General features: G+C 69.4%; 52 protein-coding genes, 1 tRNA gene and 1 riboswitch (1 of these 54 running past the window's edge). Of the genes, 27 read left to right on the forward strand and 26 right to left on the reverse strand.

Annotated features, from left to right (window positions below):
• The 3 genes from MAE01_RS13585 to MAE01_RS13595 all read right to left on the reverse strand — a co-directional run.
• On the reverse strand, positions 1–508 hold a 508-nt coding region (locus MAE01_RS13585), incomplete at its 3' end, for a thiamine pyrophosphate-binding protein (protein WP_267901872.1).
• Positions 509–649: 141 nt separating this feature from the next.
• A complete protein-coding gene (locus tag MAE01_RS13590) occupies positions 650–2173 on the reverse strand; it encodes an ATP-dependent DNA ligase (RefSeq protein WP_147040251.1) in 1524 nt (507 codons plus the stop codon).
• 36 nt (positions 2174–2209) lie between these two features.
• The gene (locus MAE01_RS13595; protein WP_147040253.1) at positions 2210–3067 is read right to left on the reverse strand and encodes a MurR/RpiR family transcriptional regulator; all 858 of its coding nucleotides are present in this window, start codon (positions 3065–3067) and stop codon (positions 2210–2212) included.
• A 160-nt stretch (positions 3068–3227) separates the two neighbouring features.
• Between MAE01_RS13595 and MAE01_RS13600 the strand changes: the two genes are divergently transcribed.
• Positions 3228–4124, forward strand: a complete 897-nt coding sequence (locus MAE01_RS13600) for a BadF/BadG/BcrA/BcrD ATPase family protein (RefSeq protein WP_147040255.1) — start codon at positions 3228–3230, stop codon at positions 4122–4124.
• Positions 4125–4128: 4 nt separating this feature from the next.
• Complete coding sequence (murQ, locus tag MAE01_RS13605) at positions 4129–5064, forward strand: N-acetylmuramic acid 6-phosphate etherase (RefSeq protein WP_147040257.1); 936 nt, start codon at positions 4129–4131, stop codon at positions 5062–5064.
• Here the strand turns inward: murQ and MAE01_RS13610 are convergent.
• Entirely contained in the window at positions 5057–5707 is a 651-nt protein-coding gene (locus MAE01_RS13610; protein ID WP_147040260.1) for an HAD-IA family hydrolase, read from the reverse strand. The genes murQ and MAE01_RS13610 overlap by 8 nt on opposite strands.
• 140 nt (positions 5708–5847) lie before the next feature.
• Between MAE01_RS13610 and MAE01_RS13615 the strand changes: the two genes are divergently transcribed.
• Positions 5848–7296 carry a glyceraldehyde-3-phosphate dehydrogenase gene (locus MAE01_RS13615; protein WP_147040261.1) on the forward strand — a complete coding sequence of 483 codons (1449 nt, stop codon included), beginning with the start codon at positions 5848–5850 and terminating at the stop codon, positions 7294–7296.
• A gap of 24 nt (positions 7297–7320) precedes the next feature.
• Here the strand turns inward: MAE01_RS13615 and MAE01_RS13620 are convergent, their stop codons facing one another.
• On the reverse strand, positions 7321–8001 hold the full coding sequence (locus MAE01_RS13620; RefSeq protein WP_186806250.1) for a DsbA family protein: 681 nt from the start codon (positions 7999–8001) through the stop codon (positions 7321–7323).
• A 155-nt stretch (positions 8002–8156) separates the two neighbouring features.
• Between MAE01_RS13620 and MAE01_RS13625 the strand changes: the two genes are divergently transcribed.
• Positions 8157–9224 carry a winged helix DNA-binding domain-containing protein gene (locus MAE01_RS13625; RefSeq protein WP_147040265.1) on the forward strand — a complete coding sequence of 356 codons (1068 nt, stop codon included), beginning with the start codon at positions 8157–8159 and terminating at the stop codon, positions 9222–9224.
• Between the two features lie 12 nt (positions 9225–9236).
• On the opposite strand, the gene MAE01_RS13630 is transcribed toward MAE01_RS13625, so the two are convergent.
• Complete coding sequence (locus MAE01_RS13630) at positions 9237–10682, reverse strand: XRE family transcriptional regulator (protein WP_147040267.1); 1446 nt, start codon at positions 10680–10682, stop codon at positions 9237–9239.
• Between the two features lie 130 nt (positions 10683–10812).
• Between MAE01_RS13630 and MAE01_RS13635 the strand changes: the two genes are divergently transcribed.
• Entirely contained in the window at positions 10813–12678 is a 1866-nt protein-coding gene (locus tag MAE01_RS13635) for a phosphoenolpyruvate carboxykinase (GTP) (RefSeq protein WP_147040269.1), read from the forward strand.
• A gap of 286 nt (positions 12679–12964) precedes the next feature.
• Here the strand turns inward: MAE01_RS13635 and MAE01_RS13640 are convergent, their stop codons facing one another.
• Positions 12965–14896, reverse strand: a complete 1932-nt coding sequence (locus tag MAE01_RS13640) for an ABC transporter ATP-binding protein (protein ID WP_147040271.1) — start codon at positions 14894–14896, stop codon at positions 12965–12967.
• A gap of 27 nt (positions 14897–14923) precedes the next feature.
• Positions 14924–15130 carry an AsnC family protein gene (locus MAE01_RS13645; RefSeq protein WP_147040272.1) on the reverse strand — a complete coding sequence of 69 codons (207 nt, stop codon included), beginning with the start codon at positions 15128–15130 and terminating at the stop codon, positions 14924–14926.
• Positions 15131–15203: 73 nt separating this feature from the next.
• Between MAE01_RS13645 and MAE01_RS13650 the strand changes: the two genes are divergently transcribed.
• Entirely contained in the window at positions 15204–16235 is a 1032-nt protein-coding gene (locus tag MAE01_RS13650; RefSeq protein WP_147040274.1) for a S66 family peptidase, read from the forward strand.
• A gap of 82 nt (positions 16236–16317) precedes the next feature.
• Here MAE01_RS13650 and MAE01_RS13655 read toward each other — a convergent pair whose 3' ends face one another.
• From MAE01_RS13655 to MAE01_RS13695, 9 genes are all read right to left on the reverse strand, one after another.
• Positions 16318–17700: an MFS transporter gene (locus MAE01_RS13655; RefSeq protein WP_147040276.1), complete on the reverse strand. Its 1383-nt coding sequence runs from the start codon at positions 17698–17700 to the stop codon at positions 16318–16320.
• Positions 17701–17788: 88 nt separating this feature from the next.
• Positions 17789–18148 carry a Fe-S protein gene (locus MAE01_RS13660; RefSeq protein WP_147040278.1) on the reverse strand — a complete coding sequence of 120 codons (360 nt, stop codon included), beginning with the start codon at positions 18146–18148 and terminating at the stop codon, positions 17789–17791.
• A 47-nt stretch (positions 18149–18195) separates the two neighbouring features.
• Positions 18196–18672, reverse strand: coding sequence for a 6,7-dimethyl-8-ribityllumazine synthase (gene ribH, locus MAE01_RS13665; protein ID WP_147040280.1), 477 nt, complete (start codon positions 18670–18672; stop codon positions 18196–18198).
• Positions 18669–19943, reverse strand: a complete 1275-nt coding sequence (gene ribA, locus MAE01_RS13670; RefSeq protein WP_147040282.1) for a GTP cyclohydrolase II — start codon at positions 19941–19943, stop codon at positions 18669–18671. Before ribA ends, ribH begins: the two co-directional genes overlap by 4 nt.
• Complete coding sequence (locus tag MAE01_RS13675; RefSeq protein WP_147040284.1) at positions 19940–20569, reverse strand: riboflavin synthase; 630 nt, start codon at positions 20567–20569, stop codon at positions 19940–19942. The genes ribA and MAE01_RS13675 overlap by 4 nt, the downstream gene beginning before the upstream one ends.
• Complete coding sequence (gene ribD, locus MAE01_RS13680) at positions 20569–21600, reverse strand: bifunctional diaminohydroxyphosphoribosylaminopyrimidine deaminase/5-amino-6-(5-phosphoribosylamino)uracil reductase RibD (protein ID WP_147040286.1); 1032 nt, start codon at positions 21598–21600, stop codon at positions 20569–20571. The genes MAE01_RS13675 and ribD overlap by 1 nt, the downstream gene beginning before the upstream one ends.
• Positions 21601–21651: 51 nt before the next feature.
• A riboswitch (FMN riboswitch) is annotated at positions 21652–21796 on the reverse strand.
• Between the two features lie 34 nt (positions 21797–21830).
• Entirely contained in the window at positions 21831–22406 is a 576-nt protein-coding gene (locus MAE01_RS13685) for a GNAT family N-acetyltransferase (protein WP_147040288.1), read from the reverse strand.
• A gap of 20 nt (positions 22407–22426) precedes the next feature.
• Positions 22427–23290: an Fpg/Nei family DNA glycosylase gene (locus MAE01_RS13690; RefSeq protein WP_147040290.1), complete on the reverse strand. Its 864-nt coding sequence runs from the start codon at positions 23288–23290 to the stop codon at positions 22427–22429.
• Positions 23291–23494: 204 nt separating this feature from the next.
• Entirely contained in the window at positions 23495–24064 is a 570-nt protein-coding gene (locus tag MAE01_RS13695; RefSeq protein ID WP_147040292.1) for a GNAT family N-acetyltransferase, read from the reverse strand.
• Positions 24065–24321: 257 nt separating this feature from the next.
• Between MAE01_RS13695 and mfd the strand changes: the two genes are divergently transcribed.
• Both mfd and MAE01_RS13705 read left to right on the forward strand, forming a co-directional pair.
• Positions 24322–27837, forward strand: a complete 3516-nt coding sequence (mfd, locus tag MAE01_RS13700) for a transcription-repair coupling factor (protein ID WP_147040294.1) — start codon at positions 24322–24324, stop codon at positions 27835–27837.
• A 148-nt stretch (positions 27838–27985) separates the two neighbouring features.
• Positions 27986–28582: a gamma carbonic anhydrase family protein gene (locus MAE01_RS13705; protein WP_147040296.1), complete on the forward strand. Its 597-nt coding sequence runs from the start codon at positions 27986–27988 to the stop codon at positions 28580–28582.
• A 244-nt stretch (positions 28583–28826) separates the two neighbouring features.
• On the opposite strand, the gene gdhA is transcribed toward MAE01_RS13705, so the two are convergent.
• Both gdhA and MAE01_RS13715 read right to left on the reverse strand, forming a co-directional pair.
• Positions 28827–30194, reverse strand: a complete 1368-nt coding sequence (gene gdhA, locus MAE01_RS13710; RefSeq protein WP_147040298.1) for an NADP-specific glutamate dehydrogenase — start codon at positions 30192–30194, stop codon at positions 28827–28829.
• A 121-nt stretch (positions 30195–30315) separates the two neighbouring features.
• A complete protein-coding gene (locus MAE01_RS13715) occupies positions 30316–33009 on the reverse strand; it encodes a phosphoenolpyruvate carboxylase (protein ID WP_147040300.1) in 2694 nt (897 codons plus the stop codon).
• A 78-nt stretch (positions 33010–33087) separates the two neighbouring features.
• Here MAE01_RS13715 and nhaA point away from each other — a divergent pair, with 78 nt between their 5' ends.
• The 4 genes from nhaA to MAE01_RS13735 all read left to right on the forward strand — a co-directional run bounded on the left by nhaA (position 33088) and on the right by MAE01_RS13735 (position 37232).
• On the forward strand, positions 33088–34254 hold the full coding sequence (gene nhaA / locus MAE01_RS13720) for a Na+/H+ antiporter NhaA (protein WP_147040302.1): 1167 nt from the start codon (positions 33088–33090) through the stop codon (positions 34252–34254).
• A 37-nt stretch (positions 34255–34291) separates the two neighbouring features.
• Entirely contained in the window at positions 34292–34954 is a 663-nt protein-coding gene (locus tag MAE01_RS13725; RefSeq protein ID WP_147040304.1) for a nucleoside triphosphate pyrophosphohydrolase, read from the forward strand.
• A 176-nt stretch (positions 34955–35130) separates the two neighbouring features.
• On the forward strand, positions 35131–36384 hold the full coding sequence (locus MAE01_RS13730; protein WP_222591685.1) for a histidine--tRNA ligase: 1254 nt from the start codon (positions 35131–35133) through the stop codon (positions 36382–36384).
• Positions 36385–36440: 56 nt separating this feature from the next.
• On the forward strand, positions 36441–37232 hold the full coding sequence (locus MAE01_RS13735) for an SGNH/GDSL hydrolase family protein (RefSeq protein ID WP_147040306.1): 792 nt from the start codon (positions 36441–36443) through the stop codon (positions 37230–37232).
• Here MAE01_RS13735 and MAE01_RS13740 read toward each other — a convergent pair.
• Positions 37201–37719, reverse strand: a complete 519-nt coding sequence (locus MAE01_RS13740; RefSeq protein WP_147040308.1) for a VOC family protein — start codon at positions 37717–37719, stop codon at positions 37201–37203. The genes MAE01_RS13735 and MAE01_RS13740 overlap by 32 nt on opposite strands.
• 81 nt (positions 37720–37800) lie before the next feature.
• Here MAE01_RS13740 and MAE01_RS13745 point away from each other — a divergent pair, with 81 nt between their 5' ends.
• Complete coding sequence (locus tag MAE01_RS13745; protein ID WP_147040310.1) at positions 37801–38580, forward strand: helix-turn-helix domain-containing protein; 780 nt, start codon at positions 37801–37803, stop codon at positions 38578–38580.
• Here the strand turns inward: MAE01_RS13745 and MAE01_RS13750 are convergent.
• Positions 38546–39796 carry an APC family permease gene (locus MAE01_RS13750; protein ID WP_147040312.1) on the reverse strand — a complete coding sequence of 417 codons (1251 nt, stop codon included), beginning with the start codon at positions 39794–39796 and terminating at the stop codon, positions 38546–38548. The two genes, MAE01_RS13745 and MAE01_RS13750, sit on opposite strands and share 35 nt — an antisense overlap.
• Positions 39797–39833: 37 nt before the next feature.
• Positions 39834–40307 carry a DUF4442 domain-containing protein gene (locus MAE01_RS13755; RefSeq protein ID WP_147040314.1) on the reverse strand — a complete coding sequence of 158 codons (474 nt, stop codon included), beginning with the start codon at positions 40305–40307 and terminating at the stop codon, positions 39834–39836.
• 102 nt (positions 40308–40409) lie between these two features.
• Between MAE01_RS13755 and MAE01_RS13760 the strand changes: the two genes are divergently transcribed.
• From MAE01_RS13760 to MAE01_RS13800, 9 genes are all read left to right on the forward strand, one after another.
• Positions 40410–40760, forward strand: coding sequence for a GntR family transcriptional regulator (locus tag MAE01_RS13760; RefSeq protein ID WP_147040316.1), 351 nt, complete (start codon positions 40410–40412; stop codon positions 40758–40760).
• Positions 40757–41752 carry a DUF1648 domain-containing protein gene (locus tag MAE01_RS13765; protein WP_147040317.1) on the forward strand — a complete coding sequence of 332 codons (996 nt, stop codon included), beginning with the start codon at positions 40757–40759 and terminating at the stop codon, positions 41750–41752. Before MAE01_RS13760 ends, MAE01_RS13765 begins: the two co-directional genes overlap by 4 nt.
• Positions 41749–42690, forward strand: a complete 942-nt coding sequence (locus MAE01_RS13770; RefSeq protein ID WP_147040318.1) for a CPBP family intramembrane glutamic endopeptidase — start codon at positions 41749–41751, stop codon at positions 42688–42690. Before MAE01_RS13765 ends, MAE01_RS13770 begins: the two co-directional genes overlap by 4 nt.
• Before the next feature lie 50 nt (positions 42691–42740).
• Positions 42741–43421 carry an O-methyltransferase gene (locus MAE01_RS13775; RefSeq protein WP_147040320.1) on the forward strand — a complete coding sequence of 227 codons (681 nt, stop codon included), beginning with the start codon at positions 42741–42743 and terminating at the stop codon, positions 43419–43421.
• An 89-nt stretch (positions 43422–43510) separates the two neighbouring features.
• On the forward strand, positions 43511–44791 hold the full coding sequence (gene eno, locus MAE01_RS13780; RefSeq protein ID WP_147040322.1) for a phosphopyruvate hydratase: 1281 nt from the start codon (positions 43511–43513) through the stop codon (positions 44789–44791).
• Positions 44792–44850: 59 nt separating this feature from the next.
• The gene (locus MAE01_RS13785) at positions 44851–45351 is read left to right on the forward strand and encodes an FtsB family cell division protein (RefSeq protein ID WP_186806252.1); all 501 of its coding nucleotides are present in this window, start codon (positions 44851–44853) and stop codon (positions 45349–45351) included.
• Positions 45352–45397: 46 nt separating this feature from the next.
• Positions 45398–45916: a DUF501 domain-containing protein gene (locus tag MAE01_RS13790; RefSeq protein ID WP_147040324.1), complete on the forward strand. Its 519-nt coding sequence runs from the start codon at positions 45398–45400 to the stop codon at positions 45914–45916.
• An 11-nt stretch (positions 45917–45927) separates the two neighbouring features.
• Positions 45928–47223, forward strand: a complete 1296-nt coding sequence (locus MAE01_RS13795) for a S8 family serine peptidase (protein WP_229718059.1) — start codon at positions 45928–45930, stop codon at positions 47221–47223.
• Positions 47224–47254: 31 nt separating this feature from the next.
• Complete coding sequence (locus MAE01_RS13800; RefSeq protein WP_147040328.1) at positions 47255–48679, forward strand: NAD(P)/FAD-dependent oxidoreductase; 1425 nt, start codon at positions 47255–47257, stop codon at positions 48677–48679.
• 74 nt (positions 48680–48753) lie between these two features.
• On the opposite strand, the gene MAE01_RS13805 is transcribed toward MAE01_RS13800, so the two are convergent.
• Together MAE01_RS13805 and MAE01_RS13810 are read right to left on the reverse strand one after the other, a co-directional pair.
• Positions 48754–49023: a hypothetical protein gene (locus tag MAE01_RS13805; RefSeq protein WP_147040330.1), complete on the reverse strand. Its 270-nt coding sequence runs from the start codon at positions 49021–49023 to the stop codon at positions 48754–48756.
• Positions 49024–49176: 153 nt separating this feature from the next.
• Positions 49177–49249: transfer RNA gene (locus MAE01_RS13810), tRNA-Leu, on the reverse strand.
• Between the two features lie 56 nt (positions 49250–49305).
• Here MAE01_RS13810 and MAE01_RS13815 point away from each other — a divergent pair.
• From MAE01_RS13815 to MAE01_RS13825, 3 genes are all read left to right on the forward strand, one after another.
• Positions 49306–50535, forward strand: a complete 1230-nt coding sequence (locus MAE01_RS13815; RefSeq protein WP_147040331.1) for an alanine racemase — start codon at positions 49306–49308, stop codon at positions 50533–50535.
• Positions 50532–51845, forward strand: coding sequence for a D-arabinono-1,4-lactone oxidase (locus tag MAE01_RS13820; RefSeq protein WP_147040333.1), 1314 nt, complete (start codon positions 50532–50534; stop codon positions 51843–51845). Before MAE01_RS13815 ends, MAE01_RS13820 begins: the two co-directional genes overlap by 4 nt.
• Positions 51846–51916: 71 nt before the next feature.
• Positions 51917–52483 (forward strand): LemA family protein, encoded by a 567-nt coding sequence (locus MAE01_RS13825; RefSeq protein WP_147040335.1) that lies wholly within the window; start codon positions 51917–51919, stop codon positions 52481–52483.
• Between the two features lie 84 nt (positions 52484–52567).
• On the opposite strand, the gene MAE01_RS13830 is transcribed toward MAE01_RS13825, so the two are convergent.
• Positions 52568–53047 carry a hypothetical protein gene (locus tag MAE01_RS13830; RefSeq protein ID WP_147040336.1) on the reverse strand — a complete coding sequence of 160 codons (480 nt, stop codon included), beginning with the start codon at positions 53045–53047 and terminating at the stop codon, positions 52568–52570.
• A complete protein-coding gene (locus MAE01_RS13835; protein ID WP_147040338.1) occupies positions 53044–54306 on the reverse strand; it encodes a winged helix-turn-helix domain-containing protein in 1263 nt (420 codons plus the stop codon). Before MAE01_RS13835 ends, MAE01_RS13830 begins: the two co-directional genes overlap by 4 nt.
• A gap of 103 nt (positions 54307–54409) precedes the next feature.
• Here MAE01_RS13835 and MAE01_RS13840 point away from each other — a divergent pair, with 103 nt between their 5' ends.
• Both MAE01_RS13840 and ilvA read left to right on the forward strand, forming a co-directional pair.
• Positions 54410–55603, forward strand: a complete 1194-nt coding sequence (locus MAE01_RS13840) for an AI-2E family transporter (protein WP_147040340.1) — start codon at positions 54410–54412, stop codon at positions 55601–55603.
• Positions 55600–56555, forward strand: the 5' portion of a protein-coding gene (gene ilvA, locus MAE01_RS13845; RefSeq protein ID WP_147040342.1) for a threonine ammonia-lyase. 274 nt of this gene lie beyond the right edge of the window; 956 of the gene's 1230 nt are visible here — the first part of the coding sequence; its start codon is at positions 55600–55602; the stop codon falls past the right edge of the window. Before MAE01_RS13840 ends, ilvA begins: the two co-directional genes overlap by 4 nt.

The raw sequence follows: 56555 nt of genomic DNA on the forward strand, positions 1-56555 counted from the left end.
CGGGCACAGCGGGCACGGGGCCCGCCTCGACCGCGGCGACGTCGTACGGGATGGCCAGCACGACGGGCACGCGGTAGGTGAGGGCGTGCTCGATCGCGATGACGGTGGTCGCCGCGGCATCCGTCCGCCCCACCGTGTACGTCCGTGCGCCGACGGCAGACGCCAGCGCGATCTGGTCGACGTCCCACGGCCGCGGACCCGAGGTCGGCTCGTCCCCGACGACGAGCACCAGCGGAATGCGCGCCTGCACCGACTCGGCAAGCGCGGTCAGCGTGTTCGTGAATCCGGCGCCGTACGTGGCCGTGCCCGCGGCGATGCGACCCGATGCCCGGTAGTGCGCATCTGCGGCGACGACGGCGCCCTGTTCGTGGCGCACGGCGGTGAACTCGGCGGTTGTCTCACGTTCGAGGGCGTCGAGGAAATAGGCGTTCCCGTTGCCCATCACCCCGAACACGTGGTCGATGTGCTGGGCGAGGGTGATGGCGACGTGCGCGGAGACGGAGGGCATGACAGAGCCTTTCGAGACGGTACGGTTGCGGATTCCGTGTGTGTCTCGCGCGACGCGTCTGCGCGTCGGAGGCTTCGTGCCCATTTTTCGAGCACCGGCAGTGCCGGACAGCTCGATTCTAGCCGCGGCGAAGCCGATGGATCAGCCGCGCACCAGAGCCCGCAGTGTCTGGATCGTGTCGGTCTCGGTCACGGGTTTGTCGTCGCGGTAGCGCTTGACCCGCGCGAAGCGCAGCGCGACGCCGCCCGGGTACCGCGGGGAGCGCTGGACTCCGTCGATGGCGATCTCCACGACCACCTCCGGCCGCAGGAACACGGCCGCGCCCGTGCGATGCGTCTCGAAGTAGGGGAAGGTCTGCGTCTGCCAGCGCAGGATCTCGTCGGTGAGGCCCTTGAACGTCTTGCCGACCATGACGAAGCCGCCCGGTTCGCCGAACTCGCCGTCGGGGTCGCGAGCGCCGAGGTGCAGGTTGGAAAGCTGTCCGCGCCGGCGCCCGGACCCCCATTCCGCCGCGAGCACCACGAGGTCATATGTGTAGACCGGCTTCACCTTGATCCACGACTTCCCGCGGCGACCGGCCGTGTAGGGCGCATCGATCGACTTGACCATGACGCCCTCGTGGCCGGCATCCAGCGCCTCGCGGGAGAACCGTTCTGCCTCCTCGGGGTCGTCCGTGCGGATGCCGGGGACGCGCCAGCCTCCCGCGACGCGGTCGAGTTCCGCCGACCGCACCGAGAGCGGCTCGTCGATCAGGTCGCGTCCGCCGGCGTGCAGGATGTCGAAGAACCACGGGCGCAGCACCAGCTCGCGCGAGACATCGGCGCCGAAGCGCGACATGGTCTCCTGGAACGGGCGCGGACCGCCGTCCTCGTCGAGCGACAGCGTCTCGCCGTCGAGGATCAGATCTCCGCCAGGAAGCGTGCTGACGATCTCGACGATCTCCGGGACCCGATGGGTGATGTCGGCCAGGCTGCGCGTGTACACCGAGACCGAGTCGCCGCGCCGGTGCACCTGGATGCGCGCGCCGTCGAGTTTGTACTCCACGGATGCCTCGCCGGTCAGCTCGAGCGCAGCCGTGGGAGTGGTCGCGGTCGCCGCGAGCATCGGCATCACGGGGCGGCCCACCACGAGGCCGACCTCGTCCAACTGCTCCGCCGTGCCGGTCAGTGCCAGTACGGCCGTCTCGCCGAGGTCGCCGGAGAGCATCGCCGCCCGACGCACGGCGGCCGGGGTGCGCTCGCTCGCGCGCGCGATCGCATCGAGCAGCACGCCCGATAGCGCGCCTGTGCGAAGTTCGCCGAGCATGGCGCCTGCGAGGAAGTGCCACTCGTCGGAGGTCGCTGCCGACGCGAGGGCCGTGAGGAGGGCGTTGCGCGCGGCGTGCGACCCTGATCCGGATGCCGCGGCGACAGCGGTCAGCGCCTCATCCACGTCGGCGATGCTGAGCGTTGCGGCATCCGCGTGCGTGACCTCCAGGGCCGCGAGGCCGCGCCAGCCGACGCCGAGTCGCCCCTGTCGCGGAGATGCCAGGAGCAGACCCGTCAGCGGGACGAGTTCGGCAGGTTCTGCAAGCGTGAGCAGATCGGCGAGCGCGGCGATCTTGCCGAGCCTCGACGACGTGGACCCGACGAGCTGAGACGCGGTGACGACCTCGGAGAGCCTCATCGCGTCATTCTCGCACCGCGGCGTGCTCGTCGTCGATCAGTTCCGCAGGGCGCGGGTGGCTTCTCGGGTGCGCTGCAGGGCATCCATCGTCTCGGCGAACCGGCGCTTGCCGACGCCGACGAACAGGCAGTCGACCATCGTGAGCTGCGCGATCCGGCTCACCATGGCCCCGGCTCGGAACGACGACTCTCGCACCTGGGTGAACAGCGCGTGGTCGGCCACGTGGGCGAGGGGGGAGTCCTTCGACGAGGTCACGGCGATCGTCGCGGCGCCGCTTCTGCCGGCGGTGCGCAGGAACCGCACGGTCTCAGTGGTCGCGCCCGAGTGCGAGAAGCCGATCGCGACGGTCGGCCCGGTGTTCAGCACCGTGGCCGCGATCGCCTCGTGCGGATCGGCGAGCACATGCGCGTTGCGACCGATGCGCAGCAGCTTCTGGGCGAGGTCCTCCGCAACGAACTGGCTCGCGCCGATCCCATACAGCAGGATGCGCTGGGCCGCGTCGATGTCGGTGATCGCGGCGTCGAGGACATCGAAGTCCAGGCCCTCCACGGTCTCCTCGATGGCGAGGAGTTCAAGCGCAGCCAGCTTCGATACGGCTTCGCGCAACGAGTCGCCGTCGGAGATCTCCGAGCCGAGCGTCCCGCGAGTCGAGAACTGGGCGGCCTCCTTGCCGAGCTCGGCGGCCAGCGCCATCCGCAGCGGCGCGTAGCCACTGAACCCGATGGCACGGCAGAACCGCACGACAGACGCCACGGAGGTGCTGCACTTGTGCGCGAGCTCGTTGATCGTCATATCGACCACGAGGGAGGGGTTCTCGCGCACGACCGCGGCGATGCGCGCGAGCGAGGGCGGCAGGGTCGACGCGGCCGCTTCGATCGTTGTCTGGATGCTCATCGGCGCTCCTGAGGGCTGGGATTACAGTATGTCGCGTCCCGGCACGGACATTCTCGTCTCGCGATCCGGTCGGTCGGTAAATTCTTTTCAAGAAGCTTACGCGTCGTGTAGACTCTTTCCGAAGAACCCATGCGCCGCGTCGCCGTCCGAGAGTTGAGAAATGCAGATCGCGCACATCATCGCTGCCATCGATCTCGGGAAGACCCGTTGCCGCCTCGCGGTGATCGACCCGGACGGGCGCCGAAGCTACGCGGATGCCGGGTCTCCAGGCCTTGCGACAGCGGATGGCGTCGACACCGCGCTCGCCGCGATCCTGCCGCTGCTCGCGCAGGCCGGACCCATCGACTCCCTCGGCGTCGGAGTCGCAGGAGCGTGGAGCGTACCGGATGCCGCCCGCGACCTCGCCGAGCGCCTCGCCGCATCGACCGAGGTGCCCGTGGCGGTGGCCTCGGACGTCGTGACCGCCCATGGCGGGGCGCTCGGTGGTGCGCCGGGCACTCTGCTGATCGCGGGAACGGGCGCGGCAGCCCTCGGTGCGGATGCCGCGGGCGTGCGACTCGTCGACGGCTGGGGCCCCGATGTCGGCGATCTCGGCGGCGGATCGTGGATCGGCCGCGAGGGGATCCGCGCGGTCCTGAGGGCCCGCGACGGGCTCGCGGAGGCCACGACGCTCAGCGATGCCGTGCGCGCTCACATCTCCCCGGCGCCGGATGCCGTCGCGTGGCTGGCCGCAGACATCCCCGCCGCACGTCAGCTCGCAACCGTCGCCCCGCTCGTGCTCGACGCAGCCGCCGCCGGCGACGCCGTCGCCACCGGGATCGCCGCGGAGGCCACTCGGCTCCTCACCGCGTCGGCAGTCGCGGCATCCGATGATCCTGCCGTCGTGATCCACGGCGGCCTCACCGACCATGCCTGGTTCCGCGCCGAGCTGGAACGCTCTCTGACCGCCGCCGGGCGCATGACTGCGCCTGCCGCCGGCGATGCCCTCGACGGTGCCGCGCTGCTCGCGCGTCGTACCGACATGCCTCACGAAAGGTTCGTGCACCGTGCCGAATAACCCCGTGCCGAATGACTCCTCCCGCCTCGCCGAACTGCTCGGCGTGCTCTCGCAGCTCGACACCGAGGCGGCCACCACGGAACGCGGTGACCTCGATCTGCAGGGCACCGTGGAGCTCGTCCACCGCATGAATGCCGAGGACCAGCGGGTGCCGGTCGCGGTCGCCGAGCGCGCCGATGAGATCGCCCGCGCCGTGGACGGCATCACCGAGCGCTTCCGCCGCGGCGGGCGACTCATCTACATCGGCGCCGGCACCGCCGGCCGCATCGGCGTGCTCGACGCCAGCGAGTGCCCTCCCACGTTCGGCACGGATCCATCCATGGTCGTCGGGATCATCGCCGGCGGTGAGACGGCGATCCGCTCCGCCGTCGAGAACGCCGAGGATGACGCGGATGCCGCCGAGGCGTCGCTGCGCGAGATCGAGCTCACCGAAAGCGACACGGTCGTCGGCATCTCGGCATCCGGCCGCACGCCGTACGTCGTCGGCGGACTGCGATACGCGCGGGGGATCGGTGCGCTCACGGTCGCGATCGCGTCGAATCGCGGCTCCGACATCGGGGCGGCCGCCGAGATCCCGATCGAGGTCGTCACAGGCCCCGAGTTCATCTCGGGTTCGACGAGGCTCAAGTCGGGCACCGCGCAGAAGCTCGTCGTCAACATGCTCACGACGCTGTCGATGATCAAACTCGGCAAGACGTACCGTGGCGTGATGGTCGACCTGCTGGCCACGAACGAGAAGCTGCACGCCCGCTCGATCCGTACGGTGACCGAGATCGCCGGCGTCGGAGTCGACGAGGCCGCAGATGCCCTGCGCGCAGCCGGCGGCTCGGTGAAGCTCGCACTGCTGACGCTGGCGACCGGAGCGGATGTCGAACGGTCGAAGGATGCGTTGGCTCAGACCGGCGGCATCCTGCGCGAGGCGATCGCCGCGCTCAGCTGATCCGGATCTCGAACCCGTCGCCGGCGGGGGCGATCGCGATCTGCGTGAGATCGTCGACGTGATGTGCGGGCCCGAACGCGGGAGCGTGGGGGCCGACGCCGATCACCTTCATGCCTGCGTCGAGTCCGGCGCGGATGCCGGCACCGGAGTCCTCGAAGACGACGCAGCCTGCGGGATCGATGCCGAGCGTGGATGCCGCGAGCAGGAAGCCCTCCGGATGCGGCTTGCTGTTCGTCACGCGCTCGGCCGTCACCGCCAGCTCGGGGACGGTGAGCGCGGCCGCACCCATCCGCGCGGTCATCAGCGCAACGTCCGCCGAGGTGACGATCGCGTGCGGGAACCCCTGGAGCGCGCGCAGCAGGCGGTCGGCTCCGGCGATCGCCACGACACCGTCCGTGTCGGCGCTTTCACGGGCGAGCATCTCCTGGTTCTCGACGAGGTTGATGGCGTGGTCGCGCTCGGGCAGCAGGATCGACATGCTCTGCCAGCCCTGACGTCCGTGCACCGTGCTCAGCACCGTGTCGCGGTCGAGGCCGTGGGGCTCGGCCCACTCCAGCCAGAGACGCTCGACGACGGCAGTCGAGTCGACGAGGGTGCCGTCCATGTCGAGGAGTGCGGCGCGGGCGGTGATGACTGTCGACATGGATCCAGGCTAGCCCGGTCGACCTGATGGTTCGTCCGGTGCCTCCGCGACGCGTACGCTGGAGACATCCCCCGATGTTCCACCCGGCAACCCGCGCGCCGGAAGACCTTCGGCGCGCGCTCACACATGCAAGGAAGCAGATGAACGACGAGCACGCACACCGTGACGACTGGATGGTCAGAGAAGAGCTCGCCGAGCGGATGGTTCCGCTCGTCGGGGCGCTCCGCCGGGACCACGAGGTGGTCACATCGCTGCACGGGCACCGGCTGCTCGGCCTGTCGACCACGGGCATCATCGAGCTGCACGAGCGCATCGCCCAGCTCGGCCACGAGGAACTCGCGCTGGAGGACACCCTCGCGGTGCTCGAATCGCTGCGCGAGCTCGCGCCGGGAGCATCCTCCATCGACGTGGCGCGTCTGGTCGCCGAGCGCGCGGATTCCGATGCGCCGCTGGGCGAGTACCTGCGCGAGATCCTCGCACCCGCCATGGGGGCGACACCGGCGGAACCCACCGATGTCGTGCTGTACGGCTTCGGCCGGATCGGGCGCCTGCTCGCCCGCATCCTCATCGCGCACAACAGCGGCGGCAGCGGCCTGCGCCTGCGCGCGATCGTCGTGCGCCGCGGTTCGGAGAACGACCTCGTCAAGCGCGCCTCGCTGCTGATGCGCGACTCCGTGCACGGCCGCTTCGCCGGCTCGGTCACCGTTGACGAGGAGGCCGAGCAGATCATCGCCAACGGCACTCGCATCCAGGTGATCTACTCGAACGACCCGGCATCCGTGGACTACACCGCCTACGGCATCCGGAACGCGATCGTCGTCGACAACACCGGCCGCTGGCGCGACGAGGAAGGGCTCAGCCGGCACCTCGAGGCCGAGGGCGTCGCCCGCGTGCTGCTCACCGCTCCGGGCAAGGGCGCGCTGAAGAACATCGTGCACGGCATCAACGACGCCACGATCACCCCCGAGGACCGCATCCTGTCGGCGGCATCGTGCACGACCAACGCGATCACGCCGGTGCTGAAGGCCGTCGACGAGGCGTACGGGATCGTGCGCGGCCACGTCGAGACGGTGCACTCGTTCACGAACGACCAGAACCTCATCGACAACTTCCACTCCGGCGACCGCCGCGGACGCTCGGCCGTGCTGAACATGGTGATCACCGAGACCGGAGCCGCGAAGGCGGTCGCCCGCGCACTGCCGGAGCTCGAAGGCAAGCTCACCGGATCCGCGATCCGCGTTCCCACACCGGACGTCTCGCTGGCCGTGCTGCACCTGACGCTGGAGAATCCGGCCGCCAAGGACGAGCTCAACGACTACCTGCGCCGGGTGTCGCTGCACTCCAAGCTGCGCCAGCAGATCGACTACGTCGAGTCGCCCGAGGTGGTGTCGACGGACTTCGTGGGCTCGCATCGCGCGGGCATCGTGGACGGGCTGGCCACGATCGCGAACGGCCGCGATGTCGTGCTCTACGTCTGGTACGACAACGAGTACGGATACTCGTGCCAGGTCATCCGCGTGCTCGAGGTGATGGCCGGATCGCACCCCGTGGTGCTGCCGCCGCGCCGCGAGGTGACGCTGCAGGCCTGACCTGGGGGTCGCCGGCCGGGCTGCTCAGCCGTTCAGGCGGCTGATGATGTCGGCATCGACATCGCCCGTGATCGCGACGTACTCGCCGTTGACAACGAGCGTCGGGGTGCCGGCTCCGCCGCTCTGGGGGTCCGTCGGGAGTTCCTGGGCCTGATCGACGGTGAATTGACGGTAGGTGCCGTCGGCGATGCAGTCCGCGGCGTCTGCGGCGCCGACGTCCTCGGCGAGAGCCGTCAGTTCCTCGTCCGTGAGCCCGGCGCCGCTGGGCTTCAGGGCGAACAGCTCCGTGAAGAACGGCAGCACCGAGTCCGGGGCCGCGTCGGCCACGCAGTACAGGGCGCTGCCCGAGCGTTCGGAGAACTCGGTGCCGGATGCCGCGTTGAGGCCGGAGAGTGCCACCGGCATGAGGCGCAGTGTGATCGCGTCGTCGTCGACGAGCTCCTGGACGCGGGGACCGTAGACCTCCTCGAAGTCCTGGCAGTGCGGGCAGTAGAAGTCGAACCAGATCTCGACCTCGTCCGCGCCGTCGCCGATCATGATGGCCCCGGTCTGCTCCTCGACGATGCTGCCGCCGGGCGCCGCGGAGTCCGCGCCCTGCTGCTGATTCAGCCAGACGACCAGGACGCCCACCGCCACCAACGCGATCACGACGCCGATCGAGATCCAGATCGCGAACCAGTTCGTCTTCCGCGCTTGTGCAGCCATGATCATCCGTTCGTCGCTCAGCTCGTCTGACTAGACCCTACTGTCGCGGCGGATCGCCATGCGGGATGAGTTCGGTCGGCCTGACGCGACCAGAACCAGCACAACGCATACAGCAGGGCGGGCGCGATGTCGGCGGCAGGGGGCAGGATGGGCGCATGGACTCCGACACTCTCCGCGCGGAGCGGTTGCGTTCACATCGGCTGACAGCGCCGGCGCGGTCTGCGATGGATGCTGCGCGCCACATGCTCGCAGTCCAGGCGCAGGAGTTCTGGGCCGGGCGCTGGGCGCTCGCCGCACGAACGACCACGGCGCCGACGCTGCGGTCGGTGGACAGGCTCTTCAATCGTGGCGAGCTGGTCCGCGGCTGGACGCAGCGCGGCACCCTGCACATCGTCCCGTCCGAAGACCTCGCCTGGATGCTGAGCGTGACGGGGGAGCGGCAGCTGCGGATGGCCGCGCCGCGCTACCGAGAGCTCGGGCTCGGGCCGGACGAGCTTGCGACGGTGGAGCGGGTGCTGACGGGCGCACTGCACGGCGGCAACGCGATGATGCGGGCAGAGCTGTTCGCCGTGCTCGAGAACGCGAGCATCGACCCGACCGGCCAGCGCGGGCTTCATGCCGTGCAGCACCTCGCGCTGCGCGGCGTCCTCTGCCAGGGACCTGTGGTGCCGGGGCGAGGCGGCGCATCGCGCGAGCAGCTCTTTGTGCTCACACAGGAGTACATCCGAGCCTCCGCGTCACCGGCAGATCCTGCCGCGGAGATGTTCGCGCGCTACATCATCGGGCACGGCCCTGCGACCGCCGAGGACTTCGCCTGGTGGGCCGGCGTCACGCTCGGCACCGCGCGCGCCGCGGCATCCGTCTCCGACGAACGCATCCACGAGGTCGACGAGGGCATGTTCGCCGCACGCACGCGGCCACGACGCAGTCCCCGCGCGGCGTCGGTCGTCGCGCTCGGCCCGTTCGAGGAGTACTACATCTCGTACCAGGACCGCACCGTCGCCTGCACGTCGGAGCATCTGGCCGCCGTGGGGCCGGGCAAGAACGGCATGGTGCGCCCGATCCTCCTCGCCGACGGCGTCGTCGTCGGCACATGGCGGCACTCCACCGCCATCGGGCGGCACACCGACGATCCGGTGCCCGAGCTGTTCGCGCCCGGGGCCGCGTCAGACGAAGACGTCGCGGCCGCGCTCGACCGGTACGCGGCGTTCATCACCGGGTGACGAGGCGCCGACTCACTTCTCGTGCGCGTGCCGGTCGAGGAACGCGTACACCTCGCTGTCGTCGACGCCCGGGAACGCTCCGCGGGGGAGCGGCGAGAACATGTGCGTGTGCACGCGCGCGCTCGGCCACGAGCGACCGGCCCACTGCCCGGCGAGGTCCGGCGCCGGTCGGCGGCAGCACGCCTCATCCGGGCAGGTCGACACCGCGCGGTCCGAGGTCTCGCGTCCGCGCCACCATCGGGCGTCGTCGAACGGCACCCCGACTGTGACCGAGTACTCGCCGTCGCTGCCCGAGCCGGTCTGCGTCGCGCACCAGAACGTACCCGACGGCGTATCGGTGTACTGGTAACGCTCGGTGGTGCGGTTCTGCTGGGTGAACGCCGCCCGCGCCTGGAACTTGCGGCACACCGGCTGGCCCTCGACGGCGCCGGTGACATCCATCGGCAGCGGCAGGTCGTCGTTCTCGTAGACGCGCGTGATGGCGCCGGTCTCATCGACGCGCAGGAAGTGCAGCTTCATCCCGAGGTGCTCGGTCATCAGGTTGGTCATGCGCATGCCGGCCGCCTCGTGCGTCACGCCGAACGCATCGCGGAAGTCCTCCACGGCGAGGTTGCGATCCTTCTTCGCCTGCTGCAGGAACGCCACCCCGGCCGTCTCGGGGATCAGGCAGGCAGCGGCGAAGTAGTTGATCTCGAGCCGCTGCTGCAGGAAGTCCGCGTAGTCGGTCGGTGGGGTGTGCCCGAGCAATCGGTGCGCCATCGCCTGCAGCGCCATCGACCGCAGGCCGTGCCCACCGGGGATGGATGCCGGCGGCAGATAGATCCTGCTGTTCTCCAGATCCGTGACCGAGCGGGTCGAGTGCGGCAGGTCGTTCACGTAGATCAGCTCGAACCCGAGCTTCTCGGCCATGATGATCACCGTGCGGTGCGTGAGCGCCCCCGACACGTGCCCCGCGGCCTTCAGATGCTTCTCGGCGAGCTTCTCGATGTCGCCGATGTAGTTGTTCTGCGCGCGCATGCGCAGCCGGAGCTCGGTGTTCGCGCGACGCGCCTCCTCCGGCGTCGCGATGGCCTCGCGCTCGCGCCGCTGCAGCTCGCGATGGAGCCCCAGGATCGCCTCGATCGTCTCGTCGGGCATGCCCTTGGACACGCGCACCGGAGTGATGCCGAGCTGCCGGAACACCGGACTGGCCTGCGCCGTCTCGAGCTCGATCTCCAGTGCCGCGCGGCGGTTCGGCGGCTCGCCGGAGATGAGATCGGCGACCTCGGTGCCCGTGGCTGTCGCTATCGCCTGCAGCAGGGAGAGTTTGGGCTCGCGCTTGCCGTTCTCGATCAGGCTGAGCTGCGAACCGGCGACTCCGACCTTCGCGCCGAGCTCATCGAGAGTGAAGCCCTGAGCCACACGATGGTGACGGATGCGATGACCGAGAGTCGTGAGGTGGATGCCGGAGCTGCTCATTCCTTGAGCATAGCGAAAGAAATGCACTTCTTTAGCGCGGATCTGGCCGAAAGCGCGGCGGTTGGTTCCACAGAATGGATGCAGACACCGATCTCTTCGATCTCAATCTCGTCGATCTCAAGGAGCAGTCATGGCTATGGTCGAGACCTTCACCCCTCGCGTTCCCGCAGTCAGCGCAGTGCGAGCCCTGGGCGCGGCTCCGACGTATGACACCGCAGCGATGGCGGAGCTCAAGGCCTGGGTCGAAGAGATCCGCGAGCTCACCCAGCCCGCCGACGTGCACTGGGTCGACGGCTCGGCCGCCGAGAACGACGCCCTGCTGCGCGGCCTCGTCGACGAGGGCAAGCTCATCAAGCTGAACCCAGAGTGGCGCCCCGGCTCCTACCTCGCACGTTCGCACCCGAGCGATGTCGCCCGCACCGAGGCGCGCACGTTCATCGCCTCCGAGCAGGAGAAGGATGCCGGCCCCACCAACAACTGGGCCGACCCGAGCGATATGCGCGCGAAGATGACCGAGATCTTCGAGGGCTCGATGCGCGGCCGCACGATGTACGTCGTGCCGTTCTCGATGGGCGCCGTCGGCGGCCCGCTCTCGCACATCGGTGTCCAGATCACCGACAGCGCCTACGCCGTGGCATCCATCGGCATCATGACCCGCGTCGGCGACGCGGTCACCCGCCAGATCGCCGAGGGCGCCCCGTGGGTCAAGACGGTCCACTCGGTCGGCGCTCCGCTCTCACCCGGCGCGGCGGATGTCGAGTGGCCCTGTAACGACGACAAGTACATCGTGCACTTCCCCGACACCCTCGAGGTCTACTCGTACGGCTCGGGCTACGGGGGCAACGCCATCCTCGCCAAGAAGTGCTTCGCGCTGCGCATCGCCTCGGTGATCGCCCGCGACGAGGGCTGGCTCGCCGAGCACATGCTGCTGATCCGGGTCATCGACCCCGCGGGCAAGGCCTACCACGTAGCCGCGGCGTTCCCCTCGGCATGCGGCAAGACGAACCTCGCGATGCTGCGCCCGACGATCCCCGGCTGGAAGGTCGAGACGCTCGGCGACGACATCGCCTGGATCCGGCCCGGTGAGGACGGCCGCATGTGGGCCATCAATCCCGAGGCGGGCTTCTTCGGAGTCGCACCCGGCACCGGCGAGTCGACCAACGTCACCGCGATCGAGACGCTGTGGGGGAACACGATCTTCACCAACGTCGCGCTGCGCCCCGACGGCGACGTGTGGTGGGAGGGGCTGACCGACACCCCGCCGGCGAACCTGATCGACTGGGAGGGCAACGACTGGACGCCCGACTCGGGCCGCCCCGCCGCGCACCCGAACTCGCGCTTCACCGTTTCTGCCGCGCAGTGCCCGCAGATCTCGGAGGACTGGGAAGAGGCGGTCCCGCTCGACGTCATCCTGTTCGGCGGGCGCCGCGCAAGCAACGTCCCGCTGGTCGTCGAGGCCACCGACTGGACGCACGGCGTCTTCCTCGGCTCGACGATCTCCTCGGAGCGCACTGCTGCTGCTGAGGGCACAGTCGGCGAGCTGCGCCGCGACCCGTTCGCGATGCTGCCGTTCTGCGGCTACAACATGGGCGACTACTTCGCCCACTGGCTCAAAGTCGGCCGCGAGCTGCGCTTCGACCGCGCGCCGCGCATCTTCCAGGTCAACTGGTTCCGCCGCGGATCGGACGGGCGTTTCCTGTGGCCCGGCTTCGGCGACAACGCGCGTGTCATCGACTGGATCATCCGCCGCATCAGCGGCGAGGTCGCAGCCGTCGACAGCCCGATCGGACGCCTGCCGCTGACCGCGGACCTCAACCTCGACGGCATCGACGTCCCAGCGGAGGACCTCGAGGAGCTCTTCGCCGTCGACCCCGCCGCGTGGGCGCAGGAGGCCGAGTCGACCGAGGCGTTCTATGACACCTTCGGCGACACGCTGCCGGCAGCTCTTCGCACCGAGCTCGCCTCGCTGCGCTACCGACTCGCGCAGGCGCAGTAAGCGCCGCGCAACAGACCCGCGGCGGCGGGATGGCAGGGACAGACCCATGGCTGAGTGGTCCCGCCATCCTGCCGCCGCGAGATGACCGGGCCTGTCCCGTTCTGCTGACGTTTCGGGGGAATCAGTCTGCGGATCGGGACAGCGTCCGTACCTCTGCCCGCACGAACCCCGCGTGTCGTTGAGCCGCACCGCGCCGGTCACCCCGCGGGTCGTTGAGCGAACGAAGTGAGACGAAACGGGTTGAGCGAGCGAAGCGAGTCGAAACCGCCTCTGCCCCGCGCCCTCGCTACGCCAGCAGCTGATGCCGGGCAAGATCCCGGTACAGCGGCACCTGCTCGATGAGCTCGGCGTGCGTACCGCTGCCGACGACCTCTCCGGCCTCCAGCACGATGATGCGGTCGCTGTCGACCACCGTCGACAGCCGGTGCGCGATCACCACGAGCGTGCGGTCGGCGGAGACGGCGTCGATCGCCTCGCGCATGCGCTGCTCGTTCACACCGTCGAGCGATGACGTCGACTCGTCCAGCAGCAGGATCGGCGCCTCGGTCAGCAGCGCCCGCGCGATCGCGAGCCGCTGGCGCTCACCGCCCGACAGCATGACGCCGTCCTCGCCGACCGGCGTCTCGAGGCCGAGCGGTCCGCGCTCCAGCACGTCGCCCAGGTTCACTGCCCTCAGTACGCGCTCGCAGTCGGCGTCCGTGGCGTCGGGGGAGGCCAGCCGCAGGTTGTCGGCGAGCGTGCCGGCCAGCGTCGGAGCATCCTGCTCGACGTAGCCGAACTGCGCGCGCAACTCGGCGCGCGGGTAGGTGCGGATGTCACTGCCGGCCAGGCGGATCGAACCGCCGGTCGGGTCGTAGAACCGCTCGATGAGAGACAGGATCGTGCTCTTGCCGGCGCCGCTCGGTCCGACCAGGGCAACCCGTGCTCCGCGCGGAACCTCGAACGACACGCCACGAAGCACATTCTGGTCGGGCCGGGTCTCGGCATCCACCGCTTCCTCGGCGCGCTCGAGGTGAGCGTCGATGAGAAGGCTGCGTGCCTCGTTCGCGGCGGCCTCGCGCGCGGCGATCACGGTGTCGGGATAGCGGAACCGCACGTCGTGGAACGACAGTGCCGGCACCAGTCCGGTCCCTGTCGCCGCTACTCCGGCCCCTGAGCCTGTCGAAGGGCCGGACGCCTCGCGAACGGCAGCCGCGATCGCGGCATCCTCCTGATCCTCGGTCGGCAGGTCCAGCACCTCCTGGATGCGGCCGAGCGCACCGAGTGCCTGGTTCACCGAGGTGATCGCGCCGATGGTCGTCGCCAGCGGCATGAGCATCATGAACAGGAACATCACGAACGTGATGAGCGAGGCCACGGTGATGGCGCCTGCGGCGACGCGGAAGCCGCCGACGCCGAGAACCGCGAGCAACGACAGCTGCAGGGCGACGCCGGAGATCGGCACCACGAGCGCGGAGACCTTGGCGATGCGCACGCCGAGGCCGTAGGCGTCGCGGGCGAGTCCCGAGACGGCATCCGTCTCACGCTCGGTCGCACCCGACGCGCGCACGGTGCGGATGGAGCCGACCGCGCGCTCGACGGCGGATGACAGCTCGCCGACCTTGACCTGCTGTGCGCTCGAGGCGGTGCGGATCCGGCCCCCGAGCAGAACGACGACGGCGAGCGAGACTCCCACGACCACCACGATGATCAGCAGCAGGATCGGGTCGATGATGAGCATCGCGATCAGCGCGCCGAGGAACATCAGGGCGCTGCCGACAGCATCCGCGAGTCCCTGGGTGAGCACGGCGTACAGCAGCGTCGTGTCGGTTCCCACGCGCGAGACGAGGTCACCGGTGCGCCGTGAGTCGAACTCGCGGATCGGCAGATGCAGGATGCGCGCGATCAGCTGACGGCGGCTGGAGTGCACGACGGCGGTGCCGGTGCGCTGCAGCAGGTAGTGCTGATACCCGGAGATCACGGACGAGATGATCACGAAGCTGACCAGCGCCCAGACCAAGAGGCCCAGCGTGTCGCCGGCCTGGACCGAGACGATCACCTGACCTACCAGCAGCGGCTGCACGAGTGAGGTCGCGGCGCCGATGACGCTGAGCACGGCGACGATGATCAGTGTGCGCTTGTGCTCGAACAGGAACGGGAGAAGCTGGCGGAAACTGGCGCGCGGACCATCCTGCGGCGCACCGCGTCCGCGGCGGCGGGTGGACGCCGTGCGAGACATGCGAGACCTCGATCTGAAGAAAAGGGGTTACCTACGACCGTACTTCCTGTGGGCGGCCTGCTTGGTCACGCCGAGGGCGCTCGCGATGGCCTGCCAGGAATATCCGACCAGGCGGGCACGGCGGACCTGAGCCTCTTCGGTGCGCGCGAGGTCGCGACGGATGTCGGCGAGCCGGTGCAGTTCGGCGATCGGCTCGCCCTCGGGGTCGAGGTCCTGGGCGGTGTGAACGGTCATGAAAGTCAACCTATGTTGACGCAGCGCGGGTGTCAACACGCGTTGACGATCTGCCCGATGCCAGAATGGGCGGATGCTGACACCGCCCAAGCTCGTTCCCGGGGATCGCGTCGCGATCCTCTCGCCCGCGTTCGCCGCTCCGGCCGTCGCGCCGGAGCTCCATGAGCAGGCGCTTCGCCGGCTGACGGAGCTGACCGGACTGATCCCGGTCGAGTACCCGACGACGCGGCAGCTGGATGCCTCGCCCGAGGCGCGCGCCGCAGACGTCAACGCGGCGTTCGCCGATCCGAGCATCCGCGCGATCCTGGCGACGATCGGCGGCGATGACCAGATCCTCGTCATCCCGCACCTGGATGCCGCGCTCGCGCAGGCCGACCCCAAGCCGTTCGTCGGGTACAGCGACAACACGAACCTCCTGAACTGGCTGTGGGACCTCGGCATCCCCGGCTTCTACGGCGGATCCACCGCCGTGCACCTCGGGCCGGGGCCCGCCGTCGACGACGTGCACCTGCGGTCGCTGCGCGCGGCCCTGCTGGACGGCGGCGAGATCGAGCTGACCGAACCCGGCGAGTCCGAGGACGTCGGCAAGCGCTGGCAGGATCCCTGCGCGCTCACGGAGTACGGCCACCGCATCCCGACCGAACCGTGGACGTGGGCAGGGCCGCAGGCCCGTATCGAGGGCCGCACCTGGGGCGGCTGCCTCGAGGTCATCGACCAGCTCGCCCTCGCGGACCGGCTGCCGCCGGCATCCGATCTCGACGGCACGATCCTGCTCATCGAGACGAGCGAGGAGCGCCCCGCGGCACCCTGGGTCGGCCGCTGGATGCGGGGACTGGGAGAGCGCGGCATCCTCTCGGCCGTCGCCGGGCTCGTCGTCGCACGGCCGCCGGTCAGCGACTTCGACTTCCACCCGTCGCCGGCCGAGGCCGACGCGCTCCGCGCCGCACAGCGTGACGTCATCATCGAGACGGTCGCCCGCTACAACCCGGATGCCGTCACCTGCGTCGGCGTGCCGTTCGGGCACACCCGGCCGCAGTGGATCGTGCCCTACGGCGGGCAGATGGTCCTCGACGGTGCGTCCCGAAAGGTGTTCGCCCGCTACTGACGCCGAGGCCCCCTCTGCACGTCGACGCCCCCTCGCAGCAGCGTCTGCACGAGGGGGCGTCGAGGGGCTTCGACCGAGGTGCCTACAGCTCCGCGCTCTGCGCGAGGCCGAGGTCGGACTCGTAGTCGTGATCCTTCGTCTCCGGCGTGAAGATCAACGCGATGAAGGTCAGCACGCCCATGGCCGACAGGTAGACGCCGACCAGCCACGGCGACCCGCCGGTCGCCGCCCACAGCGCGACCGCGATGAACGGCGCCACAGCCGCACCGAGGATCGACGACACGTTGTACGAGATCGCCGAGCCCGAGTAGCGCACGTTCGTCGGGAACAGCTCGGGGAGCATCGCGCCCATCGGGCCGAAGGTGGTGCCCATGAGCATGAAGCCCAGGATGAGGAACGCCTGCGTCAGCGCGCCGGTGAACTTCGGGTCGACCTGCGGCAGCAGGAACAGGTTGAAGGTCAAGCCGAACACGATGATCGCGCCGGTGACCCACAGCAGCAGCTTGCGACGTCCGATCGCGTCGGCGATCGGTCCGGACAGCAAGGTGAAGATGCCGAAGAACACGACGCCGATGATCTGCATGAGCACGAAGTCGGTGTAACCGAAGCCCGAACCCGGCACGGCGGCGTCTGCCTGAGCGGTGCCGTAGGTGAGCGTGAAGTTCGTCATCAAGTAGAACAGCACGTAGGTCGCCAGCATGATGAACGTGCCGAGGATGAGCTGCTTCCAGTAGTGACGGAAGACCGTGACGAGCGGCATCTTCCTGATGGTGCCGCTCTCGCCTGCCTTCTTGAACGTGTCGGACTCGACGAGCTTGAGCCGGACCCACAGGCCGATGATCACCATGACGGCCGAGAACAGGAACGGGATGCGCCAGCCCCAGGCGAGGAACGCCTCGGACTTCAGCGCCGGGTCCTCGGCGTGCGGCAGCAGCCAGTTGATCGCGAGGAAGATGAAGTTCGCGATGATGAAGCCGATCGGGGCGCCCAGCTGCGGGAACGATCCGTACCAGGCGCGCTTGCCCTTCGGGGCGTTCTCGGTGGCGACCAGAGCCGCACCCGACCACTCGCCGCCGAGCGCGAAGCCCTGCGCGAGACGCAGGATCAGCAGGAGGAACGGCGCCACCCAGCCGATCTGCTGGAACGTGGGCAGCAGACCGATGACCACGGTCGCGATTCCCATCGTGAGCAGCGATGCCACAAGCGTGGCCTTGCGGCCGTATTTGTCGCCGAAGTGCCCGAACACCATCGCGCCGATCGGGCGGGCGACCATCGCCGCGCCGAAGACGGCGAAGGAGGCCAGCAGCGAGGCGGTCTCGTTGTCGCTCGGGAAGAACAGGATCGGGAAGACGAGGACCGCGGCCGTGGCGTAGGCGTAGAAGTCGTAGAACTCGATCGTGGTGCCGACCAGGCTCGCGGTGATGACGCGAGAGCGCGGGTTGGCGGGTGTGGCGGTGGTGCTCAAGATGCTCCTGACGTTCGGATGCTCGTACGACGAGCACCTCGGGGAGTTTACGCCTCCTGAGAATCCGCTGTGCGCGGGTTGCCGCGTGTTACCGCCAGAGCACGGCGATCGCGGCGTTCGCGAGCGTCAGGATGCCGACGAGCCAGAACATCACCGGCGGCACGCTGCCGGTCTTGCGCTGCCTGCCGGCGCCGATGCCGAGGAGAGCGCCGATGATCAGCAGCACCACGAGCTTCGTGCCGATCTTCGCGTAGTTCATCTCGGCGCCGTCGGGGAGGCCCCAGGGAGCGGCGAGTGCGAGGCCGGCGACGGCGGCGATCGTCATGCCGATGCTCATCAGGCGCGTGAACTCGCGCTTTCCGCCGAAGGCTTGGACGGCCCAGGCTCCGAACAGCGTGGCGAAGCCGACGAGGTGGATGAAAACGACGACGTGGCGCAGGGTCTCCATGCCCTCACCGTAGAGGGGCACGCGGGTTTGCGCCAGGAAGGCGAGCCTCAGCCGCGCAGAGCCTTCACGACCAGGGCCGTCCGGAGCGCGGCATCCGCCGCCTCGGCGCCCTTGTCCTCCTTCGAGCCCTCGAGCCCGGCCCGGTCCAGGCCCTGCTTCTCGTCGTCGAGGGTCAGCACGCCGAAGCCGACCGGCTTGCCGGCATCCAGAGCCACCCGTGTGAGACCGTCGGTCGTCGCAGCCGACACGTACTCGAAGTGCGGGGTGCCGCCGCGGATGATGACGCCCAGGGCGACCACGGCATCCGCTCCTCCCGCGAACGCCGCCTGCGCGGCGACGGCGAGCTCGAACGATCCGGGAACGCGCACGGTCTCGTAGGATGCGCCGGATGCCGCGAGCACCCGCTCGGCGCCGGCGATCAGCCCGTCCGTGATGACGTCGTGCCAGGTTCCCGCGATGATGACGACGTTCAGGCCGGTGCCGTCGATCTTCTCGTGCGGGGAGGGGGCTCCTGCGCCGCTCATGCGTTGTCCTTTCCGTGCGCGAGGGCCTCGGCGAGCTCTGCCTCGCCGATGATGTGCCCCATACGGTCGCGCTTGGTCTCGAGGTACTGGTGGTTGTTCGGGCCGACGCCGACGATCAGCGGCACCTGCTCGACCACGTCGAGGCCGAGCTCGCGCAGCTGCTTGACCTTGTCGGTGTTGTTCGTGAGCAGGCGCACCTTCGAGACTCCCAGGTCGCTCAGGATGCCGGCCGCCGCGGCGTACTCGCGGGCGTCGGCGGGCAGGCCGAGGGCGAGGTTCGCGTCGACGGTGTCGAGCCCCTCCTCCTGCAGGCTGTAAGCGCGCAGCTTGTTGATCAGGCCGATGCCGCGGCCCTCGTGGCCGCGCATGTAGATGACCACACCGCCGTCCGGCTCGATGGCGTCCAGCGCGGCATCCAGCTGCGGGCCGCACTCGCACTTCAGCGAGCCGAACGCCTCACCGGTCAGGCACTCCGAGTGGACGCGCACCAGCGCCGTCTCGCCGACCTCGCCCGAGACGACCGCGATGTGATCGGTGCCGGTCACGCGGTCCTTGTAAGCGAGGAAACGGAACACGCCATGGTCGGTCGGCACTGTGGCATCCGCGCGCAGACTCACGCGGCGCTTGCCCGCACGCGAGGACGCGACGGGGCCGTCGAGCGGGTCGATCTCGTTCAGGTGCGCGATGAGCTGCTCGATCGTGATGACCGGCACACCGTCGCGCTTCCCGAGCTCCTTCAGCCCGGGAAGGCGCATCATGCTGCCGTCCTCGGCGACGACCTCGGCGATCGCGCCGATCGGACGCAATCCCGCGAGCTTCATGAGCTCGACCGCGGCCTCGGTGTGACCGCCGCGCTCGCGCACACCGCCGTCGACTGCGCGCAGCGGAAGGACGTGACCAGGGCGGATGATGCTCGTCGCGGTCGAGTCCGGGTTGGCGAGGACGTTGAGGGTGTGCGCGCGGTCGGAGGCGCTGATGCCGGTCGTGACGCCCTCTGCGGCGTCGACGCTCACGGTGTAGGCGGTGGAGCGGGCGTCCTCGTTGGCCTCGACCATGGGCGGCAAGTTCAGGTGATCGGCGAGGTCCGACGGCATCGGAGCGCAGATGAACCCCGACGACCAGCGCACCGTCCACGCGACCCACTCGGGGGTGGCGAGCTCGGCCGAGAGGATGACGTCGCCCTCGTTCTCGCGGTTCTCGTCGTCGGCGACGATGACAGGGCGACCTGCCCGCAGCGACTCGAGAGCTTCTTCGATGGTGGCAAGGCTCATCGCGAGCCTCCTTCCGAGACAGCCCGGAACGCCAGGAGACGTTCGACATGACGGGCGAGGATGTCGGTTTCAAGATTGACGCGGTCGCCGACGACGCGGCTGCCGAGCGTGGTGGCGGAGAGCGTTTCGGGGATGAGGGAGACTTCGAGCCAGGCTTCCTCGGCGGTCGCGGCGCTCACCGCGCTGACCGTGAGCGAGGTCCCGTCGATCGAGATCGAGCCCTTGTCGACGACGAGCGGGGCGAGGTCGGCCGGAAGCGAGACCCGCAACACCGACCACTGGTCGCCGGGGCGCACCTCGACGATCTCGCCGGTCCCGTCGACGTGTCCCTGGACGATGTGGCCGCCCAGGCGCGCGCCGACCGGCATCGCCTTCTCGATGTTGACGCGGGTGCCGACGGATGCCGTCGCCAGAGCGGAGACGTCGAGCGTCTGCTTCATCACATCCGCGTCGAAGGTGTCGGAGCTCGAGTCGACCACCGTGAGGCAGACTCCGGAGACCGCGATGGACTCGCCGTGCACGGCATCCTGCGCGGCCTTCGGGGCTCGCACGGTCAGCCGCCACCCGTCTCCGGATGGCGCGATGGCGGTGATCTCGCCGATCTCCTCGATGATGCCGGTGAACATCAGTGGTTTCCTTCCTGGCTGGCAGTGGGATGCGCGATCGCGAGCAGGTCGGCGCCGAGCGGGACCCACTCCTCGACCGTCAGGCGTCGGGCCGCTTCGATGCTCCCAACGCCGATGTCGGTGATGGCGAGGCGGTCGCCGCCCAGCAGCACTGGCGCGATGTACGCGAGGATGCGGTCGGCGAGGCCCGCCGCGATGAACGCGCTGGCGAGCGTCGGGCCGCCCTCGATGAACAGGCTCTGGATGCCGCGGGCGTGAAGGTCAGCGACGATCGCGTGGAGGTCGCGGGTGTCGTAGAACAGGGGCTCATGCGGGTGGCGGCGCACCGCGGCATCCGCCGGCGTCTCACGTGCGCCGATCACGACCGGCACCGGCTGGTGCGGGTGCAGGCGGTCGCCGTCGCGGGCCGTCAGAGACGGGTCATCGGCCAGGACTGTGCCGGTGCCGACGACGATCGCGTCGGCTGCGGCGCGGCGGCGATGCACATCAGCGCGGGCCTCGGCACCGGTGATCCACTGGCTGGTGCGGTCTGCAGCGGCGGCACGGCCGTCGAGGCTCTGCGCCCACTTCACCGTGATGTGCGGGCGGCCCAGTTGCTGTGCGGTCAGCCAGTCGGCGATGAGTGCGTGCGCGGCATCCGCCTGCTCGCCGGATTCGACCTCGACACCGGCATCGCGCAGCCGCTCGGCGCCGCCGCCGGACGCTGCTCCGGGATCATCGAGCGCGTAGACGACTCGGGAGACGCCGGCCTCGATGAGGGCGAGGGCGCAGGGGCCGGTGCGGCCGGTGTGGTTGCAGGGCTCGAGGGTCACGATCGCCGTCGCATCGCGTGCGGCGCCGTCGGAAAGCTTGGAGAGCGCATCGACTTCGGCGTGCGGAGTGCCTGCACCCTGGTGCCAGCCCTCCGCGATGACGTCGCCGGTGGGGGAGAGGATGACGGCGCCGACCTGAGGGTTGACGCCGCGGGGCCCGCGTGCGGCGAGCTCGAGCGCACGCGACATCGCGCGGCGCTCCGCCTCGGTCACTGCCATCCGTCGTCCTTCGTCCAGGCTCCGGGGATGACAGAACGCGCGTTGTCGCGCATCGTGCTGCCTCCCATCCGGACTAGCGAGATTGCTCTCGCATCACCGTCGGTACCGGAATTCCACCGGATCGGCATCGAGGTTTCCCTCGACGCTCGCGGACTGTCACCGCCGGTTCGGATTCACACCGACCCCGGAGCACGTTGATGCTCAGTGTAGTCAACGCATGCGCGCGCATTTCATTCCGTGTCGTCGAGCACCGACCACTCGGCGGGGAAGCGGTCGTCGGTCCGGAGCAGACCCGCGACCCACGCGTCGGCGCGGCCTCGCGGGCTGGAGTGGCCCTGACGCAGCGTGCCCTCGTAGCGGAATCCCAGCGAACGTGCCGTGCGTGCAGATGCCATGTTGCCCGCGACGGCGCGCCATTCGATCCGCGCCAGTCCGAGTTCGGCGAATCCCCAGTCGATGACGGCGCCGGCCGCCTCGGTGACGAATCCTTCGCCGCGCGCATCGCGGGCGATCCAGTATCCGATCTCAGCCTGGCCGCCGGCGGCGTTGCCGGTGATGTCGTGCAGGCCGATCATGCCGATCAGCTTCTCGTCGCGGCGGATCGCCCAGGTGCACTCCTCGCCGTCGGCCCACTGCTTCGCGACGAGGCCGGTGAAGTGCTGGGCATCCTCGATCGAATACGGGCTGGGGACGACCGTCCAGCGCGGGATCTCCGGATCCTGGCAGGCGTCGGTGATGGCTTCGGCATCCACCGCCGTCGGCATGCGCAGCTCGAGACGCGCGGTTCGAAGCGTGACCGGTTCCATTGGGCAATCCTAGAGAGGGGTCACTTCAGCAGTCGGGAGAGCCGCCGGTCGGCGAGGATCTTGCCGTCGGTCTGGCAGGTCGGGCAGTACTCCAGCGACCGGTCGGCGAAGAACACGCTGCGGACGGTGTCGCCGCAGACGGGGCACGCTTCGCCTCGGCGCGCGTGCACGCGGAAGCCGGATCGTTTCGTGTCCTTGAGGTCGGCCGGTGGCTTTCCGGATGCTGCGGCGACGGCATCCTGCAACGTCGTCTGCATCGCGTCGAAAAGGCGATCGATGTCGGCGTCGTCGAGCTTTCCGCTGATCGCGTAGGGAGACATCTTCGCGGCGTGCAGGATCTCGTCGCTGTAGGCGTTGCCGATCCCCGCGATGACGGATTGGTCGCGCAGCAGGCCCTTGATCTGCATCCGCCTGCCCTCGAGCAGGGTCGCGAACACATCGCGGGTGAATTCGTCGCTGAGAGGCTCCGGCCCGAGGCGGGCGATGCCGGGGACGTCTTGTGGATCGCGCACGACGTACACGGCGAGGGACTTCTTCGTGCCGGCCTCGGTGAGATCGAACCCGCCGTCGTCGTCCAGCGCGACGCGCAGCGCGATCGGCGACTTGCCGGGTTTGATGAGCGTCGTCGGCAAGAGCTCGTACCAGCGAAGCCAGCCCGCCTTGGCGAGGTGGAAGACGAGGTGCAGCTCGTCGCCGCACGAGAGGACGATGAACTTTCCCTGCCTGCTCGCGGCTGTGATCGTCGCGCCGTGCAGGGCGGTGTTCGGCGGGTCGTAGGTCTTGAGCGCGGCGATCTCACCCACGCTCGTCCGCGTGATCGCGTGCCCGACGGCGCGCTCGCCGAGGAAGTCGACGAGCCCCTGGACCTCCGGCATCTCCGGCATGCGCCCATCCTGCCACCTGCCGCGGACGTTCGGCAGGGAGTGCGGGTTTCGGCCGGGAGGTGGTCGTTCGTGCCGCTCCCGGGCGCGGGATGCGGCAGGAGGCGACACGTCCGGGTTCAGCCCGCTCCGGGAGGTGGTCGTTCGTGCCGCATCGGAGGCCGGAATGCGGCAGGAAGCGACACCTCCCCGTGCGGATGCTTCGACTCAGGCGAGCGGGATAGGCCACTCCACCGGTGTGCGGTCGTCGGATGCCAGCAACCCGGCAGTCCAGCCGTCGTCGCGTCCGCGCGGGCTGGTGAGACCCTGGCGCATCAGCCCCTCGTATTGGAATCCGAGCGCCCGCGCGGTGCGCGCCGACGGGACGTTCCCGGCCACCGCACGCCAGTTGATGCGGGCGAGCTCGAGATTCGCGAAACCCCAGTCGATCACCGCGCGGGATGCCTCGACCATGAAGCCGCGTCCACGTGATTCGGCGGTCGCCCAGTAGCCGAGCTCGGTCGAGCCGCCGCTGGGGTGAGTGGTGATGTGGTGCAGCCCGACCACGCCGACCAGCACGTCGTCGTGGAAGATGCCCCAGATCGTCTGACTGCCATCGGCCCACCAGTTCGCGATCAGCTCGACGAATCCTTCGGCGTGCGCGCGGGTGTACGGGCTCGGCACCGTGGTCCACCGTGGGATCTCCGGATCCTGACACGCCGCCGTGATCGCGTCGACGTCGTCCGCTGTCGGAGCGCGGAGGACGAGACGTTCGGTGTGCAGCGTGACGGATTCCATCCGCACAGGCTACTGAGCCTCGGCCCCCGCGCCGTACACCCGACCGGGAGGTGGTCGTTCGTGCCGCTCGCGGGCGCGGGATGCGGCAGCAAGCGACACCTCCCGGTTCAGCCCGCTCCGGGAGGTGGTCGTTCGTGCCGCATCGGAGGCCGGAATGCGGCAGGAGGCGACACCTCCCGGCCTGAGCCGGCCCGCGCTGATCCGATCCGATGTGCTGAGCCCGCCGAAGTGTCGGATGCCGCGTCTAAGCTTGTCCGGTGACTGTTCCCGGGATTCTGCGCGCCTTGGAAGAGGCGACTCTCTACCGCGACGCCCTCACCTGGGCGCAGACCGATGCCGACCTCGGGCTCGTCGACGGGCTCGACGCCCCGGCGATCGCCGGGCTCCTCGGCAAGCGCGCGAGCTCCGGGCATCCGGCATCCCTTCTCGTCATCGCGCCCACCGGGCGCCGTGCGGAGTCGCTCGCGCAGGCGCTGGGTTCCTTCATGCCGGATGCCGAGATCCTCAGTTTCCCCGCGTGGGAGACGCTGCCGCACGAGCGCCTGAGCCCGAGCGCCGACACCGTCGGCCGCCGCCTGGACACGCTGCGCCGCATCACCACCTGGTCGGGCGAGCACCCGCTCATCGTCGTAGCCTCGGTCCGCGCGGCGCTGCAGCCGATCGCCGCCAACCTCGGCGACACCGCACCGCTCGCCCTCGCGCTCGGTGCCCGCGGCCTCGAGCTCGACAACGCGGTCGAGCAACTCGTCGAGCGTGCGTACACCCGCGTCGACATGGTGTCCCGCCGAGGCGAGTTCGCGCTGCGCGGCGGCATCCTCGACGTCTTCCCGCCGACCAGCGAGCACCCGTACCGCATCGAGTTCTTCGGCGACGAGATCGACCAGATCCGCGCCTTCTCCGTCGCCGACCAGCGCTCGCTGCCCGGCGATGTCGATCTCGTGGAACTCCCCGCGACCCGCGAGTTGCTGCTCACCGCCGAAGTCCGCGACAAGGCGCGCTCGCTCGTCGCCGGGTTCCCCGCGATCGCCGGGATGCTCGAGAAGATGGCCGAGGGGATCCCGGTCGAGGGCATGGAGTCGCTGCTGCCCGCAGTGGCCGGCCCACTCAAGTCCCTCGCCGAGTACTTCGCCCCCGGAACGGCCGTGGCCCTCGTCGATCCGGAGCGCGCCAGCGCCCGTGCGCAGAGCCTCGGCGAGACGAACCGCGAGTTCCTGGATGCCGCGTGGAGCGCGGCGACCTCCGGAGCATCCGCCCCGATCGACCTCGGCGCCGGAGACTTCCTCAGCGTCGCGCGCCTGCGCGAGATCGTCCACGAGCGAGAGGGCGTGTGGTGGCGGTTCAGTCCGTTCGCCACGGACGACGAGGATGCCGCGAACATCGACGCCTCGATCATCCCCTCGTTCCACGGCAACGTCGACGGCGCGATCGAGTTCGTCGCCGCGCGCCTGGCCGACCGCTGGCGCGTCGTGGTCGTGGCCTCCGGAACCGGACTCGTCGATCGCGCGAACGACGTGCTCTCCGATCGCGGGCTCGCCGCCCGCGCCGTCGAGTCCCTGATCGACCAGCCGGATGCCGGTGTCGCAACGCTCGTGCTCGGATCGCTCGAGTCCGGGTTCCAGGTGCCCGAGGCGAAGCTCGCCGTGCTCACCGACAACGAGTTCTACGGTCGCACGATCGGCGGCGACCAGCGCGTCGTCAAGAAACTCGCCTCCCGGCGCCGCAACGTCGTCGACCCGCTGCAGCTGAAGAACGGCGACCACGTCGTGCACGCCACGCACGGCATCGCGAAGTTCGTCGAGATGACGCAGCGCGAGGTCTCCACGGGCGGCCGCAACGCCACCAAGACGACCCGCGACTACCTCGTGCTCGAGTACGCGCCCTCGAAGCGCGGATACCCGGGCGACAAGCTCTACGTGCCCACCGACCAGCTCGACCTGCTGTCGAAGTACGTCGGCGGGGAAGCACCGACCCTGTCGAAGATGGGCGGCAGCGACTGGTCGGCGGCCAAGGGCAAGGCCCGCAAAGCGGTGCGCGACATCGCCGTGGAACTCGTCAAGCTCTACTCGGCGCGCATGGCCGCGAAGGGCTACGCCTTCGCGCCGGACACCCCATGGCAGCGCGAGCTCGAAGAGGCGTTCCCGTTCGCCGAGACGCAGGACCAGCTGCAGACGATCGACGAGATCAAGGCCGACATGGAGCGCGAGATCCCGATGGATCGCCTGCTGTCGGGCGACGTCGGCTTCGGCAAGACCGAGGTCGCCGTCCGTGCCGCCTTCAAGGCGATCCAGGACGGCAAGCAGGTCGCGATGCTCGTGCCCACGACGCTGCTGGTCAAGCAGCACCTGGAGACGTTCACCGAGCGCTTCGCCGGGTTCCCGGTCAAGGTGCGCCCGCTGTCGCGATTCCAGACCGACAAGGAAGCGCGTCTCACCCTCGAGGGCCTGCTGGACGGCTCGGTCGACATGGTCATCGGCACGCACCGGGTGCTCACCGATCAGGTGATGTTCAAAGATCTGGGGCTGCTCATCATCGACGAGGAGCAGCGCTTCGGCGTCGAGCACAAGGACCGGCTGAAGAAGCTGAAGACCAACGTCGACATCCTCGCCATGAGCGCCACCCCGATCCCGCGCACGCTGGAGATGGCGGTCACCGGCATCCGCGAGATGTCGACGCTCGCGACACCGCCGGAGGACCGGCATCCGATCCTCTCGTTCGTCGGTCCCCGCAGCGACAAGCAGATCGCGGCCGCGATCCGCCGCGAGATCCTGCGCGAGGGCCAGGTGTTCTTCGTGCACAACCGGGTGCAGTCGATTCAGCGGGTGGCCACAGAGCTCGCCGAACTCGTGCCGGAGGCGCGCATCGCCGTGGCGCACGGCCGGATGGGCGAGCATCAGCTTGAGCAGGTCGTCGATGACTTCTGGGAGCGCAAGTACGACGTGCTCGTGTCGACCACGATCATCGAGACCGGTCTCGACATCTCCAACGCCAACACGATCATCATCGACAAGGCCGACAAGTACGGCCTGTCACAGCTGCACCAGCTGCGCGGCCGTGTGGGGCGTGGCCGCGAGAGGGCGTACGCGTATTTCCTCTACGACGACTCGAAGCCGCTCAGCGAGACTGCCGCCGACCGCCTGCAGACCATCGCGATCAACAACGATCTCGGCTCGGGCATGCAGGTGGCGCTGAAGGATCTCGAGCTGCGCGGCGCGGGAAACATGCTCGGCGGCGAGCAGGCCGGCCACATCGCCGGGGTCGGATTCGACCTGTACCTGCGGATGATCGGCGAAGCCGTGGCGAACTTCCGCGGCGAGGACACCCAGGGCGACGTCGAGTTGCGGATGGAGATCCCGGTGGATGCGCGCATCCCCGAGACCTACATCGACAGCGAGCGGCTGCGCCTGGAGGCGTATCAGAAGCTGTCCGCTGCGGCGACGCCCAGCGCGAAGGATGACGCGATCGACCTCGTCATCGAGGAGCTGACAGACCGGTACGGCACACCACCCGAAGAGGTCGAGGGGCTTGTGGCCGTCGCCCGTCTGCGCCGGCGCGCAGCGACGGCGGGGCTCACTGATGTCGTGGTCATGGGTTCGAACCTGCGGGTCGCGCCCGCGCGCCTCGAGGACTCGATGAAGGTGCGGCTCCAGCGGCTGTACCCGAAGGCGAAGCTCGTCGCCGGGGGAGAGTCGCTGCTCGTTCCGCTGCCGGAGGACGTCACGATCCTCGAGTGGGTCTCGCAGCTGCTCACCGCGCTGTTCCCCGAGCCGGTCTAGACCGCGAGCTGATCCGGCGCCGGGATGACCGGTGCACAACTTCGGCTGCCGGACGCGACGCGGCGGGCTGCAGAGAGGATGCCGCGGCATTTCGGCCGCGGCATCCGAAGTCGTGCACGGCGGCGCCGCGCCGGACTAGTCTGGCGGCATGTTGTACGAGCACCTCGGGGCTCGGCCCCGCGTCCATGACACCGCCGTCATCGCGCCGACCGCCGTCATCTCCGGCGATGTCGAGATCGGACCGAACTGCCAGGTGCTGCACGGCGCCGTGATCACCGCCGAGGGCGGACCGATCACGCTCGGCGAGCACGTGATCGTGATGGAGAACGCGCTGATCCGTGCCACCGCCGCCAACGCCGTGCACATCGGCGATCACACGCTCGTGGGCACTCTGGCGAGCATCGCCGGCGCGACGGTCGGGGAAGAGGTGTTCTTCGCCTCGGGAGCACGTGTCTTCAACGGATCGATCGTCGGCCCGCGCTGCGAGATCCGTGTCAACGCGATCGTGACGCGCCGCGCCGTGCTGCCCGAGGGCACCGTCGTGCCGATCGGGTGGGTGGCCGCAGGCGACCCGGTGCAGCTGTTCTCGCCGGATCGGGCCGACGAGATCGCTGCCGCGCAGCCGGACCTGGATTTCCCCGGACACGTGTTCGGGGTCGACCGCGACACCCCGGATCTGATGGTGCAGCTGACCGAGCGATACGGCTCATCGCTCGCGCGGCACGCGGACGACCACGCGGTCTGAGCAGGCTTCGACTCGCTCCGCTCGCTCAGCCCGTTTCGTCTTCGGCGGCTTCGCCGCCTCCGCTCAACGACCCGCGTGGGACTGTCATCTCGCAGGTCGACGACCCGCGGGGGACTGTCATCCCGCAGCTCAACGACCCGCGGGGTCAATGTTCCGCGGGTCGTTGAGCGAGCGCAGCGAGACGAAACGGGCTGAGCGATGAGCGCAGCGAAGAGTCGATGCCGCCCCCGACGAAGCGACTAGCTCAGATGACGCCCTGGGCGAGCATCGCGGCGGCCACGCGCTGGAAGCCGGCGATGTTCGCACCGGCGACGTAGTCACCGGCGACGTCGTACTTCTCCGCGGCGTCGAACGCCGCCTGGTGGATGTCGCGCATGATCTCGCGCAGCTTGTTCTCGCTGTCGCCGAACGTCCAGCGCTGACGGGAGGCGTTCTGGCTCATCTCGAGCGCAGACGTCGCCACGCCACCGGCGTTGGCGGCCTTGCCCGGTGCGAACAGCACACCTGCGCGCTGGAACGCCGCGACGGCATCCGGCACGCACGGCATGTTCGCACCCTCGGAGACCGCGCGCACGCCGTTCGCGATGAGCGCCTCGGCGTCTTCCAGGCTGACCTCGTTCTGCGTGGCAGACGGCACGGCGATGTCGACCGGCACGTCCCAGACGCTGCCGCCCTCGACGAAGCGCGCGCTCGCACGACGGTTCGCGTACTCGACGATGCGGCCGCGCTCGACCTCCTTGATCTGACGCAGCAGATCGAGGTCGATGCCGGCGTCGTCGACGACGTAGCCGGAGGAGTCGGATGCCGTGACCGCGGTGGCCCCGAGCTGGGTGGCCTTCTGGATGGCGTAGATCGCGACGTTTCCGGAGCCGGAGACGCCGACGCGCTTGCCGTCGAACGAGTCGCCCTTCACTCCGAGCATCTCCTGCGCGAAGAACACCGCGCCGTAACCGGTGGCCTCGGTGCGCACCTCGGCGCCGCCCCATCCGGTGCCCTTGCCGGTGAACATGCCCGACTCGTGACGGTTCGTGATCTTGCGGTATGTGCCGAACAGGTAGCCGATCTCACGGCCGCCCACGCCGATGTCGCCGGCGGGGACGTCGGTGTGCTCGCCGAGGTGACGGTACAGCTCGCTCATGAACGACTGGCAGAACCGCATGATCTCGGCGTCCGACCGGCCGTGCGGGTCGAAGTCCGATCCGCCCTTGGCGCCGCCGATGCCCTGACCGGTGAGCGCGTTCTTGAAGATCTGCTCGAAGCCGAGGAACTTGATGATCGACAGGTTCACCGAGGGATGGAAGCGCAGACCGCCCTTGTACGGGCCGAGCACGGAGGAGAACTGGATGCGGTAGCCGCGGTTCACCTGTATCTTCCCTGCATCGTCGATCCACGGCACGCGGAACATGATCTGACGTTCCGGCTCGACGATCCGATCCAGGATGCCGGCTTCGACATACTCCGGGTGCCGCTCAAGGGCGGGCGAGATCGTTCCGAGCACCTCGTGGACGGCCTGCTGGAACTCGGGTTCGTGCGGGCTGCGCGCCAGCACCGTGTCGAACACGGGCTGGACGGACTCGGTGAGCGGGTGGAAATCAGTGAGAGTTGCGGTCACGCGGGGACGGCTTTCTGAGTGGTATGGCTGAGGGGCGATCGTGTCGCGTGAAATCGTGGGCGCCGGATCGGGCGCGAGATCTCACTTTACCCCGGGGATTTCCGGGGCGCCGACACGGGGATCATCCGGTGTTCTGCAGGCCCGCTGCGACGCCGCTGACCGAGAGCAGCAGCAGGCGGCGCTGCTCTTCGTCGGCTCCCGAGCCTTCGGCCGGGATGGATGCCGCCGAGCGCAGCTCGCGCAGGGCGCGCAGCTGCAGCAGCGAGAGCGCGTCGACGTACGGGCTGCGCAGGGCGACGGCCCGCTGCAGGATCGGCTTGTTCTCGAGCAGGCCGGTTCCGCCGGTGAGACGGATGACCCACTCCTTGGTGAGGGCGAGCTCGTCGAGCACGAGCTGGGCGAGATCGTCGCGGTCGCCGAGGGCGAGGTAGCGGCGGGCGATCCGCTCGTCGGTCTTCGCAAGGCTCATGGCGACGTTGTCGATCATGGTGTGCAGCAGCGGCCACTCGCGGTACGCCTCCTGCAGCAGTGCCTCGTCGCCGACGGCCTCCAGCGCCGTCCCGAGGCCGAACCAACCGGCGAGGTTGATGCGCGCCTGCGTCCACGCGAACACCCACGGGATGGCGCGCAGATCCTCCAGCGATTCCACCGACAGGCCGCGGCGTGCCGGGCGGGAGCCGAGGGCGAGCAGCCCGATCTCCTCCATCGGGGTCACGGTGGCGAACCAGGGGGCGAAGCCGTCGGCCTTCACGAGCTGGAAGAACCGTTCGCGGGACGCGGCATCCATCGTCTCGGCGACGTGCGCGAAACGTGCGGCGGCGCCGCTGGTGCGCTCCTCGACGCTCGGCGACGACGCGAGCAGCGTGGCTGCGGCGACCTGGTCGATGTGCCGCATCGCGATCGCCGGCTCGCCGTAGCGGGCGAAGATGACCTCGCCCTGCTCGGTGAGCTTGAAGCGCCCGTCGACGGAGTGCGGCGGCTGGGCGAGGATCGCCGAGTTCGCCGGTCCGCCGCCGCGTCCGAGAGCGCCGCCGCGGCCGTGGAACTGCGTCAGCTCGATGTCGGCGTCCTTCGCCCACAGGGCGATCTTCTCCTGCGCCTCGTACAGCGCGAGGGTCGCGGCCACGGGGCCGACGTCCTTCGACGAGTCGGAGTAGCCGAGCATGACTTCCATGCGGTTGCCGGTCTCGTCGAGTCGGCGGCGGAACTCGGGGTGGGTGACGACCTCGGCGAGGATGCCCGGGGCGGCCTGCAGGTCGGCGAACGTCTCGAACAGCGGTACGACGTCGAGCACGGGGGCGTCATCGCCGAGCGCGTGGCGGGCGAGACGGCGAACGTTGACGAGGTCCTCCGCCGAGGTGGTGAACGAGACGACATAGCGTCCGGCGGCGCGCAGGCCGTAGGTGCGCTGGATCTCGGCGATCGCGCGGAAGACCTCGAGCACCTCGAGCGTCTTCTCGCTCAGTTCGCCGCCGGCCTCGAGCTCGGCGAGCGCCTCGCGGTGCACCTGGGAGTGCTGCCGGACCTCGAGCTCGGTGAGATGGAAGCCGTACGTCTCCACCTGCCAGATCAGGTGCTGGATGCCGCCGAACGCATGCCGCTTCGCGCCGGATGCCGCAAGCGAAGTCTGCACGGCGCGCAGGTCGCTGAGAAGCTCCTCCGGTGCGGAGTAGCCGCTTGGCGTGTGCAGGCGGGTGGCGGCGACCCGGTTCGCGAATGCGAGTACGACACGGCGGTGCGGTTCCTCGGGGGAGCGTGCGGCGATCTCCTCGGCGAGCTCCGGATGCGCGGAGGAGAACGCCTCCCACAGCATGATTACGTCCGCGCTGGGCGGGGTGCTCTCGGCATCCAGCGTGAGCGTGCGGCCGATCCGCTCGATGGCGCGCTCGAGGCCGCGCAGCACGTGGTCGGCGGCGATCTGCGCGGCCTCCCTGGTGACGGACGCGGTCACGAACGGGTTTCCGTCGCGGTCGCCGCCGACCCAGGATCCGATGCGCACGAACGCGGGGACGACCGGCGCGCTCGCACCGGACTGCTCGCCGCGCAGGGCGTCGTCGATGCGGCGGTACACGTGCGGGACGGTGGTGAACAGCGTCTCGTCGAACACCGACATGACCGTGCGGACCTCGTCGGTCGGCGACGGCTTCTGCGCGCGCAGGGGAGCGGTGCGCCAGAGCGTGTCGACCTCCTCCAGCATGCGGCGGCGTGCGCGGTGCTGTTCGGCGCCGCCCTCGCTGGACGCGTCGTGGGCGGTGAGCAGCTCCGAGAGACGGCGGATGCTGGTCGACACCGCACGTCGCCGCGCCTCGGTGGGGTGCGCCGTGAAGACGGGGTGGAAGCGCAGACCCGACAGACGTCGCCGCGCTTCGTCGTCGCCGACCTCGCCGCGCAGCTGCGCGTATGCCGCGGCCACGGTGTCGGCGGCATCCTCACGGCCCGGCCGGCCGGCGCGCTCGCGCAGGATCCGCACCCGCTGGTGCTCCTCGGCGAGGTTCACGAGGTGGAAGTAACAGGTGAACGCCCTGGCGACCTCGTCGGCGCGGGCGACCGTGAACGACTCGGCGATCTCGGCCGCGCGTTCGAACGCCTCGGCACTCTCGGCCTCGTACGCCTGGATCGTCGCCAGGCGCAGGCGCTCGACGTCTTCGAAGAGTCCGGGGCTGCCGCACTCCTGCAGCACCTGTCCGAGAAGTCCGCCGAGCATGCGCACATCGGCGCGCATCTCATCGGGTGTGCCCCGCCCGGCTTCGAACCGTCCGATGACGCGGATGGCCTCGGTGTTCGTGGGCTCTGTGTAGGTCGGCTCCGTGGTCATCATTCGAGGTTAGCCGCGCCGCAGAGGCCCTCCCGACCACGTGACGCATCGTGACTGCCCGGGCATAGCATGGAGCGGATGTCTGACTCCCGAAACCTCCTGCGAACGCAGCAGTTCCCCGCAGTCCTGCTGCTTCTCGCGGCGGCCCTCGGGCTGCTGCTGGCGAACCTCCCGACCCACGGACCGATCGCCGCAGTGCTGGACTTCCACATCGCCGTCCCGGGGACCGGCATCGACCTCTCGGTCGCGCACTGGATCTCTGACGGACTTCTCGCGATCTTCTTCTTCGTCGTGGCGATGGAGCTGCAGTACGAGCTCACCCGCGGCGATCTCAGTTCGTTCCGCAAGGCGCTGCAGCCGGCGATCGCCGCGGCCGGCGGCGTGCTCGTGCCGATCATCATCTACCTCGTGATCGCGGGCGGCGAGGCGACGGCATCCGGCTGGCCCATCCCGACCGCGACCGACATCGCATTCGCGCTCGGAGTGCTCGCCGTGTTCGGCAAGGGCCTGCCCACGGCCGTGCGCGTGTTCCTGCTGGCGCTCGCCATCCTCGACGACATCATCGGCATCATCTTCATCGCCGTGCTGTTCGCGCACGACCTGAACTGGATCTATCTCGTGCTCGCCGTCGTCGGCGTCGTCGCCTTCGGGATCCTCTCGCGGATGCTGCCCGTCAAGCACTCGTGGCTCGTCATCGTCGCGATGGTCGTCGTCGGCGTGCTGGTGTGGGCGCTGATGCTGCTCTCCGGCATCCACGCGACGATCGCCGGCGTCATGCTCGGCCTCGCGATCGCGCAGTCGCCGTCGATGCGCGCCCGCCACGTGCTCGAGCCGTGGGTGAACGGCGGCATCCTGCCGATCTTCGCGTTCGCCGCGGCCTTCGTCGTGATCCCCGCGGTCTCGCCCACCCAGCTCTCGCCGGCGTTCTTCGGCATCGCGATCGCGCTGCCGGTCGGCAAGATCATCGGCATCACCCTGTTCGGCTGGATCGCGCTCCGGATCGGGAAGAAGGAGAAGGCTCCGACCCTCACGATCATGGATCTGGTGGCGGCCGGGACGCTCGGCGGCATCGGCTTCACGGTGTCGCTGCTGCTCGCGAACCTCGCCTTCGCCGGCGATGCCGCCACCCGCGATCAGGCGATCCTCGGTGTGCTGGTCGGCTCGCTGATCGCGCTCGTCCTGTCGGGGATCATCGTCACGTCGCGGGCGGCGTGGCACCGCAGGGTCACGGCGGCCAGTTCCTGACGGACACAAGGTTCCTGACGACCACGAGGGGGATGCGATGACCGACTCCGATGCGCTGCGAGCGGCGGCCGAGACGATGCGGGCGGTGCGCGAGCGCTGCGTGTGGTCGCAGCAGATCACGCACCGCGACCTCGTGCCGTACCTCATCGAGGAGTCGCACGAGGTGATCGACGCCGTCGAGACGGGGGACAGGGCGGAGCTGCGCGAGGAGCTCGGCGATCTGCTCTGGCAGGTGCTGTTCCACGCGGCGATCGCCGCCCAGGATCCGGACGATCCGTTCGACATCGACGACGTGGCCGAGACGCTCACCGAGAAGATGGTCCGCCGGCATCCGCATGTTTTCGGCGACGAGGTCGCGAACACGCCCGAAGAGGTTCTCGTGCACTGGAACGCCGCGAAGGCGGCCGAGAAGCGCACCCGCACCAGTGTGCTCGACGGCGTCCCGCGAGGGATGCCGGCACTCGCGCTCGCGCAGAAGGTGCTCGGCAGAGCGGCACGGGTCGGGGCGGGCGCCGACGTCGCGCTCGCCGCGCACGACGCCGCGGAGATCGGTGCGGCACCGGAGTCGGAGGAGGAGCTCGGCGACCTGCTGCTGACGCTCACCGCCACCGCCAGGGCGAACGGCTGGGACGCCGAGCGCGCGCTGCGCGAACGCCTGCGCACGCTGGAGGACGAGGTCCGCACGGCCGAGGCCGGCTGACCGATCTCCCCGATCCCCGGAAAACCCAGACGATTCGGCGTGTCGACGGCGTGGTGCGCCTCGACACGCCGTCGACACGCCAGCTGGTCCGGGTTTTCCCACTCGATGCGACGGCACATGCTGACAGCGACACCTGGAAAGATGGATGCGTGGCTACTGTGAACCCGCCGCGCGGCATGCGCGACATCCTCCCCGCTGACAAGGCGCGCCGCGAGAGCCTGCTCGCCGTCATCCGCGAGCGCTATCGGGCGCACGGCTTCGACGAGATCGAGACCCCCGCGGTCGAGGAGTACGACCGTCTGCATGCGGGCATCGGCGGAGACAACGAGAAGCTGTCCTACAACATCCTGCGCCGGGGCCTGGATGCCGACGCGATCCGCACCGGCGCCGATGACCCGTCCGCGCTGAGCGACCTCGGTCTGCGCTACGACCTCACGGTCCCGCTCGCCCGGTTCTACGCCAGCAACCGCGGGCAGCTCCCCGCCGTGTTCCGCGCCATCCAGATCGGTCCGGTCTGGCGGGCCGAGCGTCCGCAGAAGGGCCGCTACCGCCAGTTCATGCAGTGCGACATCGACATCATGGGCGACGACTCGGCACGCGCCGAGGCCGAGCTCATGGTCGCATCCCTCGATGCCCTCGGCGCACTGGGACTCGACGGCGCGACGGTGCGCGTCAACGACCGACGCGTGCTCGACTGGATGCTGGACGACTTCGGCTTCGCCGCCGACGAGCGCCCCGGCGTGCTGATCACGATCGACAAGCTCGACAAGATCGGCCCGGACGGCATCGTCGCCGAACTGCGCGAACGGGGTGCCACGGCATCCGCCGTCGACGCGTTCGACGCCTACCTGCGCCGCCCTCAGACCCTGGAGTACAACCCGTACGGCGAACGGCAGATCCGCAAGGCGCTGCCCGAGGGCGCACCCGACGAGATCGTCGCGCACCTGGTCGGAATCGGCGAGGCCGTCGCGGCGGGCACGGGCGCGACGGACATCCCGCTCGTGTTCGATCCGTTCCTGGTGCGCGGCATGGGCTACTACACCGGCACGATCTTCGAGCTCGCGCACCCCTCGGTGTCGTACTCGCTCGGCGGTGGCGGACGCTACGACGGCATGATCGGCCGCTTCCTCGGCCAGCAGGTGCCCGCCGTGGGATTCTCGCTCGGATTCGAGCGGCTCGCCGACCTGCTCGATCAGGCGGCGGATGCCGGCAGCCAGGCCATCGTCCTCGTCCACGACGCCGACGTGCCCCTGGCAGAGCTCATCGCCCACAAGGCTGCCCTCATGGTGCATGGCCGTGTGCGGCTGGAGCGCCGGGTGAAGAACTTCAAGGCCCTGCTCGAGCGGTCCGCCGCCGACGGCTACAACGCCTTCGCGACGGTCTCGGCCGGCGTCGAGCCGGGGACGCTGGAACTCAAGCCCCTCAGCTGAGTCCGCTGGCGACGGCCGTTCACGCCCCGTTCACGAGTGCCCTGTCGAATGAGGGCATGATCCGGGTGCGCATCCTCATGATCGGCGCGACGATGGGCGTCGTCGCGCTCGGCGTGCGGATGCTGCTGACCAGACAGGCCGCGATCGCCCGGCGCCGCATCGGCAAACCCCTGGGCGAGATCTCGCTGGACGCCGACCGGGTGTGGAAGAAGTCGCTCGAGGGCCGGCCGATCCAACTGCTGCTGCTCGGCGACTCGCTCGCCGCTGGCCTCGGCGCCGAACGCCGTAAGGAGACGCTCGGCGGGCGGCTTGCCAAGTCCGTCGCGAAACGGATGCTGCGGCCGGTGCGGCTGCGGACTGCCGCGGTCGTCGGGTCGGAGTCGACCGCCCTCGCCGGTCAGATCGACGGCTTGCCCGACGACTACCGAGCGGACGCGGCGGTGATCGTGGTCGGCGGCAACGACGTCACGCACATGGTGCCGCCGCGGTCTGCCGCAGCCGAACTCGAGAGCGCGATCATCCGCCTGCAGGAGCGCGGGACGCCGGTGATCGTCGGCACCTGTCCCGATCTGGGAACGCTCCAGCCCGTGCCGCAGCCGCTGCGCACGCTGCTGTCGCGGATGTCGTACCGACTGGCGCTCGAGCAGACCAGGGTGGCCTGGCGCACCGGGGCCGTGCCGGTCGATCTGCGACGAGCCGTCGGCACGACGTTCCGCGAGCAGCCCGACGAGATGTTCAGTCTCGACCGCTTCCACCCGAGCGCCGCCGGCTACCGGCGCACCGCCGAGGCGCTGCTGCCCGCCGTCGAGATGGTGCTCAGGCAGTCTGCTCCGCTGCTGGCGCGCTGAACGACGCGGCCCACTCCTCGACCCTCTTCGCGCTCTCGGCTGGGGAGATGTCCTCGATCCGCGTCATCAGTGACCAGCGAACGCCGAAAGGATCGCGGATGCTGGCGAAGCGGTCGCCCGAGACGAAGACGGATGCCGGTTCTCGCACGGTCGCCCCCGCGGCTTCGGCGCGAGCCAGCACTGCGTCCACATCGGGTACGTACAGGCCGAGCGAATAGCAGTCGTCGTCGCCTGCGGGAGGAGGTACGAGCCTGTAGTCGGGGCTCGGCTCGCCGATCTGCAGCAGTCCGAGGCCGAAGTCGAGATCGGCGTGCACGACCACGCCGCCCATCTCGGTCACGTCGATCACCGTCGCACCGAACACGTCGCGGTAGAACGCGATGGCATCCGCCGCCTGCGGGATCGCGAGGAAAGGGGTGAGCGAGGTGGCGTTGTTCGGGCGGCCGTTCGTGGTGTGCGTGCCGGTGAGGCCTGTCGTGGTGTCCATGTCGCCACGCTATGACCGCGAAGCGGCGGGGCGCTTGGAGATTCGCGACACGATGTCGGCAGAGCGTCCTATCGTCGAGACATGATCGACACGCGGCGCGGGATCCTGTACCCCGCGCGGATGCCGGAATTCCACCGGTTGCCCCCGCCCACTGGGGCCGCAGAGCTCGTCGAGTGGTTCTGGATTCCGGAATGGGATGTCGAGCAGGGCCGCGTCTCGCGGCAGGACGTCATCGCGTTCCCGGCCCTCAATCTCGTGGTGCAGCCAGACGGCGTCGAGCTCGTCGGCGCCTCGACCACCGCGACGCGCCGCGATCTGACCGGACGCGGCTGGGGCGTGGGAGCGCTGCTGCGGCCGGCATCCGTTCCTGCGCTCGTCGACGATCCTGCGGCGCTGCGCGATGACTCGGTGCCCTTCGACGCGGTCGGCCTGCATCGCAGCGTGTGCGAGGCCATGGGCGAGGGCGGGCCCGCCGGGCGGGAACGAGCAGTCCAGGTGTTCGCCGATTGGCTCGTCGAGCGCGTCGGCGAGATCGACACTGTCCCACGGCAGGCGAATGAGATGTCGACGATGCTGATGGGAGATGCGACCGTCCTCCGGGCCGAGGATGCCGCAGCGCGGCTGGCGATGTCGGTGCGCACTCTGCAGCGACTCGCGCACCGGTACGTGGGACTGTCGCCCGCCGCGATGATCCGGCGGCGTCGGCTGCAGGAGGCCGCTCAGCGGGTTCGGGATCAACCCGATGTGGATCTGGCGGCGCTCGCCGCCGAACTCGGCTACGCCGATCACGCGCATCTGACCAACGACTTCCGCGCCGTGCTGAACATCACGCCGCGGGCGTACCGTTCCGCGCGCGGGTGATGCGCAGCCGGACCATCCGGTAGACGACGCCCACGATCACGATGCCCGTTCCGATCAGCGATGCGACGACCGGCAGCGTGTTCACGAGCAGGAGACATCCCAGCACGCCCAGCACCTGCAGCGCACGCGGATACCGGCGCGCTGCGCCGACCTGCCGGAACGCCGCCGCGTTCGCGATCAGGTAGTACAGCAGCACGCCGAACGACGAGAACCCGATCGCCCCGCGCAGATCGGCGACGAGGACGACGGCGATCACGATGAGCGCGACGAGGATCTCGGCTCGGTACGGCACCTGCCACCGGGGGTGCACGGCGCCGAGGAACCGCGGCAGATCGGATTCGCGGGCCATCGCCAGGGTCGTTCGTCCGATGCCGGTCAGCAGCGCGAGGAGCGCGCCGAGGGATGCCGTCGCCGCCGCGATCCGGACAACGGGTTCAAGCACCGTCAGCCCTGCGGCATCGACGACCGCGGCGAGCGGGGCGGCGTGGGTGGCGGCATCCGCCCCGAGGGTGAGCACCACGACGACGGCGACCAGCGCGTACACGATGAGCGCGCCCGTGAGCGCGAGCACGATCGCGCGCGGGATGCTGCGCGCGGGGTCGCGCACCTCCTCGCCCATGGTGGCGATGCGCGCGTACCCGGCGAACGCGAAGAACAGCAGCCCCGCACCCTGCAGCACGCCGTAGGCGGTGAGGTCGGGGAGCGGGGTCGGGTCCGCCGTCGATGCCGACGAGAACCCGATCGCGACCACGACGGCCAGGCCGAGCAGTGAGACCACGACGAGGATCCGGGTGAGCAGCGCAGTGCGCGTGACGCCGAAGCAGTTCACCGCCGCGAGCGCGGCGACGGCGGCGACCGCGATCACGGTCTCCCATCCGGCGGGGGCGGCGTAGGCGGCGAAGGTCATCGCCATCGCGGCGCAGCTGGCGAGCTTGCCGATCAGGAAGCTCCAGCCGGCGACGAAGCCCCACCACGGTCCGATCTCGGCACGGGCGTAGGCATAGGTGCCGCCGGCGACGGGATGCACGGCGGCGAGCTGTGCCGAGGACGTCGCATTGCAGAACGCGACCACCGCCGCGATCGCGAGCGCGATGAAGAGCCCCGAGCCCGCGGCCGCAGTCGCCGGTCCCCACACCGAGAAAACGCCGGCGCCGATCATGGAGCCGAGGCCGATGGCGACGGCATCCGTCAGGGACAGGCGGCGAGCGAGATTCACGCGCTCATCGTGCCACGCAGAGGTGAACGGATGGTTCTCAGCCGCGGCGGGCCTCGGTGACCCGCTTCTTCTCGCGGACGTACACCTCGCGGCGCACCCGCGCGACGACGTCACCCTCGCGATCGGTGATCTCGGTCTCGAACCATTCGAGCACCTTCGCGCCGCCCTTCGCGCGCTCGCGCAGCGCCTCCGCCTGAGCCTTCGAGACGTGGAAATGCGCGGTGAGCACGCCGCGTCCCGGCTTGACGAACTCGATCTCACCCCGCGTGTCCCACACGACGTAGTCGCGCCCGAGCTGATGCATCACCAGCATGAAGAAGTACGGATCGGTCATGGCCGACATGGAACCGCCGAACGCGGTCTTGACGTAGTTCCTGGTGAACACGTTGACGTGCAGCTCGACCGTCGCGTGCGTCCAGTCCTCGCTGAAGCGACGAATGCGGATGCCGCTGAACAGGTTCGGGATCCACAGGCTCATGCCCACGGCGAGACGGCGCGGAGTGATCTTCATGGCTTCAGTCTGCTGAGCATCCGCGTGCGACGGAAAGCATTTGCAGGGTTGTGACAGTTGTTCTAGTAGTATTAGAATTAGTCGCATTACGGAAGGAAGCAGATGCTGATCAGGATCGATGCGGACAGTTCACGTCCGCTGTTCGAGCAGGTCGCCTCGTCTGTGCGCGGTGACATCCTCGCCGGCCGGCTCGGCCCCGGCGATCGGCTTCCGACCGCGCGCGAGGTCGCCGAGGCGCTCGAGATCAACCTGCACACCGTGCTGCGTGCGTATCAGCAGCTGCGGGACGAGCGGCTGATCGACCTCCGTCGCGGGCGCGGCGCCGTGGTCGCGGCATCCGCCGCGCCTCTCGCCGAGCTCGCCGGTGACATCGCAGATCTCGTCCGCCGCGCATCCTCGCTCGGCATCTCGCCCACCACACTCGCCGCCATCATCACGGAGACGGATTCATGAACACGCACGCACGCCGCCCCGACGACATCCGCCGCGCACGCCGCGCGTTCCTCCTCGTCGGGCTGGTCGCTCCGATCGCCATCGCCGCCGCCGCGGTCGTCCTCATCCTCATCTGGCTGCCGGGTCTACCGGACCAGGTCGTCATGCACTGGGGTGCGAACGGTCCGGACGGTTTCGGCAGCCCCGCCATGTTCGTCTGGATCCAGGTGATCGTCGGGCTGAGCATCCCGCTGCTGATGACGCTGCCCGTGCTGGCGACAATGCGGGAGTCGTGGGGCATCACCTGCCGCTTCCTCGGTGCGATGTCGCTCGGCGTATCGGTCCTGATCGCGGTCGCATCGGCCGGGTCGGTCGCGATCCAGCGGGGCGATGCGGACGGTTCGGGGATCGGCGCGGTTCTCGGTATCGGCTTCGCGGGCATGCTCGTGTTCGGCGTGATCGGCTGGTTCCTGCAGCCGCGAGTGACGACCGCGCAGACATCGGGGCGCGCCGCGCACCTGGACCTGGCTCCGGGAGAGAGGGCGGCCTGGTTCGGAACGGCAGCCATGGGGCGAACCGGCGTCGTCTTCCTCGTGCTGGCGGTGCTGATCCTGATCGCCATCACGGTGTGGGTGCTCCTGATGGACCAGGGCGCCGGGTGGATCCTCGCGATCGTGACCGCGCTGGTCATCCTGCTGATCGCCACGACTCTCGTCTTCCGCATCCGGGTGAGCGCCGACGGTCTGCGCGTGCACTCGATCGCCGGCTGGCCGCGCTGGAGCATCCCCGCCTCGGAGATCACCGAGGCTCGAGCCGTCCAGGTCAACCCGATGGCGGAGTTCGGCGGGTGGGGCGTGCGCTTCGCCGTCGACGGACGGATGGGGGTCGTGCTGCGCACCGGCGAGGGGCTGCAGGTCACGCGCCACTCTGGGCGCACCTTCGTCGTCACGACCGATGACGCCGCCACCGCAGCATCCGTCCTCAACACCGCCGTCAAGGGAGTGAAGCCATGACCCGCATCCGACCCGCCGCAACCATCTCATTCATCGTCCTCGCGATGGGTCTCGCCTGGCTCGTCACCCTGCCGCTGTGGGGGAGCGGGGGCGTCGCGAGCCCGCTGTTCGGCGTGCTGGTCCCGGTGATGATGTTCACCCCGACGATCGCCGCGATCATCGTGATGCTCGCGCTGCGACCCGTTCCGAAGGGGCAGTGGCTGAGGTTCCTCGGGATGTGGCCGCTGCGCCCGGCGAAGCGCGTCGTCTGGATGACGATCATCGGGCTGTTCGCGCCATTCGTGCTGGTCGTGGCATCCGTGTTCGTCGCGGCGCTGTGCGGCTGGGTGCAGCTCGACCTGGTGAACTTCTCCGGCTTCGCCCAGACGCTGGCGGCGACCATGCCGGAGGGCACCCCGATGCCGCCGGCGATCATCGTCATCGTCTCGCAACTGGTGATGATCCCGATCGCTGCGGCCACCGTGAACGCCGTCGTCGCCTTCGGCGAGGAGCTCGGCTGGCGAGGATTCCTCGTGCCGGCCCTCAGGCCGCTGGGCACCTGGCCGGCGCTGCTCATCAGCAGCGCGATCTGGGGGCTGTGGCACGCACCGATCATCCTGCTCGGATACAACTTCGCCCGCTACGACATCACAGGGGTGCTGCTCATGACCGCCGGCTGCATCGCCTGGGGCGTGCTGCTCGGATGGCTGCGCCTGCGATCGGCATCCGTGTGGCCGGCGGTGTTCGCCCACGGGATGATGAACGCGTGCGCGGCTCTGGTCGGCCTCGTCTACGCGGCAGGCACGACGTTCGACATGGCGCTCGCCGGTCCGCTCGGCGTCGCCGGATGGATCGTCTGCGCGGCCGTCGTGGTCGTGCTCGCGCTGACTGGGCAGTTCCGCCGTCAGCCGGAGCTCGACGGCGCGCCGGGGCGGCTGCTCTCGGCGCCGCGCGGCTGAGCAGGACCGCCGCCCTTGACGCCGCACGGGCGCGACGGTTGGGTGGAGCCATGGCCCAATCGACGCCCGAGAACTGGCGACGCACAGACGAGTTCCTCTCCGATCTCCTCGTCGGGCACGACCCAGGGTTGGAGGCGGCCCTGGCCGCTCAGCGGGGTGCCGGGATGCCGCCCATCGAGGTTGCCCCGGTCAGCGGAAAGCTGCTGAATCTGCTCGCCCGCATCCGCGGCGCCCGCCGCGCGCTCGAGATCGGCACTCTCGGCGGATACTCCACCATCTGGCTGGCCAGAGGAGTCGGCGACGGCGGCGAGGTAGTCTCCATCGAGGCGGAGCCCGCCAATGCCGCCATCGCGCGCGCGAGCATCGACGCCGCCGGCATCGGCGATCGCGTCGCGATCCGCATCGGCCGGGCCGCCGACGTGCTGCCGACGCTGGAGGGCTCCGAGCCGTTCGACCTCGTCTTCATCGACGCCGACAAGCAGTCCAACACGATCTACCTCGACTGGGCCGCACGGCTCGGGAGAACCGGCACAGTCGTCGTGCTCGACAACGTCGGCCGTGAGGGCGAGATCGTGAACGAGGACACCGATGACCCGATGGTCGCCGGCACCCGCGACGGCCTGCGGATGCTGGCCGAGGATCCGCGCTTCGACGCGACCGCGCTGCAGACCGTTGGCATAAAGGGCTGGGACGGCGTCGCGCTCGCTCTCGTCCTGTCGCCCGGTCCCTGAGCCTGTCGAAGGGCGGATGCCGCGCACTAGACTGGCCACGGATCGACGACGCTCCACAACCACCCTTTCTCTGAGCAAGGAGCACATACGTGGCACTCATCGAGGCTGTAGGCGCACGCGAGATTCTTGATTCCCGCGGCAATCCGACCGTCGAGGTGGAGGTGCTCCTCGATGACGGCATCGTCCAGCGGGCAGCCGTTCCCTCCGGCGCATCCACCGGCGCGTTCGAGGCATACGAGCTCCGCGACGGCGACAAGGCCCGCTACGGCGGAAAGGGCGTCCTGAAGGCCGTCGAGGCCATCATCGACGAGCTCGGCCCGGCCATCGAAGGCGTCGAGGCGAGCGAGCAGCGCATCGTCGACGAGATCCTCAACGAGACCGACGGCACCGAGAACAAGAAGCGCACCGGCGCGAACGCCATCCTCGGCGTCAGCCTCGCCGTCGCCAAGGCCGCCGCGGACAGCGCCGACCTGCCGCTGTACCGCTACCTGGGCGGTCCCAACGCGCACGTCCTGCCCGTGCCGCTGTTCAACGTCATCAACGGCGGCGAGCACGCCGACAACGGCATCGACATGCAGGAGTTCTTCCTCGCCCCGATCGGTGCAGACACCTACTCCGAGTCGCTGCGCTGGGGTGTGGAGACCTACCACGTGCTGCGCTCCGAGCTGAAGGCCGCCGGCTACGCCACGGGTCTCGGCGACGAGGGCGGCTTCGCCCCCGACCTGCCCAGCAACCGCGAGGGTCTCGAGTTCCTCATCAAGGCGATCGAGAAGGCCGGCTTCACCCCGGGCAAGGACATCGCCCTGGGCCTCGACGTCGCCGCCACCGAGTTCTTCAACGACGGCGTCTACCGCCTCGACAACAAGGACTGGACCGGCCCCGAGCTCATCGAGTACTACCAGGGCCTTGTCAACGACTTCCCGATCGTCACGATCGAGGATGCTCTCGCCGAGGACGACTGGGACAACTGGAAGCTCCTCACCGAGGCGCTCGGTTCGAAGGTCCAGCTCGTCGGCGACGACCTGTTCGTCACCAACCCCGCTCGCCTCGCCGACGGCATCAAGCGCGGCGTGGCCAACTCGCTGCTGGTCAAGGTCAACCAGATCGGCACGCTCACCGAGACGTTCGACGCGGTCAGCCTCGCCCAGCGTTCCGGCTACACCGCGATGCTCTCGCACCGCTCCGGCGAGACCGAGGACACCACGATCGCCGACCTCGCCGTCGCCACGAACGCGGGTCAGATCAAGACCGGTGCGCCGGCCCGCAGCGAGCGCGTCGCGAAGTACAATCAGCTTCTGCGCATCGAAGAGGACCTCGCGGACGCAGCAGTGTTCGCCGGTCGTTCGGCGTTCCCCCGCTTCCAGGGCTGAACGCTGACCGGAGCCCGCTGAGGCACGCGCGCAGCTGAGACACGACAGAAGGGGGAACCATGACCAGGCGTCCGGTTCCCCCTTCTCGTGCACGCGTCGAGCCGCGCGCGCAGGCCAGGCGGCGTCCGCAGGTGGATGTGCGCGAGTGGACGTCCGGCATCCGCCTCTCGGGATTCATGGCGATCATGCTCTCGCTGGTGGTCCTCGGCGCGTGGGTGCTGGTGCCCACACTCGGGACGTACATCGACCAGCGTCAGAAGATCGCCGCACTCGAGGTCTCGGTGCAGGTGACGGCGGAGGAGATCGAGGCGCTCGAGCAGGAGCGCAATCGCTGGGAGGACCCGGCGTACATCACCACACAGGCGCGAGAGCGCCTCTACTACGTCAAGCCCGGCGAGGTCGTCTACCTCGTCGACAACGACCTCGATCCCGCTTCACTGCCGCAGGAGCAGGTGCCCGTGAGCGACGAGCTGGAGAAGACGCCCTCGGACTGGATGCCGCAGCTGCTGCGCACCGTCGCGGGAGCAGGACTCGCGCAGAACGCGAGCCAGGCGGAGTAGGGCGCGCGGAGGGTTTCTCCAGCCGCGCCTCCCGTAGGCTGAGACGGTGACGACTCCGCCCTTCGCCCTGCCCACGCCCGCCGAGATCGACGTGGTGTCCGCGCAGCTCGGCCGTCCCGCTCGCGGCGTCGTCGGCATCGCCGCGCGCTGCGTCTGCGGCAACCCCACCGTGGTCGCCACGAGCCCTCGGCTGGATGACGGTTCGCCGTTTCCCACGTTCTACTATCTGACCCATCCCGCCGCCACCGCGGCCATGTCGACCCTCGAGGCGACGCAGGTGATGCCGGAGCTCGCAGCGCAGCTCGACGACGAGGACGTCGCCGCGTCGTACCGCGCCGCACACGACGCCTACCTCGCAGATCGCGCGCAGTTCGGCGAGGTCCCCGAGATCGCCGGTATCTCCGCGGGCGGCATGCCCACCCGGGTCAAGTGCCTGCACGCTCTCGCCGGCCACGCGCTCGCCGCAGGGCAGGGCGTTAACCCGATCGGCGATGCCGCGCTGGAGCGTGCTGCGTGGTCACCGGCCCGTTGCGAGTGCGACGACCCGGGAGCCGCGACGCGATGACGCTGAAGGCGATGCTGCGAAGCACCGTCGCAGCGGCGGCGGTCGTGGCATCCGTCCTGCTCACCGGTGCCGCGGCCACGCCGAGCCCGACGCCGACGCCGCCGATCCCTGATGACCCGGCCGATCCGGTCCGCGCGCTCGAGTACTGGCTCGACGGCGCCGGCATCCGGGAGGCGTGGCAGACGACACGCGGTGAAGGCGTCACCATCGCCGTCATCGACACCGGCATCGGCAAGGTGCCGGCGGCCTTCGGCGACGCGGTCGTCGCCGGCATCGACGTCTCGGGCAGCGGTTCTCCCGACGGCCGCACACCGGTCGGCACGATCGACCCGGATCACGGATCGCTCGTGGCCTCGGTCGCGGCAGGGCGCGGGAAGGCAGACGGCACCGGCATGATCGGCGTCGCACCGGAGGCGAAGCTGCTGTCCGTGTCGATCGGGTTCGGCGCCGCGGCGGTCGTGCCGTTCGCGGATCAGATCGCCGAGGGCATCCGCTGGGCGGTCGACAACGGTGCCGACATCATCAACATGTCGCTCACGACCAACACCCTCGACTGGGACGAGAGCTGGGACGACGCGTTCCTGTACGCCTACGAGCACGATGTCGTGGTCGTCGTCGCCGCCGGAAACCGCGGCAGCGGCACCTCGATGGTCGGAGCTCCCGCGACGATCCCCGGCGTGCTCACCGTCGGCGGCGTCGATCAGACCGGGACGGCGAGCGTCGACGCATCCACGCAGGGCATCACGATCGGCATCTCTGCTCCGAGCGAGGGACTGATCGGCGTGACGGCGGACGGCGAGCTGACGCCGTGGCGCGGCACGAGCGGCGCAGCCCCCATCGTCGCCGGTGCGGCCGCCCTCGTGCGCGCGGCGCATCCGGAGCTGGATGCCGCGAACGTCATCAACCGCATCATCAAGACCGCGATCCAGGTTCCCGGCGTGACCGAGGTGCCCGATCCGCTGTACGGCTACGGGCTCCTGGACGCTTCCGCGGCGGTGTCGGCATCCGTTCCTCTGGTGGACGAGAACCCGATGGGTGACCTGGCGGAGTGGATCCGCCTGTACCGCCGTGCCGATTCCGAGCCGGCGCCTGCGCCGGAGGTGACGCCGGTCGAGGTCGACCCGCTGCCGGCCCCGGAAGCGCCGACCGAGGCGGGTTCTCCGCTTCTTCCGAGCGCGGAATCACTGCGCTACGGTACCCTGCCGCTCATCGTGCTCACAGTCCCTGGTATTCTGGTCGGGCTAGGCGTCACTGCAGCTGCCCGGCGCATCCGATCGGCGCGCAACGCACGCCAGCAGCCTGACTAGGAGTTATCTCTCTGTGCCTGAGAACAGCACTGTGCCCAAGATTCTGATCGTCGGTGGCGGCTACGCGGGTTTCTACACGGCGTGGAAGCTCGAGAAGCACCTCCGCAAGCGTGAAGCCGAGGTCACCATGGTGGACCCGCTTCCGTACATGACGTACCAGCCGTTCCTGCCCGAGGTCGCGGCCGGATCGATCGAGGCGCGTCACGCCGTCGTCGCCCATCGTCGCCATCTCAAGCGCACCAACGTGGTCACGGCCAAGGTCACCGGCATCGACCACGCGCAGAAGGTCGCCACGATCACGCCTCCGGTCGGAGAGCCCTACGAGTTCGCATACGACCAGATCGTCGTGACCGCCGGTGCCGTCTCGCGCACCTTCCCGATCCCGGGCATCGCCGACAACGCCATCGGACTGAAGACGATCGAAGAGGCCGTCGCGGTCCGCGACAAGCTGATGTCGAACTTCGACAAGGCGGCGTCGCTGCCCGCCGGCCCCGAGCGCGATCGACTGCTCACCGTGGTGGTCGTCGGCGGCGGTTTCGCCGGTATCGAGGCCTTCGCCGAGCTCCGCTCGCTCTCTTCGTCGCTGGTGGGCAAGTACCCCCAGATCAGCTTCGAGGACACGCACTTCCACCTCATCGAGGCGATGGGCCGCATCATGCCCGAGGTCTCGCTGAAGACCAGCGAATGGGTCCTCAAGGACCTCGCCAAGCGCGGCGCCAACGTGCACCTCGACACGCAGGTGCAGGGTGCCGAGGGCGGCAACGTCGCACTGTCGACCGGTGAGGTCATCCCGACCGACCTGATCATCTGGACCGCCGGTGTCATGGCCAACCCGACCGTCGTCCGCGGCGGCGACCTGCCCGCTGAAGAGCGCGGCCGCATCCAGACCCGCGCCGACCTGCGCGTCGGCACCGCCGACGAGATCGTCGAGGGTGCATGGGCTGCCGGTGACGTCTCGGCCGTTCCCGATCTGACCGGCGGCGGTGTCGGCGGGTACTGCGTCCCAAACGCTCAGCACGCCGTTCGCCAGGCCAAGCGCCTCGCCAAGAACCTCACCGCCGTCCTCCGCGGCGAGGAGACCAAGGACTACTTCCACAAGAACCTCGGTGCCGTCGCAGGCCTCGGGCTCTACAACGGTGTGTTCCAGTCCGGCAACCTCGCGCTGAAGGGCTTCGTCGCCTGGGTCGCTCACCGCGGCTACCACGGCCTCGCGATGCCGACGTGGGAGCGCAAGTGGCGCGTCCTGTGGGGCTGGTGGAACAACCTGTGGCTCGGCCGCGACCTCGTCAACCTCGAGACCGTGCAGAACCCGCGTTACATCTTCGAGGAGTTCGCCGCGCGTCCGCGTCCGGCAGCGGATGCCGCTCCGGCTGTGAAGCCCGCGGTCACTCCTCCTGCCCAGAAGCGTACGGGCGAGAAGACTGAGGTGCCCGAGAAGACGGCTGCTTCGAAGTAGTCACTCGATAACGCAGAAACCGCCCCTTCCCGAATCGGGAAGGGGCGGTTTCAGCGTTATGGGCGCGAGGCCGGTCAGTCGTGCGCGACCGACGGTGCCTGGAGGCGCCGGCTCATCGCCGGGTGGGCGAGGAACGCCTCGAGGTGGCGCCGTGCCTCATCGAAGGTGTCGAACTCTCCGCGGTCGCGACCGAACGGGTCCCTGGCGACGTGTCGGCCGCCGGCCGAGTCGATCGAGCCGCCGAATGCACCGCCGATGTGGGCGACCCAGAGGTCGTCGTCGACCTCGGCCCAGTGGACTCGTGCGGGGGTGGTGCTGACGGGGGCCGTCGTGATGATGGTCATCGCTTCGTTTGTCCTTCCCTGCGAGCTGATCTTGAACGCTCGCTCCGCAATCAGACTCGCAGAGCACGAGGGAACTGAACAAAATGAGGCGTAACCCTTGCTCAACAGTGAGCACTTCTGGTAAGCGCGCTGCCCCCACTGGGTAGTCGAGTGTGCCCCCACTGGGACTCGAACCCAGACTGAAGCGATTTTAAGTCGCCTGCCTCTGCCATTGGGCTATGGGGGCGTGACACCCTCAGCCTATCTGCGCGTCACTGACCCACGAGGTCATAGGGTGGGGGAGTGCTCGACCTCACCGCGCTGCCGCCGTCGCCAGCCGATCACGCCTGGGAAGACCCCGCACGGTGGTGGCCGCGCCTGACCGAGGCGACCTCACACCTCGCAGCGCCCGTCGCCGTGATCGACCTCGACGCCCTGCGGCACAACGCCATGGACCTGCTCGTGCGCGCCGGCGGCATCCCTATCCGCGTCGCCTCTAAATCGGTACGCGTGCGCGCCGTGCTCGACGCCGTACTGCGGATTCCCGGATATCGCGGCATCCTGTCGTACTCGCTCGCCGAGGCGCTCTGGCTCGCCGAGACCCACGACGACATCGTGCTCGGCTACCCGACCGTCGACAGGGCGAGCCTCGAGCGTCTCGTGCACGACGAGGATGCCGCGTCCCGCATCACCCTCATGGTGGACGACGTCGCCCACCTCGACTTCATCGACAGCATCGCCGCACCGGACAAGCGCGCCACGATCCGCGTGGCGATCGACGCCGACGCGTCCTGGCGTTCCGCGGCCCTCGGGCACATCGGGGTGAGGCGGTCGCCCCTGTTCACAACATCCGATGTCGGGCGATTCGCTCGCACGATCGTGGGGCGGCCGGGCTTCCGGCTGGTGGGACTCCAGATGTACGAGGCGCAGATCGCGGGCCAGGGCGACAAGGGCCCCGATGCTCCGGTGATCCGTGCAGTGCAGGCCAGGTCGCGCGCGGAACTGCGCACGCGCCGTGCGGAGATCGCGGACGTGCTCACCGACATCGCTCCGCTTGATTTCCTCAACGGCGGCGGCACGGGATCGCTGGAGTTCACCGGCAGCGACGAGTCCGTCACCGAGGCCTCGGCCGGCAGCGGGCTGCTCGCCGGTCACCTCTTCGACGGCTACCGTTCGTTCCGCCCAGCCCCGGCGACCGCCTTCGCCTTCGACGTCGTGCGCCGTCCCGCCCCCGACATCGCGACCGTGCTCGGCGGCGGCTGGATCGCCTCCGGACCCGCCCTCGCCTCCCGCCAGCCTCGGGCAGTGTGGCCCGAGGGGCTGCAGACCATGCCCCGCGAGGCCGCCGGCGAAGTGCAGACGCCGTTGCGAGGCCGGGCCGCCGCCGAGCTGAAGATCGGCGATCGCGTCTGGTTCCGTCACGCGAAGAGCGGCGAACCGGCAGAGCGCATCGACTCCTACCAGCTGGTCTCCGGCACCGACGTGATCGACGAGCTGCCCACGTATCGCGGCGAGGGAAAGGCGTTCCTGTGACTCGACCCGGCGGCACCTGGCAGAACTGGGCGCGCTCGACGCATGTGAGGCCTGTGCGGGTGGAGCGCCCGCGGACTCCCGAGGGAGTGCAGCGCGCCGTGCAGGCTGCCGTCGCCCTCAACCTGCCCATCAAGGCCGTGGGTGCAGGGCACAGCTTCACCGGCATCGCCGTCGCACCGGGCGTGCTGCTCGAGCTCGACGATCTGCAGGGGCTTGTGTCGGTAAACACGGACAAGTCCACGGTGACGCTGCTGGCGGGCACCCGGCTGTACCGGATCCCGCGGATGCTGGCGCCGCACGGCCTCGCGATGGAGAACCTCGGTGACATCGACCGGCAGTCCATCGCCGGCGCGATCTCCACTGGGACGCACGGCACCGGAGCTCGGTTTGGAGGCATCGCCACGCAGGTCGTCGGTGCCACACTCGTCACCGCCGACGGCGAGTTCCTGCGGGTCAGCGACACCGAGAACGCCGATCTGCTGCCGGCGGTCGCACTGGGACTGGGGGCGCTCGGCATCCTCGTCGAGGTGACGCTGCAGTGCGTCCCCGCCTTCGTGATGCACGCGATCGATGAGCCCGTGCCGCTCGAAGAGGTCCTGACGACGCTGGACGAGCGGGTGGCGGCATCCGATCATTTCGAGTTCTACTGGTTCCCGCACACCGATGTCGCGCTGACGAAGCGTCAGACGCGCCTTCCCGAGTCGGCGCCGCGCAAGCCGCTCCCGGCCGTGGGCAGGTGGATCGACGAGACGCTTCTGTCCAACGGCGTCTACCGCGCCGTGTGCGCGGCCGGTCAGATCATCCCCGCCGTCACACCGCCGTTCAGCAGGCTCGCGGTGAAACTCACCGGCGACCGCGAGTACACCGATCGCTCGCACTCGGTGCTCACCCAGAGCCGCAACGTGCGATTCCGTGAGATGGAGTACGCCTTCCCTGCTGAGAACGTCGTCCCGGCGTTCCGCGAGATCCAGGCGCTCATCGCGCAGCGGGGGTGGAAGATCGAGTTCCCGATCGAGGTGCGCTTCGCGGCATCCGACGATCTGTGGCTGTCCACCGCGCACGGTCGCGCCAGCGGCTACATCGCCGTGCACCGGTACTGGCGCGCCGACCCGACGGCGTACTTCGAGGCGGTCGAGAAGATCTGCCTCGAATACGGCGGCCGCCCGCACTGGGGCAAGCTGCACACGCTGGATGCCGAGCAGTTGCGCGAGCGCTACCCGCGTTTCGGCGACTTCGTCGCGCTGCGCGACAGGCTCGACCCCGCACGTCGTTTCGCGAATCGGCACCTCGAGCGCATTCTCGGAGAATGACGGGGCGCCCAGTGCACATGCAGGGTGCGCAGATAGGATGAAGAAAATTCTGGCCAAGGGGGTTGCCTGACATGGAATGGCTCATTCCGGTACTGATCGTCGGCGCGGTGCTGGTGCTCATCGGCATCTATTTCTGGGCGACGTACAACTCCCTGGTGCAGCTGAACGTCCGTGTCGACGAGGCGTGGAGCGGCATTACGGTGCAGCTGAAGCGCAGAGCCGATCTCATCCCGAATCTGATCGAGACTGTCAAGGGATACGCGTCGCACGAGAAGGCCGTGTTCGAGAACGTCACCCGTGCTCGCGCCGAGACACTGGCCGCGACCAGCCCCGGTGAAGCGGGCATCGCCGAAGGCCACCTGCAGCAGGCGTTGAAGAGCCTGTTCGCCGTCGCCGAGGCCTACCCCCAGCTGCAGGCCAGCCAGAACTTCCTTCAGGTGCAGCATGCGCTCGTCGACACCGAGGACAAGATCCAGGCAGCCCGGCGCTTCTACAACGGCGGCGTGCGCGAGCTGAACACCAAGATCAAGGTCTTCCCCAACAACCTGTTCGCCCGCGGTCTCGGATTCACCGAGCGGGAGTTCTTCGAGGTCGCCGACGGCGCAGCGATCTCCGAACCCCCGCGCGTGCAGTTTTGATGCGAACCGACTCTATGCGCCGAAGGCGCGTTGAGTCGGTTGCGCGTCAAGGTTGAGCGAGCGCAGCGAGTCGAAACCCCTCGTCTACCAGGGCACCAGCCCGACCCCCGCGCGCTTGACGCGCAGGTCTCCGCGCAGCATCCAGTTCTCGGTTCGATAGGTCAGCGTCTTCGCCGTGCCGTCGAGACCGGTGCCCGTGACGGTGGCGACCAGGATGCCGTCGTCGGCGCGGAACGTCGGCGGTGTGAGCGTGAGCTCCGGCGTCTTCTCGACGCGATAGCGGATGCCGTCGACCGCGGCAAAATCCGCGGTCCACGGGATCGCGATGCCGCAGGAATCCGGCGCCTCGGCGGCAGATTCCGTGCAGGCCGCCAGGCGCGCATCGAGCTGCTGCTGCGCGAGCGCCGTCGCCTCGGGGCCCGTCGCCGGCTCGACCGCGGTCATTCCGTCGACAGCGCGCGGCGGGCCGGTCTGAGCGGTCGACACCGCCAGCCATACGAGAACCGCGACGATCACGGCGGCTGCGGCCACCGCGACGACGACCCACGCCGTCCGTCGCCTCACGCCGATCGTTCCCGCTCGTGCACGTGACGTCGCACGCCGCCGCTCCCGACGTGCAGGGCTCCGGCAACCGCATCCGCCGCATCGCCCCAGCCGGAGACCGAGATGTTCTCCAAACCCTGCCAGGCCGCCGCCAGCGCGAGCTCCTGCGTCATCGCCTCGGCATCCTCGGGCCGCGCCTGCGGCTCCCACCAGGCCGACTGCACCTGCAGCGTCGAGGAGGCGCGATCGGCCTTGAGGTCGACGCGTGCGACGATCCGGTCGCCCACGAGCATCGGCAGCGAGTAGTACCCGAACCGGCGCTTGGCGGCGGGGACGTAGATCTCGATCCGGTAATCGAGGTCGAAGGCGCGCAACGCGCGGTCACGGAACCAGACGACCGGGTCGAAGGGGGTGAGCAGTGCTGCGCCTTCCACCCGGCGGGGGAGCACGGCGTCCCGATGCATCCAGGCCGGTAACTGACGACCCGCCTTCTCCCAGCCGCGCACCTGCACCGGACGCAGCTCACCGGCGTCGACGAGATCGTCGATCGCACGGCGCACGGCCGCACGATCGCGGATGCGGTAGTAGTCGGCAAGGTCCGAGTCGGTGGCCACACCGTGCGAGCGCGCCGCGCGGCGGATGAGCTCTCGGATCGCGTCCTCTCGGGGTACCTCCACCAGGCGCACCTCGGCGGGGATCACCTGCTCCTCGAGTGCGTAGACACGCTCGAACCCTCGGCGGCCGCTGACCGCGACCTCACCGATGCGCCAGAGGTGCTCGAGGGCGAGCTTCACCTCGTCCCAGTCCCACCAGGTGCCGCGCTCGCGGGGAGCGTCGGCGCGCAGCTGGGCGGGTCGCAACGGCCCGCGTGCGCGCAGCTCGTCCTTGACCCAGGCGATCGTGCGGGCGTTCTGGTTCATCCACGAGTCGGGGTCGTCGGCCCATCGCCGGCGGAAGTCATCCATGCGGAAGCGCCACAGCGACCAGTCCTCTGCCGGCACGAAGGTCGCCTCGTGCGCGAGGTACTCGACGTAGTGCGTTGTGCGCGACATGAAGATGCGATCGAGCAGTGCGGGGTCGTAGGCGCCGAGCCGCGAGAACAGCGGCAGGTAGTGACTGCGTGCGAAGACATTCACCGAGTCGATCTGCAGCACTCCCAGGCGCTCCATCGCACCGTGCACGTGCCGGGAGCCGACCTTCGCGGAGGGGCGGCGCCTGGTGAAGCCCTGGGCGGCCAGGGCGACGCGCCGGGCCTGAGCGGCGCTGAGAGTCTCGGACACCCGGTCAGCGTATCGCCCGGCTCCGACATCGCGACCGCCGAGCTCGCCATCGCGGCCGCCATGCGTCACAGCATCCGCTCAGCACCGCAACTAGACTTGGCGCATGACGGACGAGCAGCGCCCCCGCAAGCGCGATCTTCTGTGGGGTCGCATGCCGACCGATCGGACGGTCTCCACCGAAGCCGACAACACCGTCCCGCTCTCGTTGCGGGTCAGCGCCGCCTACGCCTGGCGCCTGCTGCTCATCGCCGCCGCCGCCGGCGTCATCATCTGGGTCGTCATCCAGCTCAAGCTCCTCGTGATCCCGATCCTGGTCGGCATCCTCATCACGGCGCTGCTCTGGCCGGCCTTCGAGTGGATGCTGCGGCACCGCTTCCCGCGCTGGCTCGCCATCGTCATCGCGCTGATCGGCACCATCGCGATCGTCACCGGTCTGCTGTGGCTGGTCGGTTGGCAGATCGCCAGGGAATGGCCGCAGGTGCAGGCCAGGACCACCGAGGCGATAGACGAGTTCCGCCAGTACCTCATCAACGGTCCGCTGCATCTGACCGAGACGCAGATCCAGGACTACCTGGATCAGGGCTGGGCATTGATCCAGCAGCAGGCCGAACTGCTCTGGTCCGGCGCGCTCGCGATCGGGTCGACCGCCGGGCACGTTCTGGTCGGCGCCCTGCTGACCCTGTTCATCCTCATCTGCCTGCTCGCCGACGGCGGCGGCATCTGGCGCTGGACCACCAAGCTCTTCCCCCGCGACGCCCGCCCCGCCGTGGACGCTTCGGCGCGCAGCGGCTGGCGCACGGTCGTCAACTACGCCAAGACCCAGCTGCTGGTCGCCACGATCGACTCGATCGGCATCGGCATCGGCGCCTTCCTGCTCGGCGTGCCGCTGGCGATCCCCGTCGCGGTGCTGGTGTTCCTCGGCGCGTTCATCCCGATCGTCGGTGCGGTCGCGACGGGCGCTGTCGCCGTGTTCCTGGCGCTGGTCTACAACGATCCGTGGAACGCATTCTGGATGCTCGTGGTCGTGATCGGCGTGCAGCAGCTCGAGGGGCACGTCCTGCAGCCGATCCTGATGGGCTCGGCGGTGAAGGTGCATCCGCTCGCCGTCGTGCTCGTCGTCGCGGGAGGCTCGATGATCGCCGGCATCCCCGGTGCGCTGTTCGCCGTCCCGCTGGCCGCGTTCGTGAACGTGGTCGCGGTGACCCTCAGCACCGGCTCGTGGCGAACCGGCCGGCAACCCGCCGGTGATCTGATCTGGAGTACAGTGCCGCGCGAGCGGCGACGGAGGAACACATGAGCGCAGTCCCCACCCTGGCCGAGTTCGAAGACGCCGCGCGGGGGCTGGAAAGTGTGATCTCTCATACGCCGACGCTGCCGTCCAGGGCGCTGTCGGACATCCTCGGATCGCCCGTGCTGCTGAAGATGGAGAACCTGCAGCGCACCGGCTCGTTCAAGATCCGCGGTGCAGGCCACCGGCTCGCGCAGCTGACCGCGGAGGAGCGCTCGCACGGCGTGGTCGCCGCATCCGCCGGCAACCACGCACAGGGCGTCGCCCTCGCCGCGCAGGCGCTCGGCATCCCCGCGACGATCTTCATGCCGCTGGGCGTGCCGGTCCCCAAGCTCCTCGCCACCCGCGGCTACGGCGCGGAGGTCGTGCTCGAGGGCGAGACCGTCGCGACCTCGCTGCGGCTCGCGGCCGAGTTCGCCGAGCGCACCGGCGCGATCATGATCCACCCCTTCGACCACCGCGACATCGTCATCGGCCAGGGCACGCTCGGACTCGAGCTGATCGAGGATGCCCCCGACGTCGACACGATCATCATGGGCATCGGCGGCGGAGGGCTGATCGCCGGAGTCGCGGCCGCAGCCAAGGCTGCCGCTGCGAAGAACGGACGGACTCTCCGGGTGATCGGCGTGCAGGCGGAGAACGCCGCCGCCGTGCCGCCGTCCCTCGCGGCAGGACACCCGGTTGAGATCACCACGCTCCCGACGATCGCCGACGGCATCCTCGTGGCCAAGCCCGGCGACGTTCCGTTCGAGATCATCGAGGACATCGTCGACGACGTGGTCACCGTGACCGACGACGACATCGCACGCGCTCTGCTGGTGCTGCTCGAGCAGGCCAAGGTCGTCGTTGAGCCCGCCGGCGCTGTCGGCGTCGCCGCGATCCTCGCAGGGAAGGTGAAGGACACCGGCAAGACCCTGGCGGTGCTCTCCGGCGGAAACATCGACCCGCTGCTGCTGCAGCG

This window comes from Microbacterium aerolatum (genome assembly GCF_007988825.1).
In the GTDB taxonomy this organism is placed as follows: domain Bacteria; phylum Actinomycetota; class Actinomycetes; order Actinomycetales; family Microbacteriaceae; genus Microbacterium; species Microbacterium aerolatum.

What these genes read in the sequence shown, in the direction of transcription:
- MAE01_RS13590 (WP_147040251.1), bottom strand. Translation starts at nt 2,173, where the DNA reads ATGAGGCTCTCCGAGGTCGTCACCGCGTCTCAGCTCGTCGGGTCCACG.
- MAE01_RS13595 (WP_147040253.1), bottom strand. Translation starts at nt 3,067, where the DNA reads ATGAGCATCCAGACAACGATCGAAGCGGCCGCGTCGACCCTGCCGCCC.
- MAE01_RS13600 (WP_147040255.1), top strand. Translation starts at nt 3,228, where the DNA reads ATGCAGATCGCGCACATCATCGCTGCCATCGATCTCGGGAAGACCCGT.
- MAE01_RS13610 (WP_147040260.1), bottom strand. Translation starts at nt 5,707, where the DNA reads ATGTCGACAGTCATCACCGCCCGCGCCGCACTCCTCGACATGGACGGC.
- MAE01_RS13615 (WP_147040261.1), top strand. Translation starts at nt 5,848, where the DNA reads ATGAACGACGAGCACGCACACCGTGACGACTGGATGGTCAGAGAAGAG.
- MAE01_RS13620 (WP_186806250.1), bottom strand. Translation starts at nt 8,001, where the DNA reads ATGGCTGCACAAGCGCGGAAGACGAACTGGTTCGCGATCTGGATCTCG.
- MAE01_RS13625 (WP_147040265.1), top strand. Translation starts at nt 8,157, where the DNA reads ATGGACTCCGACACTCTCCGCGCGGAGCGGTTGCGTTCACATCGGCTG.
- MAE01_RS13630 (WP_147040267.1), bottom strand. Translation starts at nt 10,682, where the DNA reads ATGAGCAGCTCCGGCATCCACCTCACGACTCTCGGTCATCGCATCCGT.
- MAE01_RS13635 (WP_147040269.1), top strand. Translation starts at nt 10,813, where the DNA reads ATGGCTATGGTCGAGACCTTCACCCCTCGCGTTCCCGCAGTCAGCGCA.
- MAE01_RS13640 (WP_147040271.1), bottom strand. Translation starts at nt 14,896, where the DNA reads ATGTCTCGCACGGCGTCCACCCGCCGCCGCGGACGCGGTGCGCCGCAG.
- MAE01_RS13645 (WP_147040272.1), bottom strand. Translation starts at nt 15,130, where the DNA reads ATGACCGTTCACACCGCCCAGGACCTCGACCCCGAGGGCGAGCCGATC.
- MAE01_RS13650 (WP_147040274.1), top strand. Translation starts at nt 15,204, where the DNA reads ATGCTGACACCGCCCAAGCTCGTTCCCGGGGATCGCGTCGCGATCCTC.
- MAE01_RS13660 (WP_147040278.1), bottom strand. Translation starts at nt 18,148, where the DNA reads ATGGAGACCCTGCGCCACGTCGTCGTTTTCATCCACCTCGTCGGCTTC.
- ribH (WP_147040280.1), bottom strand. Translation starts at nt 18,672, where the DNA reads ATGAGCGGCGCAGGAGCCCCCTCCCCGCACGAGAAGATCGACGGCACC.
- ribA (WP_147040282.1), bottom strand. Translation starts at nt 19,943, where the DNA reads ATGAGCCTTGCCACCATCGAAGAAGCTCTCGAGTCGCTGCGGGCAGGT.
- MAE01_RS13675 (WP_147040284.1), bottom strand. Translation starts at nt 20,569, where the DNA reads ATGTTCACCGGCATCATCGAGGAGATCGGCGAGATCACCGCCATCGCG.
- ribD (WP_147040286.1), bottom strand. Translation starts at nt 21,600, where the DNA reads ATGGCAGTGACCGAGGCGGAGCGCCGCGCGATGTCGCGTGCGCTCGAG.
- MAE01_RS13685 (WP_147040288.1), bottom strand. Translation starts at nt 22,406, where the DNA reads ATGGAACCGGTCACGCTTCGAACCGCGCGTCTCGAGCTGCGCATGCCG.
- MAE01_RS13690 (WP_147040290.1), bottom strand. Translation starts at nt 23,290, where the DNA reads ATGCCGGAGATGCCGGAGGTCCAGGGGCTCGTCGACTTCCTCGGCGAG.
- MAE01_RS13695 (WP_147040292.1), bottom strand. Translation starts at nt 24,064, where the DNA reads ATGGAATCCGTCACGCTGCACACCGAACGTCTCGTCCTCCGCGCTCCG.
- MAE01_RS13705 (WP_147040296.1), top strand. Translation starts at nt 27,986, where the DNA reads ATGTTGTACGAGCACCTCGGGGCTCGGCCCCGCGTCCATGACACCGCC.
- MAE01_RS13715 (WP_147040300.1), bottom strand. Translation starts at nt 33,009, where the DNA reads ATGACCACGGAGCCGACCTACACAGAGCCCACGAACACCGAGGCCATC.
- nhaA (WP_147040302.1), top strand. Translation starts at nt 33,088, where the DNA reads ATGTCTGACTCCCGAAACCTCCTGCGAACGCAGCAGTTCCCCGCAGTC.
- MAE01_RS13725 (WP_147040304.1), top strand. Translation starts at nt 34,292, where the DNA reads ATGACCGACTCCGATGCGCTGCGAGCGGCGGCCGAGACGATGCGGGCG.
- MAE01_RS13730 (WP_222591685.1), top strand. Translation starts at nt 35,131, where the DNA reads ATGCGCGACATCCTCCCCGCTGACAAGGCGCGCCGCGAGAGCCTGCTC.
- MAE01_RS13735 (WP_147040306.1), top strand. Translation starts at nt 36,441, where the DNA reads ATGATCCGGGTGCGCATCCTCATGATCGGCGCGACGATGGGCGTCGTC.
- MAE01_RS13740 (WP_147040308.1), bottom strand. Translation starts at nt 37,719, where the DNA reads ATGGACACCACGACAGGCCTCACCGGCACGCACACCACGAACGGCCGC.
- MAE01_RS13745 (WP_147040310.1), top strand. Translation starts at nt 37,801, where the DNA reads ATGATCGACACGCGGCGCGGGATCCTGTACCCCGCGCGGATGCCGGAA.
- MAE01_RS13755 (WP_147040314.1), bottom strand. Translation starts at nt 40,307, where the DNA reads ATGAAGATCACTCCGCGCCGTCTCGCCGTGGGCATGAGCCTGTGGATC.
- MAE01_RS13760 (WP_147040316.1), top strand. Translation starts at nt 40,410, where the DNA reads ATGCTGATCAGGATCGATGCGGACAGTTCACGTCCGCTGTTCGAGCAG.
- MAE01_RS13765 (WP_147040317.1), top strand. Translation starts at nt 40,757, where the DNA reads ATGAACACGCACGCACGCCGCCCCGACGACATCCGCCGCGCACGCCGC.
- MAE01_RS13770 (WP_147040318.1), top strand. Translation starts at nt 41,749, where the DNA reads ATGACCCGCATCCGACCCGCCGCAACCATCTCATTCATCGTCCTCGCG.
- MAE01_RS13775 (WP_147040320.1), top strand. Translation starts at nt 42,741, where the DNA reads ATGGCCCAATCGACGCCCGAGAACTGGCGACGCACAGACGAGTTCCTC.
- MAE01_RS13785 (WP_186806252.1), top strand. Translation starts at nt 44,851, where the DNA reads ATGACCAGGCGTCCGGTTCCCCCTTCTCGTGCACGCGTCGAGCCGCGC.
- MAE01_RS13795 (WP_229718059.1), top strand. Translation starts at nt 45,928, where the DNA reads ATGCTGCGAAGCACCGTCGCAGCGGCGGCGGTCGTGGCATCCGTCCTG.
- MAE01_RS13805 (WP_147040330.1), bottom strand. Translation starts at nt 49,023, where the DNA reads ATGACCATCATCACGACGGCCCCCGTCAGCACCACCCCCGCACGAGTC.
- MAE01_RS13825 (WP_147040335.1), top strand. Translation starts at nt 51,917, where the DNA reads ATGGAATGGCTCATTCCGGTACTGATCGTCGGCGCGGTGCTGGTGCTC.
- MAE01_RS13840 (WP_147040340.1), top strand. Translation starts at nt 54,410, where the DNA reads ATGACGGACGAGCAGCGCCCCCGCAAGCGCGATCTTCTGTGGGGTCGC.